The sequence below is a fragment of the Candidatus Limnocylindrales bacterium genome, assembly GCA_035571835.1.
Lineage (GTDB): Bacteria > Desulfobacterota > Binatia > UBA1149 > CAITLU01 > DATNBU01.
The window spans coordinates 230687-288357 of record DATNBU010000008.1 but is presented as its reverse complement, the minus strand read 5'-3'; the positions used below and the strand labels follow the sequence as shown (position 1 = coordinate 288357).

47 protein-coding genes and 2 tRNA genes (2 of these 49 running past the window's edge) are annotated in these 57671 nt (G+C 66.6%); 25 read left to right on the top strand and 24 right to left on the bottom strand.

Features of this window, described 5'->3' with window-relative positions; genetic code table 11:
• Both VN634_02935 and VN634_02930 read left to right on the top strand, forming a co-directional pair.
• Window positions 1–395, top strand: partial view of an ABC transporter permease subunit gene (locus VN634_02935; protein ID HXC49817.1) — the end only. The gene continues 646 nt to the left of window position 1, outside the view; the window shows 395 of its 1041 coding nt (coding positions 647–1041); its start codon lies off the left edge, out of view; the stop codon is at window positions 393–395.
• Entirely contained in the window at window positions 392–2116 is a 1725-nt protein-coding gene (locus tag VN634_02930; GenBank protein ID HXC49816.1) for an ABC transporter permease subunit, read from the top strand. Before VN634_02935 ends, VN634_02930 begins: the two co-directional genes overlap by 4 nt.
• On the opposite strand, the gene VN634_02925 is transcribed toward VN634_02930, so the two are convergent.
• Entirely contained in the window at window positions 2041–2682 is a 642-nt protein-coding gene (locus VN634_02925; protein ID HXC49815.1) for a YecA family protein, read from the bottom strand. The two genes, VN634_02930 and VN634_02925, sit on opposite strands and share 76 nt — an antisense overlap.
• Window positions 2683–2875: 193 nt before the next feature.
• Here VN634_02925 and VN634_02920 point away from each other — a divergent pair, with 193 nt between their 5' ends.
• Window positions 2876–5383: a sulfatase gene (locus VN634_02920; protein ID HXC49814.1), complete on the top strand. Its 2508-nt coding sequence runs from the start codon at window positions 2876–2878 to the stop codon at window positions 5381–5383.
• Window positions 5384–5654: 271 nt separating this feature from the next.
• Window positions 5655–7736, top strand: a complete 2082-nt coding sequence (locus VN634_02915; protein HXC49813.1) for a pectin acetylesterase-family hydrolase — start codon at window positions 5655–5657, stop codon at window positions 7734–7736.
• A 186-nt stretch (window positions 7737–7922) separates the two neighbouring features.
• Here VN634_02915 and VN634_02910 read toward each other — a convergent pair whose 3' ends face one another.
• Together VN634_02910 and VN634_02905 are read right to left on the bottom strand one after the other, a co-directional pair.
• A complete protein-coding gene (locus VN634_02910; GenBank protein HXC49812.1) occupies window positions 7923–8933 on the bottom strand; it encodes a cysteine synthase A in 1011 nt (336 codons plus the stop codon).
• Between the two features lie 63 nt (window positions 8934–8996).
• The gene (locus VN634_02905) at window positions 8997–9953 is read right to left on the bottom strand and encodes a hypothetical protein (protein ID HXC49811.1); all 957 of its coding nucleotides are present in this window, start codon (window positions 9951–9953) and stop codon (window positions 8997–8999) included.
• Window positions 9954–10130: 177 nt separating this feature from the next.
• Between VN634_02905 and VN634_02900 the strand changes: the two genes are divergently transcribed.
• Together VN634_02900 and VN634_02895 are read left to right on the top strand one after the other, a co-directional pair.
• Window positions 10131–11948: an ABC-F family ATP-binding cassette domain-containing protein gene (locus tag VN634_02900; GenBank protein HXC49810.1), complete on the top strand. Its 1818-nt coding sequence runs from the start codon at window positions 10131–10133 to the stop codon at window positions 11946–11948.
• 4 nt (window positions 11949–11952) lie between these two features.
• Window positions 11953–14331, top strand: coding sequence for a thioredoxin domain-containing protein (locus tag VN634_02895; GenBank protein ID HXC49809.1), 2379 nt, complete (start codon window positions 11953–11955; stop codon window positions 14329–14331).
• A gap of 83 nt (window positions 14332–14414) precedes the next feature.
• On the opposite strand, the gene VN634_02890 is transcribed toward VN634_02895, so the two are convergent.
• The 8 genes from VN634_02890 to VN634_02855 form a co-directional block, all read right to left on the bottom strand.
• Window positions 14415–15119: a fumarylacetoacetate hydrolase family protein gene (locus VN634_02890; protein HXC49808.1), complete on the bottom strand. Its 705-nt coding sequence runs from the start codon at window positions 15117–15119 to the stop codon at window positions 14415–14417.
• A 48-nt stretch (window positions 15120–15167) separates the two neighbouring features.
• Window positions 15168–16322 carry a PQQ-dependent sugar dehydrogenase gene (locus VN634_02885; protein HXC49807.1) on the bottom strand — a complete coding sequence of 385 codons (1155 nt, stop codon included), beginning with the start codon at window positions 16320–16322 and terminating at the stop codon, window positions 15168–15170.
• Window positions 16323–16437: 115 nt separating this feature from the next.
• Window positions 16438–16513: transfer RNA gene (locus VN634_02880), tRNA-Lys, on the bottom strand.
• A gap of 95 nt (window positions 16514–16608) precedes the next feature.
• Window positions 16609–16684 (bottom strand) — tRNA-His (locus tag VN634_02875).
• A gap of 199 nt (window positions 16685–16883) precedes the next feature.
• A complete protein-coding gene (locus tag VN634_02870; protein HXC49806.1) occupies window positions 16884–17564 on the bottom strand; it encodes a hypothetical protein in 681 nt (226 codons plus the stop codon).
• Between the two features lie 301 nt (window positions 17565–17865).
• Window positions 17866–18852, bottom strand: coding sequence for a sucrase ferredoxin (locus VN634_02865; protein ID HXC49805.1), 987 nt, complete (start codon window positions 18850–18852; stop codon window positions 17866–17868).
• Between the two features lie 44 nt (window positions 18853–18896).
• On the bottom strand, window positions 18897–19400 hold the full coding sequence (locus VN634_02860; protein HXC49804.1) for a hypothetical protein: 504 nt from the start codon (window positions 19398–19400) through the stop codon (window positions 18897–18899).
• A 116-nt stretch (window positions 19401–19516) separates the two neighbouring features.
• Window positions 19517–19807: a hypothetical protein gene (locus VN634_02855; GenBank protein HXC49803.1), complete on the bottom strand. Its 291-nt coding sequence runs from the start codon at window positions 19805–19807 to the stop codon at window positions 19517–19519.
• A 310-nt stretch (window positions 19808–20117) separates the two neighbouring features.
• On the opposite strand from VN634_02855, the gene VN634_02850 reads away from it, so the two are divergent.
• The 5 genes from VN634_02850 to VN634_02830 all read left to right on the top strand — a co-directional run bounded on the left by VN634_02850 (window position 20118) and on the right by VN634_02830 (window position 27916).
• The gene (locus VN634_02850; protein HXC49802.1) at window positions 20118–22955 is read left to right on the top strand and encodes a 2-oxoglutarate dehydrogenase E1 component; all 2838 of its coding nucleotides are present in this window, start codon (window positions 20118–20120) and stop codon (window positions 22953–22955) included.
• A complete protein-coding gene (odhB, locus tag VN634_02845; protein ID HXC49801.1) occupies window positions 22945–24246 on the top strand; it encodes a 2-oxoglutarate dehydrogenase complex dihydrolipoyllysine-residue succinyltransferase in 1302 nt (433 codons plus the stop codon). Before VN634_02850 ends, odhB begins: the two co-directional genes overlap by 11 nt.
• A 46-nt stretch (window positions 24247–24292) precedes the next feature.
• Window positions 24293–25750 carry a dihydrolipoyl dehydrogenase gene (lpdA, locus tag VN634_02840; GenBank protein HXC49800.1) on the top strand — a complete coding sequence of 486 codons (1458 nt, stop codon included), beginning with the start codon at window positions 24293–24295 and terminating at the stop codon, window positions 25748–25750.
• 221 nt (window positions 25751–25971) lie between these two features.
• Window positions 25972–27174, top strand: a complete 1203-nt coding sequence (locus tag VN634_02835; GenBank protein HXC49799.1) for a tetratricopeptide repeat protein — start codon at window positions 25972–25974, stop codon at window positions 27172–27174.
• 157 nt (window positions 27175–27331) lie between these two features.
• Window positions 27332–27916: a Uma2 family endonuclease gene (locus tag VN634_02830; GenBank protein HXC49798.1), complete on the top strand. Its 585-nt coding sequence runs from the start codon at window positions 27332–27334 to the stop codon at window positions 27914–27916.
• A 46-nt stretch (window positions 27917–27962) separates the two neighbouring features.
• Here the strand turns inward: VN634_02830 and VN634_02825 are convergent, their stop codons facing one another.
• A complete protein-coding gene (locus VN634_02825) occupies window positions 27963–29357 on the bottom strand; it encodes a serine hydrolase domain-containing protein (protein ID HXC49797.1) in 1395 nt (464 codons plus the stop codon).
• A gap of 264 nt (window positions 29358–29621) precedes the next feature.
• Between VN634_02825 and VN634_02820 the strand changes: the two genes are divergently transcribed.
• The 5 genes from VN634_02820 to VN634_02800 all read left to right on the top strand — a co-directional run bounded on the left by VN634_02820 (window position 29622) and on the right by VN634_02800 (window position 36496).
• Window positions 29622–30320, top strand: coding sequence for a glutathione S-transferase family protein (locus VN634_02820; protein ID HXC49796.1), 699 nt, complete (start codon window positions 29622–29624; stop codon window positions 30318–30320).
• A gap of 19 nt (window positions 30321–30339) precedes the next feature.
• On the top strand, window positions 30340–31689 hold the full coding sequence (locus VN634_02815) for an FAD-dependent oxidoreductase (GenBank protein HXC49795.1): 1350 nt from the start codon (window positions 30340–30342) through the stop codon (window positions 31687–31689).
• A 393-nt stretch (window positions 31690–32082) separates the two neighbouring features.
• The gene (locus tag VN634_02810; GenBank protein HXC49794.1) at window positions 32083–33939 is read left to right on the top strand and encodes a M12 family metallo-peptidase; all 1857 of its coding nucleotides are present in this window, start codon (window positions 32083–32085) and stop codon (window positions 33937–33939) included.
• 122 nt (window positions 33940–34061) lie between these two features.
• Complete coding sequence (locus VN634_02805) at window positions 34062–34916, top strand: class I SAM-dependent methyltransferase (protein HXC49793.1); 855 nt, start codon at window positions 34062–34064, stop codon at window positions 34914–34916.
• Window positions 34907–36496 (top strand): transporter substrate-binding domain-containing protein, encoded by a 1590-nt coding sequence (locus tag VN634_02800; protein HXC49792.1) that lies wholly within the window; start codon window positions 34907–34909, stop codon window positions 36494–36496. The genes VN634_02805 and VN634_02800 overlap by 10 nt, the downstream gene beginning before the upstream one ends.
• On the opposite strand, the gene VN634_02795 is transcribed toward VN634_02800, so the two are convergent.
• Window positions 36473–38038, bottom strand: a complete 1566-nt coding sequence (locus VN634_02795; protein HXC49791.1) for an MATE family efflux transporter — start codon at window positions 38036–38038, stop codon at window positions 36473–36475. The two genes, VN634_02800 and VN634_02795, sit on opposite strands and share 24 nt — an antisense overlap.
• 207 nt (window positions 38039–38245) lie before the next feature.
• Between VN634_02795 and VN634_02790 the strand changes: the two genes are divergently transcribed.
• Window positions 38246–38914, top strand: a complete 669-nt coding sequence (locus VN634_02790) for a hypothetical protein (GenBank protein HXC49790.1) — start codon at window positions 38246–38248, stop codon at window positions 38912–38914.
• Between the two features lie 118 nt (window positions 38915–39032).
• Window positions 39033–39605 carry a hypothetical protein gene (locus VN634_02785; GenBank protein HXC49789.1) on the top strand — a complete coding sequence of 191 codons (573 nt, stop codon included), beginning with the start codon at window positions 39033–39035 and terminating at the stop codon, window positions 39603–39605.
• 9 nt (window positions 39606–39614) lie between these two features.
• Here VN634_02785 and VN634_02780 read toward each other — a convergent pair whose 3' ends face one another.
• From VN634_02780 to VN634_02760, 5 genes are all read right to left on the bottom strand, one after another.
• Complete coding sequence (locus VN634_02780; protein HXC49788.1) at window positions 39615–40493, bottom strand: MBL fold metallo-hydrolase; 879 nt, start codon at window positions 40491–40493, stop codon at window positions 39615–39617.
• 9 nt (window positions 40494–40502) lie between these two features.
• Window positions 40503–40880 carry an NFACT RNA binding domain-containing protein gene (locus VN634_02775; protein ID HXC49787.1) on the bottom strand — a complete coding sequence of 126 codons (378 nt, stop codon included), beginning with the start codon at window positions 40878–40880 and terminating at the stop codon, window positions 40503–40505.
• A 13-nt stretch (window positions 40881–40893) separates the two neighbouring features.
• Window positions 40894–43332, bottom strand: a complete 2439-nt coding sequence (gene clpA / locus VN634_02770; protein ID HXC49786.1) for an ATP-dependent Clp protease ATP-binding subunit ClpA — start codon at window positions 43330–43332, stop codon at window positions 40894–40896.
• A gap of 142 nt (window positions 43333–43474) precedes the next feature.
• Window positions 43475–43804 (bottom strand): ATP-dependent Clp protease adapter ClpS, encoded by a 330-nt coding sequence (gene clpS / locus VN634_02765; GenBank protein ID HXC49785.1) that lies wholly within the window; start codon window positions 43802–43804, stop codon window positions 43475–43477.
• A 122-nt stretch (window positions 43805–43926) separates the two neighbouring features.
• Window positions 43927–45090, bottom strand: a complete 1164-nt coding sequence (locus VN634_02760; protein HXC49784.1) for a GNAT family N-acetyltransferase — start codon at window positions 45088–45090, stop codon at window positions 43927–43929.
• A 61-nt stretch (window positions 45091–45151) separates the two neighbouring features.
• Between VN634_02760 and VN634_02755 the strand changes: the two genes are divergently transcribed.
• On the top strand, window positions 45152–45637 hold the full coding sequence (locus VN634_02755; protein HXC49783.1) for a PaaI family thioesterase: 486 nt from the start codon (window positions 45152–45154) through the stop codon (window positions 45635–45637).
• Window positions 45638–45649: 12 nt separating this feature from the next.
• Here the strand turns inward: VN634_02755 and VN634_02750 are convergent, their stop codons facing one another.
• Window positions 45650–46084, bottom strand: coding sequence for a rhodanese-like domain-containing protein (locus VN634_02750; GenBank protein HXC49782.1), 435 nt, complete (start codon window positions 46082–46084; stop codon window positions 45650–45652).
• Between the two features lie 161 nt (window positions 46085–46245).
• Between VN634_02750 and VN634_02745 the strand changes: the two genes are divergently transcribed.
• The 6 genes from VN634_02745 (at window position 46246) to VN634_02720 (ending at window position 51344) form a co-directional block, all read left to right on the top strand.
• On the top strand, window positions 46246–46614 hold the full coding sequence (locus tag VN634_02745) for an RNA-binding S4 domain-containing protein (protein HXC49781.1): 369 nt from the start codon (window positions 46246–46248) through the stop codon (window positions 46612–46614).
• Window positions 46615–46730: 116 nt separating this feature from the next.
• Window positions 46731–47174, top strand: a complete 444-nt coding sequence (locus VN634_02740) for a hypothetical protein (GenBank protein HXC49780.1) — start codon at window positions 46731–46733, stop codon at window positions 47172–47174.
• A 138-nt stretch (window positions 47175–47312) separates the two neighbouring features.
• Window positions 47313–48443, top strand: a complete 1131-nt coding sequence (locus tag VN634_02735; GenBank protein HXC49779.1) for a Re/Si-specific NAD(P)(+) transhydrogenase subunit alpha — start codon at window positions 47313–47315, stop codon at window positions 48441–48443.
• A 35-nt stretch (window positions 48444–48478) separates the two neighbouring features.
• Window positions 48479–48787, top strand: coding sequence for an NAD(P) transhydrogenase subunit alpha (locus VN634_02730; protein HXC49778.1), 309 nt, complete (start codon window positions 48479–48481; stop codon window positions 48785–48787).
• Window positions 48784–50190: an NAD(P)(+) transhydrogenase (Re/Si-specific) subunit beta gene (locus VN634_02725; protein HXC49777.1), complete on the top strand. Its 1407-nt coding sequence runs from the start codon at window positions 48784–48786 to the stop codon at window positions 50188–50190. The genes VN634_02730 and VN634_02725 overlap by 4 nt, the downstream gene beginning before the upstream one ends.
• Before the next feature lie 263 nt (window positions 50191–50453).
• The gene (locus VN634_02720) at window positions 50454–51344 is read left to right on the top strand and encodes a fatty acid desaturase (GenBank protein HXC49776.1); all 891 of its coding nucleotides are present in this window, start codon (window positions 50454–50456) and stop codon (window positions 51342–51344) included.
• A gap of 103 nt (window positions 51345–51447) precedes the next feature.
• On the opposite strand, the gene VN634_02715 is transcribed toward VN634_02720, so the two are convergent.
• The 5 genes from VN634_02715 to VN634_02695 form a co-directional block, all read right to left on the bottom strand.
• Window positions 51448–53172, bottom strand: coding sequence for a hypothetical protein (locus tag VN634_02715; protein ID HXC49775.1), 1725 nt, complete (start codon window positions 53170–53172; stop codon window positions 51448–51450).
• Window positions 53169–53975, bottom strand: a complete 807-nt coding sequence (locus VN634_02710) for a right-handed parallel beta-helix repeat-containing protein (protein ID HXC49774.1) — start codon at window positions 53973–53975, stop codon at window positions 53169–53171. Before VN634_02710 ends, VN634_02715 begins: the two co-directional genes overlap by 4 nt.
• A 55-nt stretch (window positions 53976–54030) precedes the next feature.
• The gene (locus VN634_02705; GenBank protein ID HXC49773.1) at window positions 54031–55431 is read right to left on the bottom strand and encodes a sulfatase; all 1401 of its coding nucleotides are present in this window, start codon (window positions 55429–55431) and stop codon (window positions 54031–54033) included.
• 110 nt (window positions 55432–55541) lie between these two features.
• On the bottom strand, window positions 55542–57302 hold the full coding sequence (locus VN634_02700; protein ID HXC49772.1) for a hypothetical protein: 1761 nt from the start codon (window positions 57300–57302) through the stop codon (window positions 55542–55544).
• Window positions 57299–57671, bottom strand: the 3' portion of a protein-coding gene (locus VN634_02695; protein HXC49771.1) for a hypothetical protein. 443 nt of this gene lie beyond the right edge of the window; only the last 373 of its 816 coding nucleotides appear in the window; its start codon lies off the right edge, out of view — the gene reads right to left on this strand; the stop codon is at window positions 57299–57301. The genes VN634_02700 and VN634_02695 overlap by 4 nt, the downstream gene beginning before the upstream one ends.

Here is a 57671-nt window from a genome sequence, read left to right as displayed (position 1 = left end):
ATGCCGCTGCGAGGATCGTCGCGCTTGCGGCAGTGCTCGGCCCTGCCCTCATCGTCAGCCTGTTCATCGTCGACGGCCTGCTGCCGATCTATCGGCTCTACCACTGGATGTTCGCCGGCTTCTTCGCTGCCGTGCTCGGCGGCACGCTCGGCGTCGTGCTGATGGCGCGTGCCAACTCGGTCCGCGGCTTTTCGGGACCGCTCTCGCAGGCGCTGATGGTCAGCATGGGCCTGATCTCGCTCGGTTACTGGAGTCCGGCCGTCGGACGCTTCCTTCCGCTGATGTCGCTCGGCTCGTCGTTTTCCGGAAATGCGGCGTCGCTGTGGATCGTACCGGTCGCCGTGCTGATCGCCGCTGTCGTCTCCGTCGATTTTCACCGCCGTGAGTTAGTGTGAGCCGCCGGCCACTGCTCAGAATCGGGCGTCTGCTGTCGGTTGCGCGCTACGAAGTTCGCAACCACATGAGCGGCCGTCCCGCGCTCAAGCTGCTCGGCGTTGCCGCCGCGCTTCTGCTTCCGGCCGGAGCGATCCCGACGCCGCGCATCCGGCCGCCGGCGCCGCCTCCGGTCGTCGTGCAGGCCGACCCCGATCTTCTCGGACCTCCGCGGCCGCCGAAGATCGCCGCCATCGGCGAGATTCCGGTCGCGCTCGCCGATCGATTCGAAACCGCCGACCGCGCGAACATCGAGTTGCACGGCGAGAATCCGCTGATCGTGCGCGCCGTCGACCTGTCGCCCGAGACGCGCGCCGCGCTCGAGACGCTCGACGGGCCGAAGCGTTTCGAAACGCGCAACTTCGTCCTGCCGGGTCGCCTGCCCGGACGCTCGCTGCTGATCGCGATCCTTGCGATCTCGCTGCTGACGGGACCGCTTGCCGATGCGCTCCCGGGCGAACGCGCGCGCCGGACTCTCGAAGTATTGCTCACGGCCGGAATCACCCGCGGCGAGCTGATCGGCGGCAAGTGGCTGGCGTGGACGGCGTCCGCAACCTTGACCGCATTCGTCGCGGCCGCCGTGGCGTGCTGGCGCGGCGTGCAGGCTCCCGGATGGTGGCTTCTCGGCCTGCCGATGTTCATCGGTTCCGCTGTTGCCTTCGGACTGTGGCTCGTGCGCCTCGTCGACGACGTGGTCGGCGGCTCGGCGGCGCCGATGCGCGTGCTGCCGGTTGCCGCCGGCGCGATGGCCGCACTGTCGCGCGCGATCTCCGGAACGAGCCCGGTCGCCGCAGCGGCAATTCCACTCGGCGGCCCGCTGCTGATCGCCGCCGATCTGTATTCGTCGCCGGGTCAGATCGTCGCGGCCTCGGTCAGCACGGCGCTGTTCATCACCGCCGTGCTGACGAAGACCGGACGCGAGCTCGACCGCATCGATACGTACTCGTCGCCGACGCGTTGGGGCGCGGCGGGCCTGACCGCCGTCGCGATCCTGCTGTGGTGGCTTACGGTCGGCGGTCCCGGAGTGTGGGGAGCCGGCAGCGGCGGCGTCGCGACCGACCTGATCACGCCGACCGTGCATTCGATGATGGTCGGAGGAATGGCGCTGGTTTCGTGCGCGCTGATCGCGCTCGTGCGCGAGCCGCAGCAGAAAGCCGTCGAAAGGACGCGCGTGCGCCACCGCGTCCCGCCGGTGCTGTTGATCTCGCTCGTCGCGGCGGTCCTCGGAGCGAGCGGCCCGCTGCCGAAGCTCGACCTGTCGCCGGTCCTGCCGGCCGTCGACCTGATGCTGTCGCGCCTGCGCGACGCCGCGGTGCCGTCGACCATGTTCGTGTCACTCGCGGCGGCGGCGTGCGCCGTGATGTCGGTGTTCGGCCAGGTGGTGCTGTTTCGCGGCGTCGTTGCGACGCGGCTCGGATGGATCACGGCGAGCGTGCTGTGGTGCGTTGCCGTCAGCCCGTGGGCGCCGTGGTCGGCACTGGCTGCTTCGCTTTCGCTCGGTGCGCTCGCCGAATGCTACGGATGGACGGCCGCGTTTCTTGCGCAGCTGCTGTGGTCGCTGGTGGCCTCGAGCGGCTTCGGAACGGAAGGAGTGGCTTCGCTCGCGATTCAGATGATCGCGCTGGCAATTGCCTCCGGAGTGTTGAGGGTCGTGCGCGGGGTTCCGAGCCGCCACCAGTTGTAGGCGGCAAGCACCGCCGACGGCAGCATCTCTTCGAGCTCTTCTTCGTCGGCATCGTCTTCGAGACGGCGCCCTTCGGCTTCGAGCACCGCACCGAACCTCGTCGACAGCGCGATGATCGGACACAGGATCCGGCGCATGGCCGGATCCTCTTCGATGTGCTCGACCCACGGACGGGCCTTCAGATCGAGCCCGACGAGAAATCCGTCACACCACGAGCGCGCCGAAACCTGCTCGCACGTTCCCGGGAACGCGATCAGCGGCACGTAGTTCTCCTGATTGGTGGTATCGAACAGCGAGCGCGCAATCTCGTTGCTCATGCGCATGACCACGGCGACCATCGCCGAGCCGATGCGCCCTTTGGATCGCTCGACGTCGCCGCCGAAGACCACCGGAAGCCACGTGCGCGGAGGCAGCGGTCCGGGAACGCAATGCAGCGACGTCAGGAATCCATGAAGCTGCTCGAGACCGAGCGCAGGCCTTCCGCAGGGTCGTTCGACGAGGAAGCCTGCGAGCGAAAACAATTCGTCGTCGCTCGGAGGATCGGTAAGTCCGGGGCGTGCTCTCACGGGGCCGCATGATGCAACGGGCATCCGCGCACGATCAACCACAAACTGCGGATTCCGACGAATCCGTAGAATCGGCATTTTTTGCGTTGCGAAGCCGGATTGCTGCGAGAACAGCGGCAGACGCGCGATCCGCGCGCCGCAATACGCGTCCCCCCGATTCGACTAGCGGCCGCTTTTTCCCTAGCTACGCGCCGTGCGCGTCGTTTACAGGCCAGGATCGGCGCGGATTGCACTTTTTCCGGTCGCTGCGGTTCTGCTCGCCGCGACGGCGTGTCCCGCGCGCGGCGATCTCGACGACGCGGCACTGATCCAGGCGGCAGCAAGCGAGGCCGCGTCGCAAAGCCGCCTGCTCGCCGAAAAGGCAGGCCCCGGCTACCAGGCTCAGGCTCTCGAGAAGATCCGCCGCTCGTGCGCGTCGCGCGGCGTCGTGCGGCTCGACGAGATCGAGCCGGCGAGCGTGAAGTCCGAGGCGGCCGCCGCCGGCAGCCATGCACTTTACGAAATCGATTTTCGCGCGCACCCAGCGACGGCCGGCGCTGCGACGGCGCGCATTGCCGGCGCAGGCAAACAGAAACAGGACGAGTACACGCTCGACGAACGCGGGCTCGAGCTTCGCGGCGGGATTCGGACGGAGGACGCATTCGCGATTGCCCGCGACTCGATCGGCACGATCGAGATCGAGATCGAGACTTCGGCGCGCAGCTACGTGCTGGTCGGCTGGAGCAGGAAGGCGGACACTCCCCGCATCAAGCGCAACAGCGCACGCATCGAGCTCGTCGGCGACGGCCGCGTGCATACATACTCGATCGACGCCGCGAGCAGCCTCGCCCGCGGCCTTGCCAACGGCGAATCGGTGCGCCGCTGGTTTCTCACTGCGCATGCGGACAAGCCTATCATCGTGCGCAGCTTCCGGGTGCTGGCGCGCTCGGCGCGTTTTGAATCGAGACCGTGGGGAACGGCCCATGAACAGCTCGGCGAGGAGCTGCGAAGCGTCCTTTACATGCGCGCGACGACGACGCTCGAGTTCGATGTCGCGGTACCGTCGGACAGCCCCGTCTTCGAAACCGGCCTCGCGCAGACCGGGGCCCAGGATCAGGTGCGGGTCGAGGTCGCCGTAACCGACGGCCGAGCGCGCACGGCCGTCCTCGAACGTCCGGCCGGCAGCGCAGCGTGGGCCGACGTCTCGATCGACATGAGTCGCTGGGCCGGCCGGCGCGTGCGCTTGTCACTCACCGTGCACGCACGAGGCGACGCAGTCGTGCTGTGGAGCTCACCGGTCGTGCGGCCCCGGTCGAACGACGATCGCACCGAAGCGTTCTTCCTGATTCTCGAGGATGCGCTGCGCGCCGATCGCCTGTCCGTCTACGGCGGGCCGGTCGCGTCGCCGGCGCACGAACGCGTCGCCGCCGGCGGTGCCGTCTTCGAACGGGCTTTCTCGCAGGCCACGCAGACGCGCGCATCGGTGTCTTCGCTGATGACGTCGCTGCTGCCGAGCGCGACCGGCGTGTGGGATTTTTCCGATTCGCTGTCGGAGAGCTACGTGACGCTCGCCGAGGCGCTGCGCGCGTGCGGCTTCGCGACGGCGTCGTTCCTGCAGAACGGCAATGCCGGCGTTTATGCGGGCCTTGCGCAGGGATTCGACGTGGTGTTCGACGAGCGCAGCTCGGGCTCGCGGGCCGCGGATCTGGTGCGGAGCGGCGGACCGCTCGACCGCTGGGTTTCGCGCCAGCGCGGCCGCCCGTACTTCGCGTACGTGCACATCCTCGATCCGCACGGGCCGTACGATCCCGAGCCGCGACCGCCTCTCAACCTCTCATTGGAAGCGGGCTTGCCTGCCGCGTCCGGCGCAACGCTTCGCCGCGATCCGTCGCTCGACGCCGCATGGCTCGAGCATCCGACCGCGAGCGCGCGGCGCGCGCTTTACGACGCGGAAGTCGCGTCCAACGACCGTGCGCTCGGCACCCTTCTCGACCACCTCGATGCGCGCGGCGATCTCGCGCGCGCAACCATTGCCGTCATCGCCGACCACGGCGAGTATCTCGGCGAACACGGCGGCATGTGGCGGCATCATCCGCCGGCGCACGTCGAAATCGCGCGCGTGCCGTTTCTTCTTCGTGCACCGGCTGCGAAGCTGCATCCCGCCGCTCGTCCAGCATTGCTGCACGCGCCGGCAGCGCCATCGCGGCGCATTCGCGAACCCGTCGCTCTGCTCGACGTTGCGCCGACGCTGCTCGAGCTCGCGCACGTCGATGTCTCTACGCTCGTCGTCCATGGAACGTCGCTTCTGCCCGTGCTCGCCGGCAACGACGCAGCGGTGCGCGCAATCGTCGCCGACGAAATGAGCTTCGAAGACGGCGAGCGGCGCGCGCGCGGCTGCGGTTCGTTCGCGACGCCGAACGCACTGTGGCTGCTGTCGTGTACCCGCGACGAAGACTTTTCACCGGACCGCCTTCTCCCGGCCAGAGCCGGAAAGGCGACCGCGCTGCGGCGCATCGACCTCGTACCCCCGAGCTTCGGCGTCGAAGCGGCGGCCGCACCGGACTTGCTCAAAACAGTCGACGAGACGGCCCGCCGCGGTCTCGAGGAAATCCAGACCGAAGGGCTGCGCGCCTGGCGGCAGATGATGGGCGGACAGGCACAGAGAATCCCGAACGAACCCGCTGTGAACGAGCGCCTGCGAGCACTCGGCTACGCAGAATGACGCAGTGCGCACCGCCGTCGCGGAAAGTTCCGCCCATCGTCTCGTGAAACGTGCATTCAGCAATGACGCGGCGCGCGCGATGTTCGCGCAAACAGATTGCGTTCCGAGTGCAAGGTCTTCGTTGACTTCGGTCTGGGCCGAAGCCTAACTTTCGCCGGTAATCTGGGGACGCGCGGCACAGGGTCGCGCTGGGCAACCTGCCTTCAACGGCTTTCTTCAAGCGAGGTTCGAAATGCATTCATTGATTCGTCGATCATCTGCGACGACCGCCATGCTCATTGGCTGTCTCGCCATGGCATCGGCCGCGCAGGCTGGCGGTTTCGCCGGCGACGCCTGCGTCGCGAAAAAACAGGCCGCTGCCGGCAAGTACGCAGCATCGGTCGTCAAGGCGTGGGTCGGCGAGCCCGACGACGCCGCCGCTCGTAACGAGAAGATCACAAAGGCCGTCGAGAAGCTCGACAAGGCCTGGACGAAGGAAGAGACGAAAGCGGCCGGCAAAGGATCGGCGTGCAACGAGTCGACCGCGACCTCGCTGCAGGTCGAGACGCTCATCGACGGCGTGATCACACCGATCGGAGCCGATTCCACGCTGTCGCAGCTCGGCGACTACGCAAAGGACGCGACCAAAGCCCAATCGAAATATTTCAAGGACAAGACCAAGGATCCGGGCAAGGTCACGCTCACGGCCGCGATGGCCGACGCCAGCACCGAGAACCTTGCCGGCGCGTCCGCCAACGTGATTGCCGGCGCGACGGCTGTCGTTGACGGCATCGTCGAGCAGACCACCACCGCGCCGAACTACCCGACGACGTTCCAGACCATCCAGCCGAACATTTGCGCCGGCGGCGTCTGCGGCGGCACGGACAGCGCGTGCACGACCAACGCCCAGTGCGGAACGATCGTCTACCAGAAGAAAGAGCTGCAGCCGATCTGCATCGACGGCGACCCGTACATGTACTTCGCCCGCAAAGGCACGACCAACAACGTGCTGATGTACTACCAGGGCGGCGGAGCATGCTGGAGCGACACTTCGTGCAACCACATTCCGCCCAACGGCGCGCCGACCAACAGCATCTGCTCGCGCACGGCCGACGCGAACGACAATCCCGCATTGTCGACGACCGGTTTTGCGAACTACAACAATCCCGACAACCCGTTCAAGGACTGGAACGTCGTCTTCATTACCTACTGCACGTGCGACGTGCACTGGGGTGAGAACAGCGCCAGCTACGGCTCACAGCATTACGGGCGCTCCAATGCGGCCGTGGTCGAGAAGTTCGCACGAGAGCACTTCGTCAATCCCGACCGCGTGTTCGTGACGGGATCGAGCGCCGGCTCCTACGGCGCGATCATGAACTCGTACTTCCTGATGCGCGACGTGTGGCCGAACTCCGACTTCGCCGTCCTCGGCGACGCGGGCGTCGGCGTCATCACCAAGCAGTGGCTCGACAGCTACATCGACAACTGGGGTGTCGCGAACAACTTCCCCGCGGATCTGGGGCTTGCTTCGGATGACCCGAAGGACCTGTCGCTGGTCGACCTGATCGACGGCCTTGCCGACCACTTCACGAACGCACGTTTTGCGAACTACGACAGCTCGTACGACGGCGGAAGCGGCAGCCAGTCGAACTTCTTCCAGGTGATGCGTTATCCGACACCGCCGGACATCAACATCATCAGCAACTGGGGCAACTACCAGGAGTCGACCTGCGACTGGAACGCCTGCATGCGCCAGTTCAAGGGTGAGAACGCGTCGCGTGCGACCAACTACCGCTACTTCACCGGCGCCGGCTCGCGTCACACGATCTTCGGTTCCGACAAGGTCTACACGGAGCTCAAGAGCACGGACGCGCTCGGCAACAGCCAGACGTTCGCCGAGTGGGTGCAGGCGATGATCGACGATTCGCCGGCGTGGGTGAACATGGACTGCGCCAATCCGGACGGCGCCGAGGGCAGCGACTGCAACCTGTCGAACACCTGCCAGGGCGGCCAGAACGCCGGCCTGACGTGCACGAGCAGTGCGGAGTGCGCTCCGAAGACGTGCGTGCGCGGGACCAACGACGGAACCGTCTGCGTCGACGACACGGCATGCACCGGCGGCGGCGTCTGCCGCGGCAGCTGCGAGTTCGATCCGGATTCGGGCACCGCACCGTACGCCAACAACGATACGGTCACGTGCGCGCCGACGACGTGTCCGTGCGGCACCGCGAATGCGCGGTGCTACGGCGGAGTCCACGCGGGCGCTTCGTGCGATCCGTCGAAGCCGCTTGGCGGGAAGGAAGACTGCAAGAACGTTCCGGGCGACGTCAACGAGGTTGGATCGTGTTCGTACGTGAACTGCGCAGCCCCGTGATCTGAAACTTCGGCGAATCGTCGCCGACCAGCAAAAGGCCGGTCCCGCTGACGCGGGGCCGGCCTTTTTTTCGTGTCGTCGTGGCCTTGTGTGGATCCCGGTTTCGGGGTTTTTGATCAAACGGGTTCCGTCAGATCAGCGACAGCGTGCATGAACATTCCGCGCGGAATGTGCTGCAGTGAACTCTCAGCCGATCGTATCGAGCCAGTCCGGCGCCGGAAGCCCCTTCGAGCGCAGGAACGCCGCGTTGAACATCTTGCTCTGGTAGCGCTGTCCGCCGTCGCAGAGGATGGTCACGATGGTGTGGCCCGGCCCGAGCTCGCGCGCGAGGCGGATCGCTCCGGCGACGTTGACGCCGGTCGAGCCGCCGACGCAGAGCCCTTCGTCGCGAAGCAGCGCGAACACGACGCCGAGCATCTCGTCATCGGGAATCTGGTAGGCGAGATCGACGGGCGCGCCCTCGATGTTCTTCGTCACGCGTCCCTGCCCGATTCCTTCGGTGATCGACGAACCGCTCGATTCGAGCACGCCGCGCGTGAAGTACGCATACATCGCGGCGCCGAGCGGGTCGGCCAGCGCGATTTTCACGGCGGGGTTCTGTTCCTTCAGGTACATGCCGACACCGGCGATCGTGCCGCCGGTGCCGATCACCGAAACGAAGCCGTCGAGCTTGCCGCCGGTCTGCTCCCAGATCTCGCGGCCGGTCTGATGATAGTGGCCGTCGCGGTTGGCGGTGTTGTCGAACTGCTGCGCCCACACCGCCCCGTGCGGCTCGGTCTTCGCCATCTCGGCGGCCAGCCGCTCGGAGACGTGCACGTAGTTGTTGGGATCCTTGTACGGAACGGCCTTGACGAGCCGGAGGTCGGCGCCGAAAAGGCGCAGCGTCTGCTTTTTCTCCTCGCTCTGCGTCTCCGGCATCACGATGACCGCGCGATAGCCGCGCGCCGCCGCGACCAGCGACAGGCCGATGCCCGTATTGCCGGCCGTGCCTTCAACGATTACGCCGCCCGGCTCGAGCAGACCGCGCTGCTCGAAGTCGTCGACGAGGAACCACGCGGTGCGGTCCTTGATCGATCCGCCGGGGTTCAGGAACTCGGCTTTGCCGAGGATCTCGCAGCCGGTGGCCTCCGACGGGCCGCGCAGGCGAAGAAGAGGAGTATTGCCGATCGCACCGACAAATCCGTCACGTACGTTCATCGGACGGGTCTTATCCGGAAACGGGAGGAAAGGTGAAAACGAAAGCTCGAAAGGAAGAGGCGGTCAGTGCGACATCGGGGCGCCCGGGTCGACCGGCCCGGCCGAGACCTCGAGCGGCAGCTCGCAGCTGCAGATCGCGCTGAACGGTTCGAGCGAGCTCCCGAACGTCACGCACGGCGCCTCGGCGACGTAGTGATGGCGGTCGAGCGCGTCGTCGCGGCGCTGGGCGACATCGGTGGTACGCTCGTAGTCGCGCGTAAGGTCGAGGTCGGCCGACGGAAGCGCGATCACGTGATAGTGCATGAGTCCGTTGTTCGAGCCTTCCTTGTAGTAGGCAAGCTCGCCGTCGAGCGCGAGCTGATCGAACAGTGACTCGATCCGGTCCTGGCGCTCGGCGCTCATCTGCGTTCGCGCGATGTCGAACGCGACGCCGAGCACGTGCGTCGGCGGCACGCCGTCGGGCGTGCGGTCGGCGTTCGGATTCACGTCGGCAAGTCGCAGCTGGTAGTCCCAGGTTCTCGCGAGGCTGGTGATTTCGAGCGGCTGGTACGCCTCGCCTTCGATCAATCGCAGCCTTCCGGCGATGCGGTAGAGAAGACCGGCCGCAGGTCGCGTGAGCCGGCACAGAAGCATCTGGCGATACGGATCGTCGACGAGCTCGCCGATGCGCGACGGGCCGTCGAGACGAAGCCGGATGCCGCGCCCTTCCGGATCCGACGGAACGTCGACGAGACGTCCGACCGCATACGCGCGCTCGAGATCCTGCCAGTCCTGCATCCACATCCGTTCGACGAGGTCGTCGGGAAATTCGCGCAGCAGAAGCGCGCGGTCGGCGGTCTCGTGTCGCGCGCGCAGGTCGCCGATGTCGGGCGCAACGTCGATGATTTTCGGCTCACTCACGTTGATGATCTTCGGAGGAAGCACTGCGCTCGGCGAAGCCTGTCCCGGGATCGGGAGGTCGATCGCGAACGCAGGCCACGCGACCGCGAGCGCAGCCGCCGCGACGAGGGAACCGATCACTCGAATGGGCACCGGGCGAGCATATCTGTTTCCACGGCATTGTCAGCGCTTTCGGGGGATGTCGCCGTGCTTTTTCTGCATTCATCCGCCGGCGCGGCGCGGTCCGCATCTGCCGGAAATCGCGGCGATTTCGGGTGATTTCTGTACCTGTACTCAATTTATCGCTAGACCGCCCCGATGGCCCTCGTCCTCGGAGCGCAGTCGATCGCAAAAGCCTACAGCGCGGCGCCGCTGTTCGAGCGGCTGTCGTTCGGCATCCACGACGGCGACCGCATCGGCCTCGTCGGTCCGAACGGATGCGGCAAATCCACGCTGCTGCGCGTTCTTGCCGGACTCGAAGAGCCGGATTCCGGAAGCGTGTCGCTGCGCCGCATGACGCGGCTGGCATGGGTCGCCCAGCATCCGTCGTTCGCACCGGGCAAGACCGTGGCCGAAGTGCTCGAAGCCGCGCTCGAAGACTCCGGGCTCGATCCGACCGCGCGAAGCGCTCGCGCACGCGCAACCCTCGGCCGCTGCGGCTTCCAGGATCCGGACGCACGGCCCGAACATTTCTCCGGCGGATGGCAGAAACGTCTCGCCATCGCCGAAGCGCTCGTCACCGAGCCCGACCTCATGCTGCTCGACGAGCCGACCAACCATCTCGACCTCGACGGCATCCTGTGGCTCGAGGATCTGCTGTCGGCGCCCGCATCGAGCACCGTCGCGTTCGTCGTCGTCAGCCACGACCGCTGGTTTCTCGAGCACGTGGCGACGCGCATGTTCGACCTCGACCCGGTGCACGACGGAGGCTTTTTCGAGACGCGCGGGCGCTACAGCGAATTTCTCGAACGCAAGGACATCGCGCTGCGCGAACAGACCCGCTGGCAGGAGACGCTTTCGAACCAGGCGCGGCGCGAAGTCGAATGGCTGCGGCGCGGGCCGAAGGCGCGCTCGACCAAGGCGCGCGCACGCATCGAGGAAGCCGGCCGCATCCAGCAGGATCTTGCCGACGTGAGCGCGCGGCTCGACCGCCGCGTCGCATCGATCGAGATGACGTCCAGCCAGCGGCGCACGCAGCGCCTTCTCGAGTGCGAATCGGCGGGCAAGGATTTTGCCGGACGCACGATCCTCGCGGGCGTCGACGTGCTGCTGTCGCCGGGCGTGCGCGTCGGCCTGCTCGGACCAAACGGCAGCGGCAAGTCGACACTGATCCGCATGATGACCGGCGAGCTCGCGCCCGACCGCGGACGCGTGCTGCGCGCCGACGATCTTCGCATCGCGCTGCTCGACCAGCACCGCGCGAGTCTCGATCCGTCGCAGACGCTCGGGCGCGCGCTCGCGAGCGACGGCGACCAGGTCATCTTCGCCGGCCGGCCGATGCATGTCGTCGCGTGGGCCAAGCGCTTCCTGTTCCGTCCCGAGCAGCTGCAGATGCCGGTCGGCAAGCTTTCGGGCGGAGAGCAGGCGCGCGTCTCGCTCGCGCGCCTGATGCTCACGCCGGCCGACCTGCTGATCCTCGACGAGCCGACCAACGACCTCGATATCCCGACGCTCGAAGTCCTCGAGGAAAGCCTTCTCGAGTTTCCCGGCGCCGTCGTGCTGGTCACGCACGACCGCTATCTGTTCGAACGCGTCGCCACGACCGTCATCGGGCTCGACGGAAAAGGCGGCGCGCAGGCGTACGCGGACTACTCGCAGTGGGAGAGCGAGCGCCGCGCGGCGGCCGCACCGGTCGCGGACGAAGCGCCCGCCCGTGAGGAGCGGGTCGCGCAACCTTCGCGGACGAAAAAGCTCGGCTATCTCGAGCAGCGCGAATGGGACGAGATGGAAGCGCGCATCCTCGCCGCCGAAGAACATCTCGAAGCGGCGTCGCGACGCGCGCACGATCCGGCCGCGCAGTCGGATGCCGGCGAGGTCGCCGTGCGCTATCGCGAGCTCGACCAGGCACAGGCCGAAGTCACGCGCCTTTACGATCGCTGGGCCGAGCTCGAGGAGAAGCGTCACGCGCTGTCGTAGGCGCATGCCGTTCGGCCGGCGCACGCTGCGCACGCTCTGCAACTCGTGGACGCCGGCGCTTGCCGCGGCGACGCTGATCGCATGCGCACCCTCCCCGCCTCTGTTCGATCCGCTGCCCGGAGCCGAGCCGCTGCCCGCGCAAACTGTCGGCGCGATCCGTGCCGCGTGGACAGCGCGCGATGCGAACGAACCACCGCATACCCGGCACCTGCGGCCGGACGGCTCGCCGCGCTATACGAACCGCCTGCTGCTCGAAACCAGCCCGTATCTTCGCCAGCACGCGCACAATCCGGTCAACTGGTATCCATGGGGCGACGAAGCGTTCGCCGACGCGCGACGTCTCGGTCGGCCGGTGCTGCTGTCGATCGGCTATTCCACGTGCCACTGGTGCCACGTGATGGAAGAGGAGTCGTTCGAGGACGAGGAGATCGCGCGTGTCCTCAACGAGCGCTACGTGGCGATCAAGGTCGACCGCGAGCAGAGGCCGGATCTCGATTCGATCTACATGACGGCCGTCATCGCTGCGACGGGCGGCGGCGGCTGGCCGATGACCGTCTGGCTGACGCCGGCGCGCGAACCGTTCTATGCCGGCACGTATTTCCCGGCGCGCGACGGCGATCGCGGATCGTCGCCGGGTTTCCTCAGCGTGCTCGAGGCTGTCGAAAAGACCTGGCGGACCAGGGCGGATGACGTCGCCGGTGCGGCCGCCGACCTTTCCTCTCGCGTTCGCGGCGAGCTTGCCGCTTCTTCCAGTGCGCAAGCCGAAGACGTCGACATCGCCGCGCTCGCCGTCGATGCGCTCGACAAGGCCGCGTCGGACGCACGCACGCGCTACGATCCGGAAAACGGCGGAACCCGCGGTGCACGCAAGTTCCCGACCGGCCTTCCGCTGCGGCCGATGCTTCGCTACGCGCGCCGAAGCGGAGATGCCGACGCGCTCGCGATGGTCACGAACACGCTCGAGCACATGGCGGCCGGCGGCATCCACGATCATCTGGCCGGCGGCTTTCACCGCTACAGCGTCGATCCGGCGTGGCGCGTGCCGCATTTCGAGAAGATGCTCTACGACAACGCCCTGCTCGCAATGACGTACACCGAAGCGTCGCAGGCAACCGGCCGCGCCGACTTCGCCGCGGTCGCGCACGAGATCGTGGCCTGGGTCGGACGCGAGATGACCGCGCCCGACGGAGCGTTCTACTCGGCAACCGACGCCGACAGCCGCGCGCCCGACGGAAAGCTCGTCGAAGGATGGTTCTTTACGTGGACCGCAGCCGAGACGGGCGCCGCGCTCGGAGAACGCGATGCGCGGCTTTTCGATGCCGCGTACGGTGTACGCGCGAGCGGAACGAGCGGCGACGGCGACGTCAGCGAGATCGACGGCCGCAGTGTGCTTCGTATCGCGTCATCTCCGGCCGATCTCGCGCGCGAGCTCTCGACGACGGAGGAAGACGTGCGGTCGCGGCTCGAATCGAGCCGTGCCCGGCTTCTCGACGCGCGCGATCGGCGGCCGCGTCCGCTTCGCGACGAGAAAATCCTGACGACGTGGAACGCTCTGATGATCAGCGCCGCAGCACGCGTCGCAATGGCCGAGGCCGATCCGGCCGCGCTTACGCTGGCGCGCCGCGCGGCCGACGCGCTCATGAAAGACCGCGGCACGGGGACGCCCCTCGTACACAGCCGTTTCGGCGCACGAACGCAGCCCGACGTGTTTCTCGAGGACTACGCGTTCACCGAAGCCGCGCTGCTCGACCTGTTCGAAGCCGACAGCGACGACCGTCGGCTCGCCCAGGCGGTCGATCTCGATCGCATCGTCGAGAACCAGTTCGAGGACTCCGCCGGCGGGTTTTTCCGCACACCGGCCGGCAAGGCCGATCTGCTCGTGCGCGAAAAGTCGCTGCACGACGGCGTCGAACCATCGGGGAGCTCGGTCGCAATCCTCAATCTGCTGCGACTTGCCGAATGGACCGGCGACGAGAAGTACCGCGCGCGCGCCGAGCGTGCGCTCGCATCGATGTCGGCGTTGTTCCGGCAGGCGCCGCTCGCGCTTGCCGACGGCCTCGTCGCGCTCGACTTCGCAAGTGACGCGCCGAAGGAGATCGTTCTGGTCGCCACGCGTGAGCGCGCGGACCTGACTGCGTTTGAAGCGGTGCTTGCGAAGACCTTCGTGCCGAATCGCGTGGTGCTGAGGGTAACGGGCCGCCCGGCGCTCGCCGAGCTTCCGCTGGCGGAGCGCAAAGTGGCAATCGACGGAAAACCGACAGCATACGTCTGCGAAGGCCGTGTCTGCGATCTGCCGGCGACCGATGCCGCCGTGTTCGCGTCCGAGCTGCGCCGCGTCCGTCCGCTGCGCCCTGCACCTTCTCGCCAGCCGGTCGCTCACTGAACAGCTCGCTCGCTGACCGGTCGCTCGTCAGCGGCTCGCTGTCAGCCGTTCGCGAGCGAACCGTAACCGTCTACCGCAGCCTGCTACGCAAACTCGACGCGAACGCGTCCGAGCGTCGCAAAATCGGCTTCGACGCTGTCTCCCGCTGCGACGCGCGCCGGGGTCGTGCAGGCTCCGCAGAGCAGCCAGTCTCCGGCCTGGATCGATTCGCCGTGGCGGGTCAGGAATTCGACGACGCCGGCGACGAGGTCGAGGAGGTCCGCCGGAACAAGCGCCGGGTCCGGCACGCCGAGGACTTCCTCACCGCGAAGAAACAGCGGGCACCCTCCGCCTATCGCGGGAACGTCGGCGAACGGTTGCAGCTCGCCGACGACATATCCCGCATGAAAGCTCGACGACGCGGCGATCGACATCAGGTCGGGTTTCGCATCCTTCCAGTCGACGACTTCGATCGCCGGGGCGACGCCTTCGATCGCCTTGCGAATGTCTTCCGCGGCCGGTTGCCGCGGAACCTCGGCCGAAAAGCGAATCGCAAATTCCGGCTCGACGGCGAGCACCGAGCCTTCTGCGACGATCCAGCGGTCGCCGCTGGCGAGCTCGCGCGAACCGTCGAGGCAGCCGACGAACGAGCGCTCGAGGCCGAGCTTCTTCTGCATCTGGGGATCGTTGATACAGACTTTCCAGCCGCCACGCGGCTTCCCGGCCGCCTGACGGTTTCGCCACGCGTGGATCTGTTCACGGACGCCGGCTGCGAGAACGGCGGCGATTACCTGTCCATCCTGTTTCATTGGTTGACCGCCTTTGCGATTGCGCTCGATGGTTTCACGAGCGCGCTTCTAGCGGATGTATGCGATCCGGTAAATGAAGCCGCCCTTGTCGTCGCTGACGTAGAGTGCGCCGTCGGGCCCCACGGCCACGCCGACCGGCCGGCCGAGAATCCGGCTCTGGTCGGCAATTGCGAATCCGGTCGCGAAATCCTGCGCCGCGCCTTCCGGCTTGCCGCCGGAAATGTGGATGCGCACGACCTTGTAACCGGTCGGAACCGAGCGGTTCCACGACCCGTGGAACGCGACGAAAAGATCGCCGCGATACTCCGGCGGAAACGACGTGCCGGTGTAGAACGCAAGGCCGAGCGGCGCCGAATGCGCCTGCAGCAGGACCGCGGGACCCGGCACGCCGCTGCAACCGGTGTCTGCGCCGAAATCCGGATCGGAGATCGTGCCGGCATCGCAGCGCGGCCATCCGTTGTCCGAGCCTTCCGTGACGATCCGCACGGTGTCGGGCGGAAGGTCGTCGCCGAGCCAGTCGCGCTCGTTGCAGGTTGCCCAGAGCTCGCCCGTCACAGGATGGAGCGCGAGACCGACCGCGTTGCGAAGGCCCTTCGCGAAGACTTTCTCGCCCATGGCCGACGGCCCGTCGTAGGCGACGATCGCTGCGCGGCGCGGATCGCTTTCCTTGCAGACGTTGCAGCTCGATCCGACCGACACGAGCATGCGCCCGTCCGGGAGGAACAGCACCGTGCGCGTGCTGTGACCGTCGGTCGGATAGTTGTCGATGAGCACCTTGCGCGCATCGGCCTTTCCGTCGCCGTTTTTGTCGCGAAGCTCGATGACGCCGGTCGGAACGCCGGCGTAAAGCGCGCCGTCGTGCCAGACGACCGAATGCACCGACGGCAGATCCGACGCGAAGATCGACGTCGCCTCGGCGGTTCCGTCGCCATTGCGGTCATGGAGAACGGCGATGCGGTTGGCGTAAGCCTCGGCCACGTACAGGAGGCCGCCCGGTCCGAACGTGATCAGGCGCGGTCCGGCAAGGCCGCTTGCGAACACGCTGGCCGCAAATCCGTCGGGAACGACGAGATCCGCGCGGCCGGCCGCCGACAGCATCGCAGCCGTGGAAAACCCGCCGCGCAGCGTAAGCAGCTGGAACGCGAGGACGCCGAGCGCGGGCACCAGAAGAATCAGCGAGATGCGACGTCGGAGGCGTGACACGCGATCAGCCGATCGCTTCGTCAGCATGGCGGGAGATCGCGAGCGTGAGCCGGAAGTCTGCAAGTGTCGGCCGGATCCGCGGATCCGGCCGACGCTCGCGAGTTGTTCTGGAAATTGGTGGGTGCGCCTGGGGTCGAACCAGGGACCCGCTGATTAAGAGTCAGCTGCTCTACCAACTGAGCTACGCACCCACAGGCCGGCTCTGCTACCCGATGTTCCGCCGAAGGGCAAAGCGTCCGCGAGCGAAGTGCACAAATCGCCCTGTTTTCGTTCAGGAAGAAGAAGTTGGGGTGGGCGACGGGATTTGAACCCGCGACAACCGGAACCACAATCCGGGGCTCTACCAGCTGAGCTACGCCCACCACGTTCCTGTGCGCGAATCGGCGAATCGCCTGTGCGAATCGGCGAATCGCCGGAACCGAACGCGCGAGCGTAAGAAAAATAACAGCCGGAGTCCAGTCGGCGGCGCGCGGCGCGTGTCCGCACCACGGGATGGTGCTCGAGCCGCGCGGCGTCGTCGCGCGGCTCGAGCCTGGATCCCTTCGAGCAGTGCCGAATCCTTCAGAAGCAGCTTTGCGGTGCGTCCGGCTTGGTGATTCCGCCGCAGATCGGGTCGTCGATCGAGCCTCCGCAAACTCCGCAACAGTCGCTGTTGCCGAGGCACGGACATCCGTCGGGCGAGTCGTTGCTCAGCGAGCCGCGCGGCCTGCAATCCTCGCCGTAGCAGATTTCGGGCGCGCCGGGCTTGCGGGCGCCGCCGCAGATCGTGGTTGCCCCCGATCCGCCACAGACGCCGCAGCAATCGCTGTTGCCATCGCACGGACAACCGTCCGGCCGCGCGTTGGAGCCCGACGACGCGCTGCAATCCAGCTCCAGTGTGCTCGTCGTCGTCGATGTCGTGCTCGTCGTGGTCGTACTGGTGGTAGTGGTCGTCGTCGTGACGCACAGGCTGTCGACGCAGATGCTGGTCGTGTCGCACGAGCCGCAGTCGAGCAGGCTCCCGCAGCCGTCGCTGATCTGTCCGCACTGGGCGCCGACGGATTGGCACGAATCCGGCGCGCAGCACACGCCGAACTTGTCCTGCGGCTGAAGGCGAACGCAGAGTCCGCTCCTGCAACTCTTGCTGACATGGCATGTCGAACCGTCGGGCCTGCCCGCGGCGATGCTGAGGTCGGCGGAACCGGCCACAACGACCAGCACAGCCACGAACCCGAAAACTATCCCCGTGATCTTCTTTCCCATGATCTTCTCCTCGGTGGTTGCGAAAAGCCGCGACCGCCCTGCGTTCGCACTGCCTGGCTGGCGATAGTTGCCGGGCCACAGGGCGGCGTTCCGGCGGCAACTCTGCCTTGGAGACGGGTCCTGGATCTTTGAGAAGATCTTGAACTTCTCTTGAAACGGCCGGCGCAGCCGTTTCTGCGCCGCAGAAGGGTGTCGCGCCCGCGATGATGCCGCCGCGCGTCCGGCGCCATCGCGCACGCGCGCGGCGGCCGTCGAGGTCAGCTCGGTCGTCGAGTTTCGGGGAGTAATGCTGCAGGCCGCGTCACGCGACCCGTTCCACGATCTGCCACGGCGATTCGACCTCGGGATCGCGCCCGCAGCTGGGCGGCGTCGAGACCGCGGACGACTTGCAGCGGGTTACTCGCACAATCGAGGTGCATTCACCGTGAAGGTCGGAACGCGCGCACATCTCGACATGCCAGTCGCTGCCGGCAGCATCGACGTTCCACGAAAGCGCAGCGGCCGGGAATGCGCTACCCGACGCGAGCCACAGATCGCGCTCGACGATCTGCGCTGCCTCCGGAAGGCCGCAGTGTCCGCGATAAATCGCCGCGAGCCGGTCGACGAGCGGCTGGCCGCCTCCGAGTACGGCCTCGGCGTCGCCGATCGTGAGCCGCCCGAACATGCGTCCGCTCGGAAGATCGAGCAGCGTCGGCGCGAAGCGGTGACCGCCGAGATGGCTCGTTCGCCAGATCTTTACCGGCTCGGAACCGGATCGGGCGTTGCCCGCGAGCCGGCACAGCTCGCGATAGATCGGATAGCCGAACTTGCCGCAGCACGCGTCGCGCGCACCGTGCGTGCAGACGAGGATGTCGCGCCGCGCGGATCCGGCCTCGCCGCCCGCGACCGGCTCGATGCCGGCGTCACCGCCGGCCGCAAGCCGTTCGATCGTCTGCGCGAGAGCACCTCGCGGCACCTCGTACTCATGACGCACGAAACGCGCGGGATTGCCGGGATCCCGCGCCAGCCACAGCACGCGCACGCCGGCGCGAACCGCGTCCGGCTCGAGAGCGAGCACGCGCACCTTGCGTCCGTGCCGGCCGGCGAAGTCCATCGCCGCATCGAGCGCGGCATCGCTCGCGCGCGAGCCGACCAGCCGCGCGGTCCACGGCGGCGCGAGCTCGAACGCGAGAATGGCATCATAGGAGCCCGCGCTCCCGATCAGCGGAAGTCCACGGCGTGACGCGAGCTCGCTGCACAGGCCACCTGCGCGAAGGGAGGCGGTGTTGTTGTGGCCGGTCGAAGTCACCGCGGCACCCTGCTCATCGCGTCCGCGCTTCGCCGTTGCGGCCGTCAGTACAGCAGCGCCGGCTGCTGGCAGTAGCCGGTCGTCGTGTTGCACTCGTAGAAGTCCTTGCAGTCGGCTGTCTTCGTGCACGGCTTCTCGCACGTGTCGGTGTTCGGATTGCAGCGGAACGTCGTCGGCAGCGCGCCGCAGTCGCTGTTGTTGTCGCAGCGTACAGGAATCGTCGTGGTCGTCGACGTCGTGGAAGTGGACGTGGTCGACGGAGCGGTCGTCGTCGGGCCGCACGGCACACAGTTCGTCGTGACGGACTGTCCGACGGCCTTCTTGAGGCAGATCAGCGCATCGACCGTGGTGAGGGACGAGCTGCTGTTGACGTCGCAGACGCACAGCGCGCAGGTTTTCGAGCCGACCGCGGAGCGCAGGATGAAGCTGCAGTCGCTCGTATTCGGACCGGTCCCGCTGGAAACCGGCTGCGAGCAGTCGCCCTGGGCGGCCAGCGCGGGCACCTCGATCATCGCGACGGCCGAGAAAAGCGAAAAAGCGAAGGCCACGGCTCGCATGCACGATCGGTTCGACAAGATTCCTCCGGAACGGGCGCATGAGCGTCCGAAACCGGCAGTGTGCCGGGGTCGCCACCTGCGCTCAACCCGGAATCTGCCGGCCGAGATCATTTCGCGGGTCTGCCCTGGCTCTCGCGGTAGTGGTGGCGGTTCCAGATGTCGTTGCGGCCATTGGTCAGCCTGGCCACGAGGACCTCGGCTTCGCCGTACGGCTCAGCCGGGTAATGGACGGCCTCTTCGAGCAGGCGCGCACAATCGAGCCCGTACTCGGCCTGGCCGATCAGCCGATCGAGGAGATCGGGCAGATCGGGATTGCCCACGAGCATTTCGGGCTCGCGGCGGGCGCGCTCGCGAAGCTCACGAAGCTCGGCATGGGTGAACATCTTCATCGTCTGCATCGTGATTGCACCTCTTTCCGAAGCAATAAGCCGATACGTCTCTTACGGTAAGAGTCGCTTATCAGCGAATCTCCGCCATCGCCCGCGATTGCCCGATACGGTCGCGCGAGCATGCGACCGCAATTTCCTGCACGGATTGGCTCGCAACTGCATCGCTGCCGACTAGAATGAGATGCCTTCGCTCGATGGGCCAATGGGCAGATGCCATCGTGAAACCCGTTGTCCCCAACAGTTTTGAAATACTTCCCGAGGAGCGGCGCTGTGAACGAGCCGCCTTCTGCGACCCTGACGACCCGAACGAGCGCAGGCCATGAACAAGCCCGACTTCGCCAACATCTCCAACGCTGATTACGTCGACTCGCTGTATCGCCAGTACCAGGCCGACCCGGCTTCGGTCAGCGAGGACTGGCGCATCTTCTTCGCAGGGTTCGACCTTGCCGGCGGGCGCGCCGCCGCGCCGGCGCTTTCGGCGGCCGCTGCACCAGCTGCGCCGGTGGTGCGTGCCGAAACCGTCGAGGAAGCGCGCAAGGCGTCGCGCCGAGGCGGCGCCGCCGGGCCGAACGTCAGCGTGCTCGATCTCATCCATTCGTATCGCGAGCTCGGGCACCTCGTTGCCGATCTCGATCCGCTCGGAGAGAACCAGACGACCCATCCGCTGCTCGAGCTGTCGCAGTTCGGGCTGGTCGAAGCGGACCTCTCGCGCGCCGTCGAAATTCCGGCGTTCAAAGCCAAGCCCGTTGCCCGGCTCGGCGAGCTGATCGAGCATCTTCGCGCCACGTACTGCGGCACGGTCGGCATCGAGTACATGTACTTCCAGAACAAGGAACGGCGCGAGTGGATCCAGGAGCGCATCGAGCCGTCGTCGAACAAGCCGAACCTCGCGCCGGCCGAGCGCATCCAGATCCTCGAGCAGCTGCTGCGCGCCAACATGTTCGAGCAGTTCCTGCACAAGAAGTACGTCGGCGCCAAGCGTTTCTCGCTCGAAGGCGCCGAGACGCTGATCCCGCTGCTGCACGAGATCGTCGAGGAGACTGGCCGCATCGGCACGCGTGAAGTCGTCATGGGCATGCCGCATCGCGGGCGACTGAACGTGCTCGCGCACATCCTCGGCAAGCCGTACGAAATGATCCTGTCGGAGTTCGAAGGAAACTTTCTCGCCGACAGCGTGCAGGGCGACGGCGACGTCAAGTACCATCTCGGATATTCGCGTGACCATCGCACGCGCTCGGGCGACGACATCCACCTGTCGCTGCTGTTCAATCCGAGCCACCTCGAGGCGATCAATCCGGTCGCCGAGGGCATCGTCGCCGGAAAACAGCAGTATCTCGCCGATTCCACCTGCAGCCTGGTGCTGCCGCTGCTGATGCACGGCGACGCGGCATTCATGGGCCAGGGGATCGTCATGGAAACGCTCGGGCTGTCCGAGCTCGATGCGTTCCGCACCGGCGGAACCATCCACCTGATCGTCAACAACCAGATCGGCTTCACGACGTCGCCGAAAGACTACCGCTTCACGCGCTATCCGACCGAAGTCGCCAAGCTCATCTCGGCGCTGACGCTGCATGCCAACGGCGATGATCCGGAAGCGGTGGTGCAGGCCGGCCGCATCGCCGCCGAGTTCCGCAACCGCTTCCATGAAGACGTGCTGATCGACCTCGTCTGCTACCGCCGGCACGGCCACAACGAGCTCGACGACCCGACGTTCACGCAGCCGCTGATGTACCGCAAGATTGCTGCCAGGCCGCCGGTGTCGCGCCTGTACGCCGATCGCCTCGTGCGCGAAGGCGTGCTCGACGAAAACGGCGTCGCCGCGATCACCGGGGAGATCGACGCTCAGCTCAACGAGGCGCTCGACTACGCGCGCGACTTCATGCCGAAGCAGCAGGTGTTCTCGTTCGGCGGTGCGTGGAAGGGCATGGGCTGGGCCGGCGACGACTGGTCGGCCACCACGCGCGTCAGTGCGGACGAGCTGCGCCGGATCGCCCGCGCGGCCGCGACGCGACCGGAAGGATTCACGCCGCATCCCAAGGTCGAAAAGCTCTACGCCGAGCGCGCCCAGATGGTCGAGACCGGAACCGGCATCGACTGGGGTTGCGGAGAGATGCTCGCGCTCGGCTCGCTGCTCATCGAGGGTGCCGACGTACGGCTTTCCGGCCAGGACAGCGGCCGCGGCACGTTCAGCCATCGCCACGCAGCGCTGTACGACATGGAAAACGGCCAGCGCCTCGTTCCGCTCGACCGCATGACCGCCGACCAGGGCCGCTTCACGCTGATCGACAGCAACCTGTCGGAAGCCGGCGTGCTCGGCTTCGAGTACGGATTCGCGTCGGCCGACCCGGCCAACCTCGTGATCTGGGAAGCGCAGTTCGGCGACTTCGCCAACGGCGCGCAGATCATCATCGACCAGTTCATCGCGTCGGCCGAATCGAAGTGGCAGCGCAGCAACGGCATCGTGCTGCTGCTGCCGCACGGCTACGAAGGCCAGGGGCCCGAGCATTCGAGCGCCAGGCTCGAGCGCTTCCTCAACCTTTGCGCCGAGCAGAACATGCAGGTCTGCAACCTGACACGGCCTGCGCAGCTCTTTCATGCGCTGCGCCGCCAGGTGCGCCGCAACTTCCGCAAGCCGCTCGTCATCATGAGCCCGAAGAGCATGCTGCGGCACAAGCTGTGCGTGTCGGCGATCGAGGAGTTCACCGACAGCGACTTCCGGCTCGTGCTCGACGAGGTCGAGGACATCGACCGCGAGCACGTGCGCCGCGTGCTGCTGTGCAGCGGCAAGGTCTACTACGACCTCCTCGCCGACCGCACCGAGCGCAACATCCACGACGTCGCGATCGTGCGCGTCGAGCAGCTCTACCCGTTCCCGCTCACCGAGGTTCGCGAAGTGCTGTCACGCTATCCGGCCGACGCCGAAGTCGACTGGGTCCAGGAGGAGCCCAAGAACATGGGAGCGTGGCGCTTCGTCTTCGACCGCAACCACATGATCCTCGACGAGCCGCGCATGCTCTATTACGTAGGCCGCGAAGCGGCAGCGAGTCCGGCCACGGGCTCTTACAAGAAACACAACGCCGAGCTCCGGCAGCTTCTCGACAACGCGTTCCGTCCGAGCCGCTCGCAGTCGGTCTCGTGGGTGAGTCATGCCAGCTGATCTCAAGATCCCGCAGCTCGGCGAGTCGATCACCGAAGCCGAGATTCTCTTGTGGCGATGCGCCGACGGCGACGTCGTCGCCGTCGACGAGATCGTCGTCGAGCTAGAGACCGACAAGACTACGGTCGAGCTGCCGTCGCCTGCCGCCGGAACGCTGCGCATTCTCAAGCCGCAAGGCGCGCTGGTCGCGGTCGGCGACGTGATCGGACGGATCGAAGAAGCATCGGCCGCGAAACCGGCCGGCGCGAAGGCCGCAAAGAGCCAGGCCGCTGCCGCGCCGTCTTCGGCCGCTGCGCCGGTGCAAGCCGCACCGGCACCGGCTGCTGCGACGGTGCCGTCAGCTGCAGCGGCGCCTGCTCCGGCGGCAACGTCGGCCGGTTCCGCGCGGCTCGGTCCTGCTGCGCGGCGCGCGGCCGAAGAACAGAACGTCGATCCGCGAGTGATCGAAGGAACCGGACCGGGCGGACGCGCTACCAAGTCCGACGTCGCAGCCGCCGCTGCGCGCCAGGCCGCACCGCTGCCCCAGGCGCCGGCCGCCTCTGCGCCCGCAATCCAGAAAGCGCCCGCTCCTTCCGCTCCGCGAAGCGCGGAGGACGTCGAAGAGCGCACGCGCATGTCGCGCCTGCGGCGCACGATCGCCGACCGGCTGGTTGCCGCACAGCACACCGCTGCGATCCTGACGACGTTCAACGAGATCGACATGAGCGCAGCGATGGAGCTTCGCGCGCGCCACAAGGAACGCTTCGAGAAGACCCACGGCGTCTCGCTCGGCCTGATGTCGATTTTCGCGCGCGCATGCCTGCTCGCGCTTCGCGACGTACCGGTCGTCGGCGCACACCTCGACGGCGACGAGATCGTGACCAGCCGCCGTGTGCATCTCGGGATCGCGGCGTCGACCGACCGCGGCCTCGTCGTCCCCGTCGTCCGCAATGCGGACCTGATGAGCATGGCCGACATCGAGCGCGAAATCGGCCGGCTTGCGGGGCTTGCGCGAGACGGCAAGCTCGGCGTCGAGGATCTTTCCGGCGGGACGTTCACGCTCTCGAACGGCGGCGTGTTCGGCTCGCTGTTGTCGACGCCGATCCTCAATCCGCCGCAAAGCGGAATCCTCGGCATGCACAAGATCGAGAAGCGCCCTGTCGTCGTGGCTGACCAGATCGTGATCCGGCCGATGATGTACGTGGCGCTTTCGTACGATCACCGCCTCGTCGACGGACGCGAAGCGGTCACGTTCCTGGTTCGGGTCAAAGAGCGCGTCGAGGATCCGGCCCGCCTGCTGCTCGAAGTCTGAGCGCCATCACTTTGCGCGATCAGAGCTCGCGCATCAGGAGAACACCTTGCCCAAGCAGCGTTACGACCTCGTCGTGATCGGAGCCGGTCCCGGCGGCTACCAGGCGGCCATCCGCGCGTCACAGCTCGGCATGAAGACGGCCGTCGTCGAGAAGGACGGCCCGCTCGGCGGCACCTGTCTCAACGTCGGCTGCATCCCGAGCAAGGCCCTGCTCGAATCGTCGGAGTTGTATGCGCAGGCACGCGAAGGCCTGGCCGTGCACGGAATCGGCGTGGCCGGCGTCGAGCTCGACCTTGCGCGCATGATGGCGCGCAAGACGGACGTGGTCGACGGCCTGACGCGCGGCGTGCTCGGGCTGATGAAGAAGAACAAGATCGACGTCTGGCACGGGCGCGCCCGGATTGCCGCGGCGCCGCCGGCAGGCGCAGCTTCTTCAGCGGCAGCGCCGGGCGCTGCCGCTGCGGCATCCGGCATCGTCGAAGTCCGCGGCGAGAACGACGGCGAGCTCGAAACTCCGCGCATCCTGATCGCAACCGGCAGCGTGCCGATCGGGCTCCCGCACATGCCGTTCGACGGCAAGCGCATCCTGTCGTCGACCGAAGCGCTCGCGCTCGAGACTGTGCCGGCGCGCATGCTCGTCGTCGGCGGCGGAGCCATCGGTCTCGAGCTCGGCTCGGTGTGGGCACGCCTCGGATCCAAGGTGCGCATCGTCGAGCTGATGGACCAGATCGTGCCGGGCGCCGACCGCCGCAGCGCGCAGCTTCTCGAGCGGTCGCTTCGCAAGCAGGGCATCGAGATCCTGCTCGAGAGCCGCGCCGTTTCCGCGGACGTGGCGAGCAAAGCCGTCAAGGTCACGATCGAAGGCAAGGACGGCAAACAGACGACCGAAAGCTACGACGTCGTGCTGGTTGCCGTGGGCCGCCGCGCGTTCCAGGAAGGTCTCGGCCTTGCCGAAGCGGGCGTCGCGACCGACGAGCGCGGCCGCATCACCGTCGGCGCGCATTTCGAGACCAGCGTTCCGGGGATCTTCGCGATCGGCGACGTCGTCGCCGGTGCGATGCTCGCGCACAAGGCATCCGAAGAAGGCATCGCGTGCGTCGAACGCATGGCGGGCATTGCCGGACACGTGAACTACCAGGCGATTCCATCGGTGGTCTACACGTGGCCGGAGCTCGCCAGCGTCGGGCTCGGCGAGGAAGCCGCGAAAGCCGCGGGCTACGACGTGCGCATCGGAACCTTTCCGTTCACCGCCACGCCGCGCGCGCGCTGCACCGGCGAGACCGAAGGCGCGGTGCGCATCATCGCCGACAAGGCGACCGACACGGTGCTTGGCATCCATATCGTCGGGGCCAACGCGTCCGAGCTGATTGCCGAGGCGGCCGTCGCGATCGAATTCGGAGCCACGTCCGAAGACATCGCGCGCTCGGTGCACGCGCATCCGACGCTTGCCGAGGCGCTCAAGGAAGCCGCGCTCGGCGTCGACGGGCGTTCGATCCACATCTGACGTCCCGACCGGCAGAACGACCGGCGGGACGACCGGAAGGACGACCAGAAGAATCCGCACACCGCGCCGGGTCGTCGCCCGCGAAAAGCACCGCTTTCCCTTTGCGTGAGAAATCCCGCGCGCTACCATTGGGCCATCCGGAACGCTGGGGCCGCTTGTCCGGATGACGCCCGACGTATCGCATGCGGTTGCGACGCCGGCTTCAGGGGGGTTCGTACAACATGCTTCGACGCGATCACCGCGCGTTCCGGCCGCAGCCGGCCGCGGTCTTTGGTCTTCTGATGCTGATGTCCGCCGGTTGCGTGCCGGCGATCCCGCCCGTGCCGCCGGTGCCGGATGCACCCGCCGGCGCGCTCGCATCCGACGCGTCGCCGCTCGAATCCGCGCTCGGAGCCGCGACCGATACGATGGATCAGGCCATCGAGCTGGACCTCGCCGCCAATCGCCTCCTGCCCGAGCCGCGTTACGACTGCAGCGACGACGCGGCGACTTCCGGCAGCATCGCCGAGGAGCTTCTCGCTGCCGGACAGCGCACAGACGCGCGCAGCAGGTTCGCCGAAGCTCTCGCGATTTGTCCGGGCAACGCGCGCTGGTGGATCGACGCTGGCGATGTCGAGCTTCGCGACGGCAACCTCGACGCCGCGAAGCAGATGCTTACGCGCGGCCTTGCGATCGAGCCGTGGGAGCGCGACGGGCACCGCTACCTTTCGTACGTCGAAACCGGGCTCGGCAACGACGAAGAGAGCTGGCGGCAGTCCGTCCTGGCCGTGGTGAGCGATCCGACCTGCGAAACCTGCTGGGCCGCGCTTCGAAAAGCGACCGACAGCCGCGGCGGAACTTTCCTGCGGCAGTACGAGCGCAAGCCGGTCGCGCGCGCAGTCTACGGGCATCTCGATCTCGAGCTCGATCCGGTAAAGGAAATCGCCAACTCGCGTGGATGGATCGCCTATGCGATCGGTCTCGGCACGCGCGAGCTGCGCCGCGCCGATCTCAGCGAGCGGCCATCCGCCGCCGCAGCAAGACCGCAAAAGACGCTGCACAAGGAAAAGATCGACGACGAGTGGGCGAAGTGGTCGCCGCTCGAGCGCGAGCGCTACCTGGTGCGGACCACGCTCGCGAGCTACCGGCCCGAAGCGGACCGTCCGCCTGCCGCGCCGTCCGCATCCTCCGGACGTACACCGAAGACGTGGCCCACGATCAGGAATGCCGTCGACGAAGGCTATCTCGACGAAGCGATCTTCATGCAGCTTCTCGACGCAGCGCTGGTGCCGCAGTTCGTCGCCTATCGCCGCGCGCATGCGGATCGCCTGTTCGATCACGTCACCAATTTTCTGGCCGTGCTGCCGAGCGGAGTCGGCAAGCGGCGCTCGTCGCAGAACGCCCGCGCCGCGACCGTCGAGCCGCAGAGGCTGGCACTGCGATGAGCATACGACGCGGAGCGGCAGGCCAACCTGAGAAGTTGCAAAGGCGCAACGACGACCGTTCATTTTTGCGCGAGAGCGCGACGGCGGGTCGCCGACGTCCGGCACACATGCGGGGGTTGTCTCTTGCCCCACATGCGTCGAGCGTTATGATGCAGCCATGATCCACAGCGCACCGAAATCCGGACGTTACAGCGTCGAGCACTACTTCGAGCTCGCCCGCAAGGGTGTCATCGCTGCGCACGATCGCTGCGAGCTGCTGGACGGCCTCATCGTTGCGATGGCACCGCAGACATCTCCTCACCTTCTTGCCGTGCATCGTGTCGGCACCGTGCTGTCGGAGAAGCTCGGCCGCGACGTCGTCGTGCGCGTGCAGATGTCGTTTCTCGCCGGCCGCGACAGCGCGCCGGAGCCGGATCTCGCCGTGGTTCCCGGCAAGCTCGAGGACTACGCGAAGAAGCATCCGACGCGCGCCGACCTGATCGTCGAGGTGGCCGAGACGTCGGTCGTGCAGGATCGCATCACCAAGGCCGCCATCTACGCGCGCGCGGGAGTGCCGTGCTACTGGATCGTCAATGTGCGCGATCGCCGCGTCGAAGCGTACAGCGCGCCCGACCGCTGGAAGTCGCAGTACATGAGCTTCCTGCGTGTGACCGGAAAGCAGCCGGTCACGATCGAGGCGTATCCGGACGTGGTGTTCTCGGCGGCCGAGCTGCTGCCGCCTCCGCCGCCGAAGACGAAATAGCGCCGCGCGCTCGCCGGCGCGTGCTGCCGGGCAGCGCGACGACGGATCAGCGCGCGCTCTTTTTCCTGTTCGGTTTCGACTCGACCCTGCGAACGGTCTTCTTCTTCCGAACGGGTTTCGCAGCCCTCTTCGCCGCGCGCGGCCGCACGTCCACGTATGGACGGGTCGGGACGGTATCGTCTTTCGGGACGGCGGCGGCGATCGCGTAGACCAGCGAGATCGCGCGGAACATCTCCGGATACATCACCGGCTTTCCGCTGGTCATGATCGCGACCGACAGGTGCCGCTCCGGATCGGCCCACGCCACGACATTGGTCAGCCCGAGATGGCCGAACGCGTGATGGCTGCCGAAGCCGTACATGCTGAGGTACTCGCCGCCGAGCATGAAACCCATGCCGTAGCGCAGCGGAATGCCGAGCGTGAAGTCGAGCTCGTTGTAGGATTGCTCGGACGTCGCGCGCCAGACGGTGCGCGGCTCGAAGATGTGCTTTCCGCGCAGCGTGCCGCCTTCGAGCAGCAGCTGGTAGAACTCGCAGAGCTCGTCGGCCGTCGCGATCAGATTGGCGGCGGGCAGAACCGCCATCAGGTAGCGGGGATCGTTGGAGAGCTCGACGGCTTCGACGAAATCGAGACCGAGAATGCCGCGCACGATTGCGCCGATTGGCGGAAACAGCGGCAGCCCCGTGAAATAACTGCGCGCGACCTTGTCGACGTCGCGGCGCTTGACGCCGAAGTTCATCCAGCGCCAGCCGAGCGGCTTGCAGAGCTCTTCTTCGACCACGTTGCGGATGTTCTTCCCGGTGATGCGGCGAACGATCTCGCCGAGAAGGAAGCCGCCGGTCACCGCGTGGTAGGCGAGCCTCCCGCCCGCGCGCGACGTCGGCCGCGCATCGCACAGGATCTTGATCGCCTCGCGGTTCTGGATGTCCTCGAGCAGCGTCAGGTCCATGGCCGCATCGGGAAGAGTCGGGATCCCCGCGCGATGCGTGAGCACGTGGCGGATCGTCACGCATTCCTTGCCGTGCTGGGCGAACTCCGGAATGTACTCGCAGACCGGATCGTCGAGGTGCAGCAGGTGGCGCTGATCGAGAAGGTGGACGATCATCGCCGGCATCGGCTTGGACGCAGAGAAGACGTTGAACGGAGTCTCCGGCGTCGCCCGCACTTTCGGCGTGCCGTGCGGATCGCCGGGACCGCCGCCGTGGGCGTAGCCGATCGCACGGCGGACCAGCACCTGGCCGCGCACGCGGATGCAGATCGAGATGGCCGGATGGATGCCTGTGCGGTACCAGCGCAGCGCCGAGGCCCAGATGTTTTCGGCCGCATCGGGGTCGAGGCCCAGCTCGACCGGCGACGTTTCCGCACGCGAATCGACGGTCTGGACCGCCGCGAGATCCTCCGGCACATCCGCGCGGGTCACGATCGACGGCAGAAACGGCAAATCAGAAAATCCAGGTACGTCCATCGAAAAGCCGCCACAGCGCGCCGGGTCCTTTTAGAGAAGGGGCGACCAGGGCGCCAGCCCGTATCGAAATGGATCGCCAGACCGTATCGGAATGGATCGCCAGACCTATCGGAACGGATCGCCAGCCCGTATCGAAATCGATCGCCAGCCCGGGTCAGCCCGGGGCATCGTCCGGCCCGGAACGGCGCCCTCCCCCGTGACCCGGAATCAACAAGCGGCTAGTGTCGTCGCATGCCGCGGGTGAAGCTTTTCATCGGAAACAAGAACTATTCGTCGTGGTCGATGCGTCCGTGGGTGCTCATGAAAGAGGCCCGCATCCCGTTCGAAGAAGTGATGCTGCGCTTCGACGGGTTTTCACCCGGATCGAAATTCAAGACCGAGATCGCAAGTGTGAGCGGCGCCGGACGCGTGCCGGTCCTCGTCGACGGCGAGCTCCACGTGTGGGATTCGCTCGCGATCGCGGAGTATCTGGCCGAACGCTTCCCGGACAAACGCCTGTGGCCGAGGCGCACCAAGCGCCGCGCGCGGGCCAGAAGCGTGTGCGCCGAAATGCACTCCGGTTTTTCCGACCTGAGAACGCACTGCCCGATGAACATCGACGCGTCCCTCCCGGAGGTTGGCGCAAGAGTGCTCAGCGAGCACCACGGCGTGCGCGCCGATCTCGACCGCATCGTCATGCTGTGGAGCGAGCTTCTGTCCGACTACGGCGGTCCGTTTCTGTTCGGGAAATTCTCGACAGCGGACGCGTACTTTGCACCCGTCGTGATGCGCCTGCGCACGTATGCGCTTCCCGTACCGGCCGGCATCGAGTCGTACGCCTCCGAGATCACCCGGCTCGATTCCGTCTCGGAATGGATTCGCGATGCGATCGCCGAGAAGGACTTCGTTGCGTTCGAGGAGCCGTACCGCGCCGGAGCATCGCGACAGGAAGTCGAGTGAGCGGCAGCGAGGACGTCCATTGACCGGCAGCGCGAGCATCGAGCGCGCTGCCGCGGCGGTCAGCCCGTGGCTCGTCGAAGCGGCCACGCCGGCGCCCGTGCTTCGCGGCGACGTCCACGCCGATGCGGTCATCGTCGGCGGCGGATACACCGGCCTGTCCACCGCGCTCGCGCTGCGCTCCGAAGGCATGCGCGTCGTGCTCATCGAAGGCCAGGCCTGCGGCTTCGGCGCAAGCGGCCGGAACGCCGGACATCTGACACCGACGATCGGCAAGGACGTACCGACCCTGCTCCGTCTGTTCGGCAAGGAACGAACGTCGCAATTCGTCTCTCTGGCCGACACTGCCATCGCGGAAGTCGAACGGCTGCTCGCGGCCCATGCGATCGAATGCGACTACGAGCCGGTCGGCAACGTGATCGCCGCCGTGCATCCGAAGCAGTTCGGCGCCGTCGATCGAGCGGCCGAAGCCGCGCGCGTGCTCGGGCTTCCCGGAGAGCTCCTCGAGCACGCGGAGATGCAGCGCCGCGGACTGCCGGGTTCGTTCCTTCGCGGATTTCACGAAAGCCATGGCGGAATTCTCAATCCCGGTCGCTACGTGCAGGGACTGCGCCGCGCTGCCATCGGCGCGGGCGTCGAGATCTACGAGCGTTCGCCGGCGATCTCGATCGAAGACGGCGCCACGCCGCGCGTGCGAACACGCGAGGGGTCGGCAACCGGCGACCTTCTGGTGCTCGCGCTCAACGCCTACGCGCTCGGACTCGCGCTGCCGCGTGAGCTCGAGTCGCGGATCCTGCCGGTCTACGTGCAGCTGCTGCAGACCGCACCGCTGACGCCCGAGCAGCTACGCCGCGTCGGCTGGCACGGTCGCGAAGGCATCTACACGGCACACGAAGCGCTCGAGAGCTGGCGACTGACCAGCGACAACCGCATCGTCGGCGGAGCCAAGCACGTTCGCTACGGCTATCACGGCCGCCTGCTGCCGGATCGCGATGCAGGCGTCACGCTGCGGCTCGAAGCGGTGCTGCGCTGCCGATTTCCCGAGCTCGCCGAAGTCGAAGTGGCGTCGGTGTGGGGCGGGCGCATCGGCTTTGCGCTCGACTTCCTGCCCGTCGTCGGACGCGCCGGCGCGCACGGCCGGATCCTCTATTCGATGTCGTACGCCGGCCACGGCATCGCGATGGCGAGCTATGCCGGACGGATGCTGTCCGACCTTGCCGCCGGCCGCGACGGCCCGGGCGCCACGCTGTGGAAGCGAAAAACACTCCCGCTTCCGCCCGAACCGCTGCGCTGGCTCGTCTTCCGCATCCTCAGCGGCTTCTTCGACGCAATCGATCGGCGCATAGACCGCCGCGTAGCGGCTGGTCGTTGAGATGCACGCCGCGTAGCGGCTGGTCGTTGAGATGCACGGCGCGTAGCCGCCGGGCGTTGAAATGACCGGCGCGTAGCAGCGAGGCGTTGAGATGCACGCGGCGTAGCGGCCCGACGTCGGTCGCCACGCAGCTTCGAGCCATCCTCCGCAAGACGCGACAACTTTACGTGCGCTAAAACCTCTCGTTGCTGCTGCGCTGCGCCATGCGGTGGATCGAATGCGGGTGCGGCAATTTTGCGTGATTCTGCGTTCCTATCGCTCGTTCGCGTGTTACCATCACCGCTCCTCCAAATGACGAATTTTTCTCCGACGTTTTTCCGGCGCCTCGCGGATCTCTGCGCGAGTCGATATCAACCCACCCTTGTTCGCCACAGCGCGTTCGCTGTCGCGATCGTGATCGCTGGTGCGACTGCGTCGAGCGCGGAAATTCCGTCGTCGATTCGAAAGCACGACGCGGCATCCGTCGAAGGATCGCGAGTCCCCGGCCCCGACGGACATACGCATCTGCGGATCAGGACTGCGGCGCGCGCGTTCGATCTCGTGCTCGAGCCGTCGCCGGTCGTAGCCGCGGGTGCGCAGACCATCGTCGTCGACGATGACGGTGAACATCGGCAGCCGTCGGAGTCGCTGGTCTATCGCGGTCACCTCGCCGACGATCCCGACTCCGAAGTCCATGTTGCGATCGCCGGATCGTCTGCGGTCGGCAGCGTGACCACGGCGGGAGAAACGTGGCTGTTCGAGCCGCTGCGCCGCTACGAGCATGGCGCGAGGGCAGAAGACACGATCGTCTACCGCAAGAGCGACATCGACGTCAGCGCCGATCCCGGCACCTGCGCCGCCGAGTCGGCACCGATCGCAGCGCTCGGCGCTTTGCAGGACGGCGGCGCCGCCGGGGTTGCCGCCGAATCCGCGGTGACCGACACGATGGGCCTCGTCGAGCTCACGCTGGTCGCCGATCACGCGTTCTACGCAGCGCACGGCGCGGATACGTCGGCCTACATGCAGTCGATCGTCGATCAGGTCGCGTCGTTCTACACAACGAGCATCGGTGTGACGGTCTCGATCGTGCAGACGGTCATCTATCAGAGCGCGGGCACCGAGCCGCTGTCGTCTTCGACGGCGAGCGGAACGCTGCTGTCGAGCCTCGCCGAGGCACGCGAGTCGCATCCGGCAACGCTCGGAGCCGGAGACATCACGCACCTGTTCACCGGCCGCGATCTCGACCAGAACGTCATCGGCATCGCGTACCTCGGGACGGTCTGCGACAGCTTCTACGCGGCGAGTATCGCGCAGGACTTCAATACCAACCTGCACCTGATGACCCTGCTGACCGGACACGAGCTCGGCCACTCGCTCGGCGCGTACCACGACGGGCAGAGCGGCTCGCCCTGTGTCTCGACGCCGATCGGCTGGGTGATGTGGCCCGTCGTCTACAGCTCGCTCACCGAAGCGTTTTCCGCGTGCAGCCAGGCCAGCATCGACCCTGTCGTGCAGCTCGCGTCGTGCATCGGTGACGCGATCCCGACCAACTGCGGCAACGGCACGCTCAACTCGGGCGAACAGTGCGACGACGGCAACAACTCGAACGGAGACTGCTGCCGCGCCGACTGCAAGTTCGACGCAGCCGGCTCGCTGTGCGCGGCTGACGTCAATGCGTGCACCAACGACGTCTGCAACGGCAGCGGATCGTGCACGCATCCGAACAACTCCGCATCGTGCGACGACGGCGACGCGTGCTCGGCCGACGGGCAGTGCTCGGCCGGCGTCTGCCTCGACTCTACAGATTATGCCCCACTCTATTCGCCGCGGTTCAAGGCGCATCTTCGCGGCGGCGGCGAGGATGCGCTGGTGTTCAGCGCGTACGTCGACGCCGGACTGGCAAGCCGCCCCACCCAGACCGGTGCGGCGGTGCGCTTCCTCGACAGCGCCGGCGGGCTCCTTCACGAGAGCTTCGCCGCAGCCTCGGGATGGGTCGACCGCAAGGACGCCGGCACGACGTTCCTGTTCGCACCCGCCGATAGCGCGCTCGCGGCGACATCGGGCGGAATTGCAGCCATGGTGGTACGTTTCAAACCGGCCGCGTCGCTCGCGAAGATCCGCCTTCGCCTGAAGGATACCGACCTGTCGTTTCTCGACGGCCGTGACTCCGTCGACATGCAGATCCTCATCGGCGACGCCGTCACCGGGGATTGCGGGACGACGATGAACCTGGCGTGCGAAGTCTCGGCTGGGCTTCTCGCCTGTTCGTAGCTCGAGTCGGCAACGGCTGACGCCGTTGTCCCCGTCAGCGACCGGCCGTGACCGGGTGCAGAGTGCACCGCAGCGGCCGTCCGACGCTATGCTTCGACGCGTGCTCCCGCTACAGAGCCGCGATGTCCCGCAGCAGCAAGTCCCCTAAGAAGACCTCCGCACGAAGCTCGAACGGAACGCGCGCATCGATGGCCGCGGCCGCCGACAAGTACGACCTGTACGTGCGTTCGGTGCAGTCGCCCGACATCGAAGTCGCGTTCTTCGACCGTGCGTTTCGCAGCCAGTACGGGCGCAGGCCGCTCACGCTCCGGGAGGATTTCTGCGGAACGGCCGCGGTCTGCTACGAGTGGGTCCGCAGCGGCGCCGAACGGCGCGCGACAGGCGTCGATCTCGACGCAGAGCCGCTGGCCTGGGGCACGAAGCGATTTGCCAGCAAGCTCACCGACGACCAGTCGTCGCGGCTTCGCCTCGTCCATGGCGACGTGCGCACCACCAACTCGAAGGCCGAGATCGTCGCCGCGCAGAATTTCTCGTACTTCTGCTTCGAGACGCGCGACGACCTGCGAGCGTACTTCCGCCACGTACGCCGCTGCCTGGCGAGCGAAGGCATGCTCGTGCTCGACGTCCTCGGCGGCTCCGAGATGATGGAGGACAACCGCGAGGAAGAGACATCGCACGGGAAGTTCAAGTACGTCTGGGACCACATCGACTTCGACCCGGTCTCGCATCATTGCCGCTATGCGATCCACTTCCGCTTCAAGGATGGGTCGGAGCTGAAAAACGCGTTCACGTACGACTGGCGCCTGTGGAGCCTGCCCGAGCTTCGCGAGCTGCTCGCCGAAGCGGGCTTCTCCTCGTCCGACGTATTCTGGGAAGCCACCGACAAGAAGACCGGCGATGGCAACGGTGTGTATCGCCGGCGTGCGCGCGGCGATGCCGATCCTGCCTGGGTCGTCTACCTGGTGGCGTGGAAATAGGTCACCGACGCGTTCGTGCGGGAGCTGCCGCCGGAGCGCGGCGGCTTGCTGCGGTCCTCATCGCGCTTGCTTGCCTGCTGCCCGCGCCTGACGCGCGCTCAGAAAATCCGCCCGCTGCCAGAACGCTGCGAGTCGCGACGTCCGGCGACTACGCGCCGTTCAGCTTCGTGTCGACCGAGGCATCCGCGCCGACCGAATCCGTCGGCTCGCTCGACGGCTTCGATGTCGAGGTCGCGCGGCGGTTTGCCCGCGACAAGGGCTACGCTCTCGAGCTCGTGCGTTTCCGCTGGCCCGAGCTCGGCGGCGAGCTCTCGCGCGGCACGTTCGACGTCGCCATGAGCGGCGTGACGATGCGCGCCGAGCGTTCCATCAGCGGCCGCTACAGCGTGCCGGTGGCGGCTACGCACGCTGTCGCAATCACATGGAACGGCTCGGGAGTCACGACCGCGAGCGACCTCGACCGCCCGTCTCGCCGGGTCGCCGTCAACGCCGGAGGCCATCTCGAAAGCGTCGCCCGGCGTGCATTCCGTCGCGCCGAGATCGTCGCCGTCGCCGACAACGACGCCGTGCGCATGGCGCTGCTCGACCGCGCGTTCGACGCCGTCATCACCGACAGTTTCGAGGAGAAAGTCTGGACCGCCGGCTTGAAGGGCGTCGTGCGCATCGGCCCGCTCACCAACGACCGAAAGGCGTATCTACTGCCGGCCGCGCGCGGCGCTCTCGCCGAAGAGCTCGACCTGTGGCTTCTCGCCCGCGAGAAGGACGGCACGCTCGGCGAGCTTCGCGCCCGCTACTTCGGTGGAGGCAGCACCGAGCCGACGTCGGACGAGAAGCTCGCGACGGCCGAGCCTCTCGCCGCGTTGTCGAGTGCAATCGTCGAGCGCCAGTCGCTGATGCCGATGGTCTATGACGCCAAGCACGAGGCCGGGCGGCCGATCGAGGACAAGACGCAGGAAGCCGCCGTGCTCGATGCTGGCGCGCGCGCCGTGGCCGACGCAGCATCGCGAAACGGTCGCACCGCGCCGCCCGAGCCGGCAACGAAACGGTTGTTCGAAGTGCTGATCGCGATGGGCAAATCGGTTCAGCAGGGCCTGGCCGACGAGGATGCGAAGAGACGCCCCGGCGTGATTCTTCGCCGTTCGTCCGGTTCCGCGAACGCGCCGGATGCGGCGTCCGGGCACGCGACCGCTGCGTCTTCCGGAAGAGCGTCCGACGCCGGTTCCGCACAGGCGGCCGGCGCCGGTTCCCAAAAGACGGCGCCTGTCGCCGGTACACAACAGGCGCCGCCCGGCGCCGCGCCACCGGGCGCCGCTGCAGTGGATGCGAACGCCGATCAGCCCGCGCGGCAGCCCGGCAGCCGCCGGATCTATGCGCTCGATACCGAGCTGCGTCCGGCGCTCGCGCGAATCACCGAAAAGATCGCGCGCATCGTTCTCGCCATCGACAGGCCGCTCAGCATCGTCGAAGTACGAAGGGCCTTCGGCGACAACCTTGGCCCGCAGGGCGTCGCCGCGAGCCAGCTCGACGCACTTTCGGCCGCCGTCAGCGAGATCTCGTCACACGCTGCGCCGAACCCGTAGCGCGCGGCGTTTCCACGCACCGCGGCGAAACTCGAACGCGAGCAGGACCATTCGCGCAACGTGGTCGAAGACCAGCACCGTCCACAGCCAGACCAGCGGCAGATGCCAGGACGCCGCGAGCGCGGCCAGCGGCACGCGAAAACCCCAGTTGCCGAGCGCGGCACCGACGAGCGGAGTCCACGTGTCGCCGGCTCCGCGGAAAGCGCCGCCGAGCGTGAAATGCACCTGCATCATCGGCTGCGCCGCGGCCAGCACGAGCATGAACGGTCCGAGCGCTTCGATGGTTGCCGCGTCGTTCGTGAACATGCGCGCGAGCGGCTCGCGCGCCAGCGCGCCGACAGAGGCCAGCACGACCGCGGCGAACAGCGCGATGCGTGCGGCGAGCCAGCCGGTGCTTTCGGCATCGTCAGGTTTGCCGGCACCGAGCGCATGCCCGACGAGCGTCGCGGCTGCGGCGCCGAAGCCGGTGCCTGGAATCCATGAGAACGCCATGACGCGCACGCCGATCGTGTAGGCGGCAATTGCAACGGTGCCGTACGAGCTGAGCGTCGCGAAGTATCCGAGCAGCGCAAGGTTGAGCACTACGCGCTCGCCGACTCCCGGCATCGCGACCCGGATCACGTCGCGCAGCAGGCCGCGGCTGGCAACGAGGTCCGCCCGCCGGAGCGCCATCGGCCCCTCCGGATCCTGGCGGCGAATGACGATGCCGAACAGCACGATCGCGACGATCTGCGACAAGAGCGTGGCCACGCCGGCGCCGACCACGCCGAGCCCGCCGATGCCCGCCACGCCGAACATCAGCACGAAATTGAGCGCGATCTTGACGAGCGTGACGACGAGCGAGACGCGCATCGGCGTGCGCGTGTCGCGGCTGGCGCGCAGGCCATGCTCCAGCGTCAGCGAGACCGCGAGCAGCATCGACGATGCGAACAGCAGCTGCATGTACGGCACGGCGAGCTCGACGACGTCGGGCGCCGCGTTCAGCAGCGAGAGCACCTGCCGCGGCGCGAACAGCATGACCATGGCCACGACCGACGCCGTCGCGACCGCGACGATCAGCGAAGCGGCCAGCGCAGCCCGGGCCCTCGCCCGGTCGCCGGCGCCAATCGCACGGGCCATCAGCGCGACGCACGCAAAGCCGACCGCGAACAGCGCGGACTGCGACATGAAGTACAGCTGCGTCGCATAGCCGACGGCTGCGACCTGCTTCGGCCCGAGGCGGCCGACCATCGCGATGTCGATGACGCCGACCGCCGTGACCAGCACCTGCGACATCATGATCGGGATCGCGAGCCGCCAGATTTCCCGTCCGGTCGCGAGGCCGGTGCCGCTGACACGCCCGAGAAGCGACGGCACCGCCGCTGCGGCGAGTCCTTCTTCCGGATCAAGAGGCTGGCTTTCGACTTCGGAGTCCGGATCGAGCGGATTGTTCGGATCGAGCGCGTCCGCGGAGTTCGGATCGGGCGCGTCTTCGTCGAACCGATGACGCTCTAAGTCTTCAGATTCCTGCTCGCGGGAATCGTCGGCGGTTTTGTCGTTCACGCGAGTCATCGGGAGAAACATCGTTGATGGTCATGGGCAACGAGAATTTGCACCCACCCACCAGCGAATTTTTTGTCACCCATTCACGCCAGGTGTTGCGGCGCATGCAATGACCCGTCAGGGTAGCCGCGGGTTCGGGGACAGTCCCGTGCGGAAACACTGCACGGCTTAGCAACAACAAAGACAGGAGAAAGAAGGATGAAAAAGGTGGGGACAGGATTCGTGTATCTTGCGTCCGGCGCATTCGCGCTGGCGATGTCAGGTGCGGCTCACGCTGGAAACGGCGCGCCGAGCGGCTCGCACTTCAACCTCAATCTGATCGGCGCTTCCAAACCGAAGCTCGCGGATCTTACCGACTCGCAGCGTCATACGATCTTCGTGCCGCTGTCGGGCAACTGCAAAATCGGGCTGGCCGAAGGCGATTTCACGGTGCTCGACGGCAACTGCACCGACGGCGACTCGGCCTTCCAGCTTCCGAATCCGGATGCAGACAACGACGGCTCGACGACCTACTCGGTGTTCGCCCGTGCGCTCGGCAAGCCCGGCGGCAGCTCGGTGACCACGACATGCGCGACCGATCCGAGTGACGGCAGCACGGTGTGCTCGACGACGTCGATGACGCTGCTGCGAAGCAAGGGCAAGTCGAGCTTCACGAACGTCAGCAAGGACCTGCTGTATATCTACAACGATGTCGACGGCGACGGCACGCTCGACCGCGTGTCGCTGTTCGACTCGAAGCTCGAGGACTACTACTGGAACTACGACAACAACGGCCTGCGCAACGCGCAGCTCCGTTTCTACGAATGCGCGACGATCGTTCCGGATGCGACCGATCCGAACGGCGCGCAGCTCGATACCGACTGCTTCAGCAAGTAATCGGCCTTTCCCGGCGGGTCGGGACGCTTCTCCAGGAAGCGTCCCGACCCGTCGGCGACCGCTCGTGCACCGCCCGATGCGCACGGCATCGTCGGCCGTGCTAGATACGGTTTCCGTCGTGGAAATCCGCAACTTCACCGGCCGGTTCGAAAGGGGCGAAGCATTCGTGCGCGCCAAGGCCGCGCTCGTCGACACCGGCTCGCTCTCGGTCCACATCAAGTTCACTCGAGCGCGCGGGCGCGACGTGAACGGATATTACCGCTGGGACGACCAGCGCATGGTGCTGGCGATCAAGCAGCGCCTGCGCTTTCCACGCTCCGCTGCGTACGGCGTCGGCACCACGGCGCGCACCGACCGTCGTCTCGGCGGCCTGCCCTATCGTCTCGTGTGGCACGAGGAGCGCTTCGAGACCGCCGACGACCTGCTGGTGTTCGTCGCGGGGCACGAGTTCTGGCATTTCCTCTGCCACAGCGGCCAGCGAAAACGCGATCACGAGACCAAGGCCAACTGTCACGGGTTTGCGTGGCTGCGTGAGTTTCACGCATGGAACGGACCGGATTCGGAGGTTGCGCCCATCCCGCTGATTCCGCCGCGGCCCGATCAGCCGGCGCCGGCAGTGCTCGCTCCTGCCTCCGTTACGGTCGCCGGCGGCGTGCGCGAAGCAGACAGGCAGCTGCAGCTGTTCGACTAAGCGCGGAGCTCAGCGAAGCACCCAGTCTTCGCCTTCGCGCGCGACGCGGCCCTGCTTCGCAAAGCGCCGCAGGTGCGATTCGACCGAAACTCCTGCCGCGCGGTGCAGGAACTCCGGAACGTCGGTGTAGATGCGGCGCACCAGATCCTCGGTGCGGCGCACGCCGTCGCGCAGGCCGGCCAGAATCTGCTCGTCGCGAAGCGCCCGGTGCGCGAGATACTCTTCGATCTTGCGCTTCGGCTCCTCGATCGCAGGGCCGTGCGCGGGAAAAATCCGGTCGATGTCGAGCGCGAGCAGCCTTCTCAGCGAATCGAGGTAGTCGCCGAGGTCGCCGTCGGGCGGGATGACCGTGGTGCCGGCGCCGAGAACCATGTCGCCGGTAAACAGGACCTTCTCTTCACGCAGGACGAAGCAGAGATGGTCGCTCGCATGGCCGGGCGTCCAGACCGCCTCGAGCGTCGCGCCTTCGACCTCGACGATGTCTCCGTCGCCGAGCGGCTCGACGGCCAGTCCGCGATCACTAGCCGGCAGCGGCATCTTCCGGAGCGGCAGGTCGCCGTGGCGCGCGCGCACCTGCTCGACGCCGCCGATATGGTCCGGATGCGCATGCGTGAGCACGATGCGATCGAGCGAAGCGCCGCACTCCGCGAGCGCACCGGCAAGAAGCTCGCCGTAGCGGTCGATACCCTGTCCGGTGTCGAGCAGCAGGCGCTGCGCTCCGGTGCCGACGATGTACGTGTTGGTGCCGGGCCCGGTAAACGGCCCCGGATTCTGGCCGAGCACGACGGTGACACGCTCCGACCAGCGCGCGACGTCGGGCATCGCCATGCCGATCATCGACGACGTGACGACCCGGCGAGGCTCGGCGTCGTTCCCGGATGCAGCCACAGGCGTTCCTTATCCCTGAGCGGAACCGGCCGGAAGCGCCGGCCGGACCTTGAGGACGCGCTCCTTGCGGATCGTGACGGTGCCCGGCTCCGCGCCGCGGGGCTTGGTCACGTTGGATGCGAGCGTGCACGAAACCGGCACGACGCCGCCTGCCCTCGCCTTGCTGTGCCACGCTGCGATGGCTGCGGCGGCTTCGATCGTGGCCTTGTCCGGCTCCGCATCGTCGCGCGAGCGAAGCAGCACGTGCGAACCGGCAACCGCACGCGCGTGGAACCACCAGTCGTTCGCACGCGCGAGCTTGATCGACAGGTAATCGTTGTCGGACTCGGTGCGTCCGGCGAGAACGGTCCAGCCGCCCGGAAGCTCGTACTCGCGCCAGCGCTGCATCGACGTGCCGGCGTCAGAACTCGAACACGAGGCCTTCGTCGCCCGCCTTGATCACGACGTCGCCGCCCTTGGCCAGGCGTCCGAACAGGATCTCGTGGCTGAGCTTGTGCGAGATCTCCGATTCGATCAGCCGTCGCATCGGGCGTGCGCCGAACTTGGCATCGTAGCCCTTGCGCGCGATCCACGTGCGTGCGGTCGGATCGAGCGTCAGGTGCACGCCGCGCGCTTTCAGCCGCGTCTCGAGCTCGGCGATCATCTTCTCGACGATCTGCTCGGCGATCTCCATGCCGAGCGAACGGAACTGCACGACGGCCGTGAGCCGGTTGCGGAATTCGGGAGCGAACGCCTTTTCGATCGCCTTGTCGGACTTGCCGGCGAAATCGCTCGTCTGCTCGAAGCCGATCGCGTTGGCGAGGCCTTCGCGCGCGCCAGTGTTGGTCGTCATGATCAGGATCACGTTGCGGAAGTCTGTCTTCCTGCCGTTGTTGTCGGTCAGCGTCGCGTAATCCATGATCTGCAGCAGCACGTTGTCGATGTCGGCGTGGGCCTTCTCGATCTCGTCGAGCAGCAGCACTGCGTGCGGGTTGCGATGGATCGCTTCGGTGAGCTGGCCGCCCTGGTCGAAGCCGACATAGCCGGGCGGCGAGCCGATCAGGCGCGAGACCGCGTGCTTCTCCATGTACTCGCTCATGTCGAAGCGCACGAAGCCGATGTCGAGCGCGCTCGCGAGCTGCTTGGCGAGCTCGGTCTTTCCGACGCCGGTCGGACCGGCGAACAGGAAGCTGCCGATCGGCTTGTCGGGCTCTCCGAGCCCTGCTCGAGCGAGCTGGATCGCCGCGACCACCTGCTCGACCGCGGCATCCTGCCCGTAGATCGTCAGCTTGAGATCGCGGCCAAGGCTTTCGAGCCGCTTGCGATCGTCGACCTTCACGCTGCGCGTGGGGACCTTGGCGATGCGCGAGACCACGTTCTCGATGTCGCGGCTGGTCACGCGCGGGACTCTGCGGGCCGGAGCGGCCGCGTCGCCCGGCCGCGCGCCGGCATTTCGCGGCGGTGCAGCTGCCTCGATCGTCTCGATGACGACTTCGCCGGGCGCTTCGGGATCTTCTTCGACAACGGCGGCGGCCGACGTGCTCGCGGTCACGAGCGCAGGCTCGCCGGCGAGCCGGCTCGCGCGAAGCTTCACTTCCGCTCCGGCTTCGTCGAGCACGTCGATCGCCTTGTCGGGCAGGAAGCGGTCGTTGATGTGCTTGGCCGACAGCTCGACGCAGGCGCGCACTGCGTTTGGCGCGTAGGCGACGCCGTGGAATTCCTCGTAGCGGGTCTGGAGACCCTTCAGGATCTCGACCGACTCTTCGATCGTCGGCTCGCCGACGTCGACCTTCTGGAAGCGCCGCGACAGCGCATGGTCCTTTTCGAAGATCTGCCGGTATTCCTTGTACGTCGTGGTGCCGATGCACTTGATCTCGCCGCTGGCGAGCGCCGGCTTGAGCATGTTCGATGCATCCATCGCACCACCGGAGACCGCTCCGGCGCCGATGATGTTGTGGATCTCGTCGACGAAAAGGATGCGGCGATCGCGGTCCTGCTTGATGCCGTCGATGACGGCCTTCAGCCGCTCCTCGAAGTCGCCGCGATAGCGCGTGCCGGCGAGCAGGCCGCCCATGTCGAGCGCGTAGATCGTGACGTCCTTCAGGTACTCGGGAACGTCGCCCTGGTGGATGCGCAACGCGAGGCCTTCGACGATCGCGGTTTTTCCGACGCCCGCATCGCCGACGAAGATCGGGTTGTTCTTTCGGCGCCGGGCCAGGATGTGCACCGTGCGCTCGAGCTCGCTCTTCCTGCCGATCAACGGATCCAGGCGGCCCTCGGCCGCTTTTCGGTTGAGGTTCGTGCAGAACTCTTCGAGAGGATCCTCGACGGCACCGACGCCGTCGGCTTCGCGCTCGCCGGCGCCGATGCCGCCGCCGCCTTCCTCGGCCGGAAGGTTTCGCGAACCGATCTTGGAAACCTTGTGCGAGATGTAGCGCACGACGTCGAGCCGCAGCACGCCCTGCTTCTTCAGAAAGTAGGCCGCGTGCGATTCCTCGTCGCGGAAGAGCGCCGCCAGCACGTTGCCGCCGTCGATCTGTTCCTTGCCGGACGACTGCACGTGCGACGCAGCGAGCTGCAGCACCAGCTGGCAGCCGAGCGTGTAGCTCGGATCCGGCGTCGAGCCGTCGGGTGCCGCCACGTGCGACGGAAAGGACGGCATGGTGTTTTCGAGGAACGCATCGACCGCGGTGCGCAGCGCCACCAGATCGGCGCCGCAGTGGAAGAGGATGTCGGCCGCGACCTTGTCCGACGTCAGCGCGAACAGAAGATGTTCGGGCGCAACGAACTCATGGCGGCTGGCCTTCGCGCGATCGACCGCGCGCTGGAGTGTATTTTCGAGCTCTTCGGAAATCAGCATCGCTTTTTTCCTTTCCTTCGCGCTCTCGCGCTTCTTCCGGCCTTCGCGCTCTCGCGCTTCTTCCGGCCTTCGCGCTCACGCGCTTCTTCCGGCCTTCGCGCTCACGCGCTCATACTTCTTCCCGTCTTCGCGCGCTTCGTCCTCATCCCTCGCAGGCCTCGATCAGGCAGGCGAGCGGGTGTTCGTGTTTGCGTGCGAGCTGCTCGACCTGCACGGCCTTGGTTCGAGCCACGTCGTGTGTGTAGACGCCGGCGATGCCCTTCCCTTCGTGATGCACCTGCAGCATCACGCGCGTGGCTTCGTCGCGGGGCTTGAAGAACAGCGTCTGGAGGATCCAGACCACGAACTCCATGGGCGTATAGTCGTCGTTCAGCAGCACCACCGCATACATCGGGGGGCGCTTCACGCGGCTCCGCTCCTGGACGACGATTTGTCCCTCGGAGCGGCGGACAGGAGTTTCGGGCTCGGACATGTTTATCGATTCTAATGCGCAGCGGACCGTGGTCAATGCAGAGCTTCTGCGTGCAACGCGCAGGCGGCCGGAATTCCCGAGGTGCGGACTTCGCTGGCCCGGACTTCCACGCAAAGGATCGCTCAAAAGCGCGATCTCTCGCTCTTGACAGGCGAGACGCGGTTATAACCGTCGATCATCGCTTCGTTCTGCTCGCGCTCCCGCTCGAGGAAATCCGAGATTGCGCGCCTGCCGCCCGGGTGAGCAATCCAGTGGGCGCTCCAGGTCGGACGCGCGTTGAAGCCGCGCAGGAACTTGTGCTCACCCTGGGCGCCCGCTTCGACGAGCCGCATGCCGTGGGCGATCGCGTACTCGATCAGCGTCCAGTAGCAGCATTCGAAATGCAGCGACGAAAACTGGCCGATCGATCCCCAGTAACGTCCGAACAGCGAATTTTTTCCGCGGACGTTGAACGTACCGGCCACGTAGCGGCCGGACTTCTTCGCCAGCACGAGCACGAGCCGCCGCCGCCACGTGCGGGCAAGCTGCTCGAACGTCGCGCGCACCAGATACGGCTGCGACCACTTGCGGGCCGCGGTGGCGACGTAGAACTTCCAGATCGCATCGACGTGCTCTTCCGTGATCCGGTCGCCGTCGAGAACCTCGATCTCGATTCCCTGCGCCGCGACATCGGCGCGTTCATGCAGGACCTGCTTGCGCTTCTTCGAACGCAGGTCGGCAAGATAATCGTCGAAGCTGCGGTAATCGCGATTTTCCCAGTGATATTGATGCGTGACGCGCGACAGGAATCCGCGCGAAACAAGAAAATCGTGCTCGGCTTCCCTCGGAAACAGCACGTGGACTCCGGATAGCTCCAGGCGCTCGGCGAGGCGCGTGAGACCGTCGACCATCCCGCACGCGACCGGGTTCGCATCCAGTGCCGCTCCGGGCGCAACCAGGATCCGTGCGCCGGAAACAGGCGTGAACGGCACGGCGGCCACTCCTTTCGGATAGTAGCGAAGCCCTGCACGCGCGTAGGCTTCCGCCCAGCCGAAGTCGAAAATGTACTCGCCGTACGAATCCCAGCGCAGGTAGAACGGGATCGCGCCGACCAGATGGCCTGCGTCCCACGCCGTGATGTGACGGGCCTGCCACGGTGTTCCCGGCCCGACCACGCCGGTTTCCTCGAGCGCGACCAGAAACTCATGCTCGAGAAACGGATCGTCCTCTCCGACCAGGCGATTCCAGGCAGCCGGATCCACTGTCGCGAGAGACTCGCGGGCTTCGATGCGAATGGTTTCCGACATGCTGCCTTGTCCGGATACACGGGTTTGGTCGGCAGTTCGATTTCACGTAAGAGCGCGCGCGATGGACCCGCAGACAAACCGCCCCGGGAAGACCGAGCTCGAAGAGCTCGTCTTCCCGTTTGGCGACGGCGGCTGCTTCGGCTGCTCGAAGCTCAACCCGGACGGACTCCAGCTGCGCTTTTTCCGCGGCCCGAGCGAGATCGACGGGAGGGATGAGATCGTCGGCACGTGCCGCGTGCCGGATCGATTTCACGGCGCGCCGGGCATCACGCACGGCGGCATCGTGGCAACGATCCTCGATGAGTTCTCCTGTGCAGCAGCGGTATTCCTTGCCGGCGTCCGCGTCGTTACCGGCGAGCTTCAGGTGCGTTACGAGCGTCCGTGCCCGGTCGAACGCGAGATCGTCGTTCGCTCGCGTGTCGCGAGCGATGCGCATGCGCGCTACCTCGTCATCGAGGCGGAGATGCACCTGGGTGCTGAGCGGCTGGTCCGTTCGAGCGGAAAGTTCTTCCGTCAGCCCGCGAGCGGCGCAGTCGTCACGCCGTAACGCGGCGAGCCGTCAGACCGGAAGCTTGCGAAGATCGACGTGGTTGCGACCCGGTTCGTCACCGGAGACCACCGGCAGTCCGCGCGGTGCCCATCCCGCGCATGCGACGGTGCCGTCGGGCGAGACCTCGCCGTAGAAACCGCCGCGCATGTCGACAAGGTTGCTGAACCCGGATTCGGCGAGCATCGCCGCTGCGCGCGCCGAGCGTCCACCCGCTTTGCACGCAACAACCAGAGGCTGCTCCGGCTCAAACGCCGCGAGCACTTCCAGAAGAAAGTTCGGGTTCGGCCTGAGGCCCTGGCCCGGCTCGAAATCGAGCAGTGGAATATTGTACGCGCCGGGCGCGTGGCCCTCTGCGAACTCGGCAACCGACCGCACGTCGAGATAGGTCCAGCCTTCTTCGATGAGCTGGGCCGCTTCATCGGGTTCGACGCGCCGAACTGCCATGAGGGTGGACCCTAGGTTCGCGGCAGCGGTCCGTCAACTGCCCGGGCGGGGACGAGAGGTTTCTTCCTTCGTTTCTTCTTCGTTTCCTGTTCCCCTGGAACCGGCCGAAGGATTACGATGCCGGCGGCATGGGCTCGGAAAAAACTGATGGATCGGTTTCAGTGCGGCTCGACAAGTGGCTGTGGGCAGCACGGTTTTTCAAGACAAGGTCGATCGCGAGCCAGTCGATCGCGGCCGGCCACGTCAAAATCGGCGGCAACCGCGCGAAGGCCGCGCATATCGTCAAACCGGACGACGAAATTGCAGTCGTAATCGGCCCTTACACCCACGTCGTCCGGGTGCGCTCGGTCTCCGCCGTGCGCCGCGGGGCTCCCGAGGCGCGCCTCCTTTATGAGGAGAGCCCGGAGAGCATCGCCGCCCGCGAAGCGCTGGCGGCGGTTCTCAAAGCCGACCGTGGATCGTTCCAGCCGGCCGCTTCGAGGCCATCCAAACGCGACCGCCGAGCCGTCGATCGCCTTCGCGGTCGCTGAAACCGGACGGACCCTGCTGCCGTCGGGAAGCACCGCGGCAAGTTTCTGCGCAGAACCTGAGGAAAATCGAGAATATTCATTCCCTATGGGCGTCAGAGGCCCCAAGAGGAATGACAATGGCTGACAATACCGCGAAGCTTTTCGAACCCGACGCTCTCATGCCCGAGCAGTTTTTTGCCGGTCTCGGCAAAGAGGCCGGCGCAATGAACGAGCGCGGCCTGATGCTCGCGATCCTCCGCGACGCCGTCGAATGCTTTCAGAAGTATGCGCTCGCACGCGATCCCCAGGGCGAAGACCTGCACCGCGATGCCGCCGAATGGATCTTTTCGAACGAGCGCGAGTGGCCGTTCTCCTTCGAGAATATCTGCGACGTGCTCGGCGTGAGCGCCGAATACATCCGCGCCGGGCTCGCGCCGCTGCGCAAGCGAACCGCACGGAAGGTCCGCAAATCGCCGCGGATCATCGGCCTTTCCGGCCGCCGGCCGGCGAGCCACGACGATGGTCGGTTCGATCGCTTCGACGTCGAAAGCCGGATCGACGCCGTCGACGCGGCGGGCTGACCAACAGGAGTTTTCGGCACGGTCCGCTGATCAGGCGGGTTCTCTCCTCCCCCTGCCGAAACGGAAAGGCGGTGCGACGCGAGTCGTACCGCCTTCTGCTTTTTGGATTTTCCAGTGCCTCGGCTAGGTTGCCGCCCGATGAAAATCGGGGTGGTTACGGAAGCCCGTCCGGGCGAGCGCCGAGTCGCGCTGGTTCCCGAAAGCGTCAAGCGTCTGACCCACAAGGGAGCGGAAATCGTCGTTCAGGCCGGCGCCGGGACTCCGGCCGGGTTCTCGGACGACGAATACCGGGCCCAAGGGGCGGCAATCGTCGATACGCGAGAGGCGCTGCTTTCGGCCGCGGACACGATCGTTCAGATCAATGTGCCCCAGGCGGGTGCCCTGCAGAGCGTGAAGAAGGGAGCGGCGTCGATCAGCCTGCTCTTCCCTCTCGTCCAGCACGACGTGGTTCGCGGGTTCCGCGACGCTTCGGTTACCGCCATCGCGCTCGACCGGATCCCGCGCACGACGCTGGCGCAGTCGATGGACGTTCTCAGCTCGCAGGCAACCGTGGCGGGCTACCGGGCCGTCATCACCGCCGCCAATCATCTGCCGAAATTTTTCCCGCTGTTCATGACCGCTGCCGGTCGCGTCGAGCCTGCCCGCGTCGTGATCCTCGGCGCCGGCGTTGCCGGCCTCGTCGCTATCGGCGTCGCCCGGCGGCTTGGCGCCGTAGTCGAAGCTTACGATGTGCGGCCGGTCGTCAAGGAGCAGGTCGAGAGCCTCGGAGCCACGTTCATCGACGTCGGCGCGACCGCCGACGCCCAGACCGCCGGCGGCTATGCCAAAGAAGTCAGCGAGGATTTCCAGAAGCGCGCCAACGAAGTCATCGCCACGCATCTCGAGAAGGCCGACGTCTGCATCACGACCGCGCTGATACCCGGCCGGCCCGCGCCGCGCCTGGTGACCGCCGCGATGGCCCGCCGCATGCGCCCCGGTTCTGTGATCGTCGACCTCGCCGCCGAACAGGGTGGAAACTGCGAGCTGACCAAACCGGACACGGAGGTGACCGACTCCGGCGTGCTCGTGCTCGGCCCGACCAATCTGCCGAGCGAAGCGGCACGCGACGCGAGCCAGATGTTCTCGCGCAACGTCGAAAAATACATTCTCTATCTGCTGAAAGACGGACAGCTCAATCTCGATTTCAGCAAGGAGATCGTCAAAGGCTCGGTCGTCACGCACGACGGGCAGATCGTCGATACGCAGGTCGCCGAAGCGATCGGCGCCTGATCGCAGATTCGAGCAGTCTCCAGGAGAGCCTTCCCATGACGCACGAGATGATCCTCGGACTGTACGTGTTCGTGCTGGCCGCTTTCGTCGGCTACGGCACGATTCGCGGAGTTCCCCCGCTGCTTCACACGCCGCTGATGGCGTTCACCAATGCGATCTCCGGAATCTCGCTGGTCGGCTCGATCGTGGCCGCCGGTGCCGAGAAGAGCACGTTCAGCACCGTGCTCGGCTGCATCGCCGTGCTGTGCGCGAGCATCAACGTCGTCGGCGGATTCCTGATCACCGACCGCATGCTCAAGATGTTCCGCAAGCGCGGCGGCGCCAAGGGCGAGGCAAAGAAGTGACGCCGTACGCCGAGCTCCTCTACTTTATCGCTTCGGTCCTGTTCATCCTCGGTATCCGGGGACTGACCAGCGCCGAAACTGCGCGCCGCGGCGTCATCTATGCCGAGATCGGCATGGCGTTCGCCGTCGCCGGCACGCTGATCAATCCGGAGATCCATACCTACCGCTGGATCCTCGTGACCGCCGGCATCGGATCCGCGATCGGCATCGCGATGGCGGCACTGATCCCGATGACCAAGATGCCCGAGCGAATCGCGCTCTCGCATGCGTTCGGCGGCCTCGCCGCCGCGCTCGTCGGCGTTTCGGAATATTCGATCTACCAGGCGGGCATTCACGTCGACCACCTCGGGCATGCCGTCCAGCTGTCGCACGGCACGATGGGCGCACTCGGATTCGAAGTGCTGTTCGGCGGCCTGACGTTTACCGGAAGCCTGATCGCATTCGGCAAGCTGCAGGGCTTCATCCCGGGACGCAACATCACGTATCCGTACCAGAACCAGTCCAACATCGGCATTTTCGCGACGGCCGTGCTGCTGCTGGTGCTGCTTACGGTGTGGCCGTCGCTGCAGATCCTGTTCTACCTGATGTTTCTCGTCGCGCTCGTGCTCGGCGTGCTGTTCGTGATCCCGATCGGCGGCGCCGACATGCCGGTCGTGATCTCGCTGCTCAATTCGTACGCGGGTCTTGCCGCCTCGGCGACCGGCTTTGCTCTCGACAACAACGTGCTGATCATCGCCGGAGCGCTCGACGGCGCGTCCGGATTCATCCTGTCGATCGTGATGAGCCGCGCGATGAACCGTTCGTTCAGCAACGTGCTGTTCGGTGCGTTCGGCCAGGGCGACGGGTCGGCCGCGGCCGTCATGGGCAAGGACGCTGCGCCCGTTCGCGAGGCAAGCGTCGGCGACGCGGCCATGCTGCTGTCGAGCGGCACCAAAGTGATCGTCTGTCCGGGCTACGGCATGGCGGTCGCGCAGGCCCAGCATGCCGTGCAGAAGATGGCCGAGCTGCTCGAACGCGACGGCATCGAGGTCAAGTACGCGATCCATCCGGTCGCCGGACGCATGCCGGGGCACATGAACGTGCTGCTTGCAGAGGCGAACGTTCCGTACGATTCGCTGAAAGAGCTCGAGGAAATCAACGACGAGTTCGCCGAGGCCGACGTGGCCCTCGTGGTCGGCGCCAACGATGTCGTCAATCCCGCGGCCAAGACCAACACGAACAGCCCGATCTACGGCATGCCGGTGCTGAACGCGGACCTCGCAAAATCGTGCATCGTGCTCAAGCGCAGCATGAACCCCGGATTTGCGGGCATCGAGAACGAGCTGTTCACGATGCCGAATACGGTGCTCGTGTTCGGCGATGCGAAGGATACGATCGAGAAGATCGTCGAAGCGCTGAGCTAGAAGGTGGGCGTGCGTCGCGGGGCGGGTACCGGCGCGCTCGCTTTAGTCCTCGCTTCGCTGCGGAACGACTCGCACGCCGGCACCCGCCCCGCGCCGCACGCCATCATCCGGATTGGCCCCCCGCACCTCCCGCCGGGTTGCTCTGGTTCTCGCGTCGCAACCCTGCTCGCAGCGCCACTGCTCCCGCAACGCTTGCCGGATTGGTGATGGAAGAAAACATCGATCGATCAGTGCGGCTCTCTCGCGACGACCTTCGACATTTGATGGCCCGCCGCGATTTTCCTGGCCTCGTCCTCTTCTTCTTCCAATCCTTTCTCTTCCTCTTCCTCTCCGTTGCCACGGTACGCCTTGCGGCTGCCGGCAGTCCGCTTCGGTTCGTTGCCGTCTTCCTCGATGGGATCGTGCTGCTCACGTTCTTTGCGTCGATGCATGAGGGCGGGCACGGGACGGCGTTCTCGACGCCGTGGATCAATCGGGCGGTGACGTGGGTTTCGGCAGTGCTGATGCTGCAGTCGCCGACGTTCTTTCGGGAGTTTCATTTCGAGCATCATCGACGGACGTCCGATCCGAACGGCGATCCGGAGATTTCCGGCGCGCCGAAGCTGCTCGGGCCGTGGCCGCGCAATCCGGTTCTCTATTTTGCGCAGGCTTCCGGACAGCACCTCATGGTTGGCAAGGCGCTGTTCACCGTAGTGCCCGCGACTGTGCCGACGGACGCAGCGTTCGAGCGGTTTTTTCCTTACGTGCGGCCGGCTCTTCGTGCGCAGGTCATTCGCGAGAGCAGGATCGCGACGCTCCTCCTCGGCGGTTCCTGTGCGCTCGGGCTCGCGCTGGTTCCCGGGTTTTCGACGCTGCTGCTCGCGTGGCCGATCGGGCATCTCGCGCTCGGGATTTTCGTGATGCCCGAGCATACCGGGCTACCGATCGACGGCAGCCAGATCCACCGCACGCGCTCGACGAAGAGCAACGCGTTCGTGCGCTGGGCGATGTGGAACATGCCGTGGCACGCCGAGCACCACGGATATCCGGCGGTACCGTTCCACGCGCTTCCGGAGCTCAGCCGGCGCATCGAGCCGGAGCTCGAGCATCGCGTGAGCGGCTATCTTGCGTTTCATGCGGAGGCGCTGAGGCGCTCGCTCGGCCGCGCGGCCTGACGCGTCCTCATCACGCATCCGAATCTAACGTCGAGAAGATCGTCGACGCGCCGACTTCAAGATGCAGGTGCGACAGTCCGCACGCAACGAAGCGCGTCGTCGACTATTCGATCAGGCACATCCCATCGCATCCGTCACCGGCTGCGGTGTTGCCGTCGTCGCAGGTCTCGGCGTAGTCGATCTCGTTGTTGCCGCACACCGGGCAGCCGGTACCGGCTTGCGGAAACAGACTTGGCGCCGGCGTCACGAGCCCGTCGAGCACCGGCGGATTGCCTTCCCGATAGAAGATGCTGTGGAAGCCGGACGCGGCTGCTCGAATCGAGCCGCCGGACTCGACGTGCACGGTTTCTCTCATCGAGAAGAAGTTGGAGTTGCCGCCGTCGTACTGCTTGCCGACCGCCGCATCGATCTTGCCGCCGCTCTTCACCAGGAGCCGGCAGCCGTTGAAGGACATATCGCCGCAGCCCTCGGGACCGCCGTTGCGGATCTGACCGGCTATCGAGATATCTCCACCGTACACGGACACGTTTCCGCCATAGCCGTACGCGTTGCCGCCGTAGGTTGCCGGGATCTTGCGCCCGGTGACGTTGATGCGCCCGTCGATCGAGATCGGACCTTCGTTCGCGCTGAACAGATTCACCTCGCCTGAACGGGCGCCATTGACCGAGATTCGGCCGTGGCGACCGAGATGAATGGCATCGCCCGCATCCATCGACACACCATGCAGGCTGTACCCGTAGCGGCCCCAGGCTCGCGCAAGAACGGTCGAATCCATCGAAATGTCGTCGCCCGCCTCGAAATACCAGTCGCCGGAGAGCGGCGACGTGTCGGTGGCGCCCTTGGATTGCCCGCTGTCGCCCCACAGCAACGCCTTGTCTCCCGCGATGAGATCGCCGCCGGCGCGCAGGAATCCGTAGCCTCCCGGTCCGCCGTACGTCACTCCGTAGTAACCGCCTTTCTTCCAGCCGCCGCTCATGTTCAGCACCGGCCGCGAAAGCTCAGGATCGCGAACGATCTCGAGATCGCGCCCTGCGGCAAGATCGATCGTCCCGCCGAGGCTGTCCGCGCCGTATCTGCCCTGCGCGAAGATGTTCGCGAGCACGAAGATGTCGTTGCCGGCATCGACTTCGATCTGCGCGTAACCGCCGGTCGCGTAGATGTGGTTGCGCAGTGTCACATCGCCTGCGGCGCGGATCGTCACCGATCCGCCGGCGCCGGGGCCACCGTAGTAGTCGTTGATGCCGGCATTGACGTCCACGAGCGAGGCCGACTCGACCGAGCCGAGCGTGCTTTCGATGTAGATGGTGCCGCCATCGGACACCGGCGGCTTTCCGGGCGCGGAGATCTTGCCTTCGAGCGCGATGTCGCCGGCCGCGCGGAGCATCAGGCCCGATGCGTTGCCGGTAAAGTCTCCCGCGATGCGAATGCCGCCGTCGCCGGCGCTGCACGTCCCGAGGCCGAGATCGCTGCACGCGGTGTCCGTAAGGCACGGCGTGCCGGCGTCGAGCGAGCAGCCACGGCTCGCGGTGATCGTCACGTCGCCGACGATGTCCGGCGAAAGCACCGTCATCCACGTATTGCCGGGTTCGGCTTCGAATGCGCCGCACGAGAGGTCGAGCGAGCCTCGAAGCTCCCCGCTGAACGAGACGCGCACGGTCCGCAGGCCGAAATCGAGAGGATATGCCGAGTCGACCTCGACCGTCGTCGAGATCACGCATGGGTCGGCGGCCGGCGCGCAGACGTCGTCAGCGGACTGGACGGGATCCGCGACGGCCGCCCCGCTGCGTGCAAGCACGATCGAGAGACACATCAGCATCGCCTTTTTCATCGTGAGCCCTCCGCTCCCTTCGGAACACGGCCGTTGACGCGGAAATCGTCGCGCGCGTTGTCTTCGCAGCGACTGACTTCCCAGGTCCCGCCCCTGCCGCGCGTCACGACACCGTCGCGGCCGTTGCCGACCGACTCGACCTTCTCCAGATCGTTGTCCGTGCCGTCCACGATGACGCCGCTCATCGCGTTGCTGCTCGCATGGACATTGACGGCGGCGTTGTCGGTGAAGAGCCGAATGCCGTTCTCCGAGTTCTCGCTGACGCGCACACCGGCAAAACGGCCGCCGCTGCCGCGCACGCTGATGCCGTCGCGGCCATTGCGCGTGGCGACGACATCGTCGAATACGGTGCCCGCGATCGTCAAGCGCACGCCTTCGTCGTGGTTGTCGCGCAGCTCGAGGTGCGTCACGCGCGCGATCGCATCGGGTCGTGCCGCCGTAAGCCCGATTCCAAAGCCTGCGACGGCTCCGCGCGCCGGCGCCTTCGCGCCTACGATCTGCGCGCCGTCGGTCCCGCCGTACATCACGCGGATGCCGACACCTGCGCCGCTGCCGCGGATCTCGCGACCATCGAGGTCGAGCGTGATCGTTTCCGTCTCGCGCGCGGCGCGCACGATGAGACCGTCGACGCGGCAGCGGCTCGTTGCGACCGGATCCGTCGCAAGAATGCGCGCGTCGGTCGTGACGGTATCGCCGCAAGCGCAAGCAACGCGACCTCCGGGGAGCGCGTCGCCGCACGGCTTCGCATACGCAGGGATCGCCGCAAGAAGGAATGCGACCAGAACGATGCCATGACGGTGCACGCGGCGATGCTACTCCTGCGGCCACAGCCCGGCCAAGGGCCGCAATGCAGAAATGTCAGTTCGCGTAGCCGAACGATTTGAGCTGCTGCTCGCGGCGCCGAAGCGCGGGGTCGTCCTCGCCGTCCTTTTCGCCGTGCTCCTCCTGCTGCGGCTGACCGCCGGGCACGGACGGCTTCGCGAGCGACTGCCGTTTCCTTCGCGTGCCGAACCGCGGCGGATGCTGGCCCGACCAGCGGTCGAGCTCTGCCACCAGAGCGACCTCTGCGCGGGATCCGCTGGCGATGGGCTCGGCTTCGAGGCGATCGCGAGACTGGTCGAAAGCGGTGCGGCGACTGTTCGCAGCCCATTCGATGAGCTTGTAGCCGTCGTTCGAAAGCGCGACGACGTGACCGTCGCCACCGTTCGAGACGGCGCGCTCGGTCTCGCTCACGATCGGCGCGGCGCGTACGCCGGCCCCGCGCGCCTGCGGCACCAGCGACGATCCCGGGAACGGATGCTGCCCGATGCCGGCGAGCTCCATGATCGTCGGCGCGATCGTGACCGACGCCGCGACCGGCTCTTTCACGCGCCGCGGCTCGAGACCGGGCGCGACCACGATGAGCGGCACCTCGAGCACCTCGCGATAGAGCGTCGAAATGTGGAAACAGCGGCCATGCTCGAGGAGCTCCTCGCCGTGATCGGACAGGAGGATGAGAATCGTCTTCGACAGCAGCGCGCGACGCTCGAGCTCCGCGACGATCTTGCCGACATAACGATCGGCGCGCCGGATCGCCGCATCGTACTCGTCGACGAACGCGCTCATCTTCTGCATGCCGGCCTTGCACGCTCGCCGCATCCTCCCGCGCGGCGGCGGCGACGTGAGCCCGATCGCGCGCCGGTCGATCTCATCGCCGTGATAAGGCGTGTGCGCGTCGTAGCCGTGCGCAAACAGGAAAAACCGCCGCCCGTCGTTGTGGTCGAGCCACCAGCGCATGTCCTCGAAATTGTCGCGGAACGAGCGGCCGTTGTTGCGGTACACGTCGAAACCCTGGCCGAACCCGAAGCTCGCCGCCAGGTTGATGCCGCCGGAAAATCCGGCTGTCGCCCACCCGCTCGACGCGAGCACCGATGCGATCGTCGGAACCTCCGGCTCGAGCCGCCGCGAATCGAGCAGCGCGACGAAGCCGTGCTCGCGCGGGTACATCCCCGTGAAGATCGACATGTGCGCCGGACGCGTCCACGACGACTGCGCGACGGCGTGCTCGAACAGGACACCCTTCTTCGCGAGCGCGTCGATGTTGGGCGTGGTGGGCCTTGAATAGCCGTATGCGCCGACGTGGTCGGCGCGCAGCGTGTCCACCGAGATCAGGACGATGTTGCAGTCACGGCAAGCTGCGAAAGGCGCGAGGGGCGGCGGCGAGCAGGCCGCCGCGAACGCCGCGCCGACGGCAACGGCGAAGCGAAAGCAGCCGATCATCGCCCGCCAGAAACGGAGGGGAGCATCACGTCTGCAGGCCCCTCACCGATCGCTGGTCGCGCCAGACGCAGCGATTCGCTTTCGTCAAGCACGGGCGCCCGGTTCGTCTTTCACGGCTCGAGCAGACACGTCGAGTTGCAGCCGTCGCCCTCGACGGTGTTGCCGTCGTCGCAGGTCTCGTTCTCGTCGATCTCCGAGTTTCCGCAGACCGGGCAGCCGTCAAATGGAAACACGGCGAGGACGGGAGCGGGCTTGACCGTGCCGTCGAGAACGGGAGGCTTGGCGGCATCACGGTAATAGATCGACGTCTGTGAAGCGGGCCGTCCGAGGATCGCGCTGCCAGGCTCCGTCGTCATGCTCTCGCGAATCCAGAACTTGTTGTACCCGGTGTAGCCTTCCTGGTGTCCCTTGCTGCCGTTGATCTCGCCACCGGACTCGAGGCGCAGCCGGCAGACGTCGAAGAACAGCGTGGCTCCCCCGTAGGCCCCACCGGTCTCGATACGTCCGCCGACCGATACGTTGCCGCCGTAGACGCGCACATCGCCGCCGCCGCCGTATCCTTCGCCGTAGTACGAGAGGGCGCGCCCGCGGGTGTTGATGCGGCCGTCGATGGTGATCGAACCAGCTTCCGATGCCTCGAACGAGACGATGGCGGAGTGTGCGGATGCCGTGGTGATCCTCGCTCTCCTGCCGATCGTGATCGAGCCTCCGGCAGCGAAGGAAACTCCGTGAAACGCTGCACCGAAAAAGCCCTTTCCCCTGGAGGTAAGGAAGCCGGAGAACGACGTGTCCTCGCCGCTCTCGAAGTACCAGTCGCCGGCGAACGGCGCGTCGTCGGCGTAATGGCTGATGCCGCTGTCGCCCAGCATCCGTACGCGCTCGCCAACGACGATGTCGCCGCCGGCATTGAGGAAGCCGTACCCTCCGGGATAGCCGGCGGTGCTTCCGTAATAGGTCTCATGGCCGCCGTTGATGTTCATCACGGCACTCTCGCCGGGGATGCGCACCACGAGAAGATCGCGACCAGCCGCGAGATCGATGGTTCCGCCGATACTCGCGTCCTGCGCGACACCTTGTGTGAGGATCGAGGAGCCGATCGCAATGTCGCGTCCGGCGCTCATATCGACGTAGGCGGCCCCGCCCGTGGCGCGGATCGGACGGCGCACCGTGACATCGACGGCCGCGTCCAGCTGCACCTGCCCGCCGCGGCCGACAATGGTGCCGCCGTAGTCATGGTCGACTCCTGCGTCGACGTCGATGTCGGCGTTCACCTCGATCGATCCCTGGGTCGAGTCGATCTCGACACTGCCGCCGTCGGTCATGAGTGAGTTGCCGGATGCGTCGAACCGACCCTCGACACTCACGTCGCCGACAGCGCGCAGGGTGATGGTCGAGGAGTTGCCATCGACGTCGCCCGCAAGCCGCATTCCTCCGTCCCCTTCGGAACAGACGCCGGCGCTTGCACCCGCGCACACCGAGTCGTCGAGACACGGCAGCGACGGGTTTGCCGAACAGCTCCGGCGCGCCGTTATGGTCGCAAACTCGGGCGTGCCGTTCGGACCGAGCTTCAGCCACAGCCCGGGACCATCGGTTTCGAACGCCCCGCACAGAAGATCGAGAGTGCCCTCGAAACGTCCGCCGCTCGCTACGCGCACGGTGCGAAGTCCAAAGTCCAGGGGGAAGTCCGCGTCGACCTGTACGACGGTGGAGACGATGCACGGGTCGCTCGCCGGCGGACAGATGTCATCGGCAGTAACCGCGACGGCAGCGGCGGCCGTGATGCTGCTCGCCAGCACGACCGCCGTGATCAGGCCACATTTCGCAGCCGCCGCGATCGCGACACGACCGAATGTCGAAGCGGTCGTGATCATCGTCCACCCTCCGCACTTTGCGGGGGTCGCCCGTTGACGCGCAGGTCGTCGCGGGCATTGCTCTGCGATTTCACGATCTCCCATGTGCCGCCGCTTCCGCGTACGACGATCCCGTCGCGGCCGTTGCCGACCGCCTGCGCCCCGTCGAGGTCGTTGCCCTCGCCGTCCACGATCAGGCCGCTGCGGGCATTCCTGTCGGCAGCAGCGTCGACCGCAGCATTGTTGCTGAAGATACGAATCCCGTTTTCGCCGTTTTCGAAACTTGCCACTCCCGACAAACGCCCGCCGTTTCCGCGAACGTGGAGTCCGTCGCGTCCGTTTCCGCTGGCGACGACATCCTCGAAGACCGCGCCCGCCATGGTAACGCGC

Bases quoted from the DNA above. Each gene is read 5' to 3' on its own strand.
- VN634_02705 (HXC49773.1), bottom strand. From the start codon at position 55,431: ATGATCGGCTGCTTTCGCTTCGCCGTTGCCGTCGGCGCGGCGTTCGCG.
- VN634_02760 (HXC49784.1), bottom strand. From the start codon at position 45,090: ATGTCGGAAACCATTCGCATCGAAGCCCGCGAGTCTCTCGCGACAGTG.
- VN634_02915 (HXC49813.1), top strand. From the start codon at position 5,655: ATGCTCATTGGCTGTCTCGCCATGGCATCGGCCGCGCAGGCTGGCGGT.
- VN634_02910 (HXC49812.1), bottom strand. From the start codon at position 8,933: ATGAACGTACGTGACGGATTTGTCGGTGCGATCGGCAATACTCCTCTT.
- VN634_02835 (HXC49799.1), top strand. From the start codon at position 25,972: ATGCTTCGACGCGATCACCGCGCGTTCCGGCCGCAGCCGGCCGCGGTC.
- VN634_02855 (HXC49803.1), bottom strand. From the start codon at position 19,807: ATGCAGACGATGAAGATGTTCACCCATGCCGAGCTTCGTGAGCTTCGC.
- VN634_02720 (HXC49776.1), top strand. From the start codon at position 50,454: ATGGCCCGCCGCGATTTTCCTGGCCTCGTCCTCTTCTTCTTCCAATCC.
- VN634_02805 (HXC49793.1), top strand. From the start codon at position 34,062: ATGTCCCGCAGCAGCAAGTCCCCTAAGAAGACCTCCGCACGAAGCTCG.
- clpS (HXC49785.1), bottom strand. From the start codon at position 43,804: ATGTCCGAGCCCGAAACTCCTGTCCGCCGCTCCGAGGGACAAATCGTC.
- VN634_02900 (HXC49810.1), top strand. From the start codon at position 10,131: ATGGCCCTCGTCCTCGGAGCGCAGTCGATCGCAAAAGCCTACAGCGCG.
- clpA (HXC49786.1), bottom strand. From the start codon at position 43,332: ATGCTGATTTCCGAAGAGCTCGAAAATACACTCCAGCGCGCGGTCGAT.
- VN634_02755 (HXC49783.1), top strand. From the start codon at position 45,152: ATGGACCCGCAGACAAACCGCCCCGGGAAGACCGAGCTCGAAGAGCTC.
- VN634_02890 (HXC49808.1), bottom strand. From the start codon at position 15,119: ATGAAACAGGATGGACAGGTAATCGCCGCCGTTCTCGCAGCCGGCGTC.
- VN634_02715 (HXC49775.1), bottom strand. From the start codon at position 53,172: ATGAAAAAGGCGATGCTGATGTGTCTCTCGATCGTGCTTGCACGCAGC.
- VN634_02895 (HXC49809.1), top strand. From the start codon at position 11,953: ATGCCGTTCGGCCGGCGCACGCTGCGCACGCTCTGCAACTCGTGGACG.
- VN634_02730 (HXC49778.1), top strand. From the start codon at position 48,479: ATGACGCACGAGATGATCCTCGGACTGTACGTGTTCGTGCTGGCCGCT.
- VN634_02700 (HXC49772.1), bottom strand. From the start codon at position 57,302: ATGATCACGACCGCTTCGACATTCGGTCGTGTCGCGATCGCGGCGGCT.
- odhB (HXC49801.1), top strand. From the start codon at position 22,945: ATGCCAGCTGATCTCAAGATCCCGCAGCTCGGCGAGTCGATCACCGAA.
- VN634_02870 (HXC49806.1), bottom strand. From the start codon at position 17,564: ATGGGAAAGAAGATCACGGGGATAGTTTTCGGGTTCGTGGCTGTGCTG.
- VN634_02750 (HXC49782.1), bottom strand. From the start codon at position 46,084: ATGGCAGTTCGGCGCGTCGAACCCGATGAAGCGGCCCAGCTCATCGAA.
- VN634_02735 (HXC49779.1), top strand. From the start codon at position 47,313: ATGAAAATCGGGGTGGTTACGGAAGCCCGTCCGGGCGAGCGCCGAGTC.
- VN634_02775 (HXC49787.1), bottom strand. From the start codon at position 40,880: ATGCAGCGCTGGCGCGAGTACGAGCTTCCGGGCGGCTGGACCGTTCTC.
- VN634_02850 (HXC49802.1), top strand. From the start codon at position 20,118: ATGAACAAGCCCGACTTCGCCAACATCTCCAACGCTGATTACGTCGAC.
- VN634_02740 (HXC49780.1), top strand. From the start codon at position 46,731: ATGGCTGACAATACCGCGAAGCTTTTCGAACCCGACGCTCTCATGCCC.
- VN634_02830 (HXC49798.1), top strand. From the start codon at position 27,332: ATGATCCACAGCGCACCGAAATCCGGACGTTACAGCGTCGAGCACTAC.